Annotated in this window: 57 protein-coding genes (2 of these 57 cut by a window edge); 28 read left to right on the top strand and 29 right to left on the bottom strand. The window is 37.5% G+C overall.

The window, feature by feature from the left end; genetic code table 11:
• From IPI99_07915 to IPI99_07900, 4 genes are all read left to right on the top strand, one after another.
• Positions 1-1,229, top strand: partial view of a T9SS type A sorting domain-containing protein gene (locus IPI99_07915; GenBank protein ID MBK7340438.1) — the 3' portion only. It extends 229 nt beyond the left edge of the window; 1,229 of the gene's 1,458 nt are visible here — the last part of the coding sequence; the start codon falls outside the window, past its left edge; its stop codon occupies positions 1,227-1,229.
• Between the two features lie 167 nt (positions 1,230-1,396).
• Positions 1,397-2,863 carry a T9SS type A sorting domain-containing protein gene (locus IPI99_07910; GenBank protein ID MBK7340437.1) on the top strand — a complete coding sequence of 489 codons (1,467 nt, stop codon included), beginning with the start codon at positions 1,397-1,399 and terminating at the stop codon, positions 2,861-2,863.
• A 102-nt stretch (positions 2,864-2,965) separates the two neighbouring features.
• Positions 2,966-4,729: a hypothetical protein gene (locus tag IPI99_07905; GenBank protein MBK7340436.1), complete on the top strand. Its 1,764-nt coding sequence runs from the start codon at positions 2,966-2,968 to the stop codon at positions 4,727-4,729.
• 66 nt (positions 4,730-4,795) lie between these two features.
• Positions 4,796-4,975 carry a T9SS type A sorting domain-containing protein gene (locus IPI99_07900; GenBank protein MBK7340435.1) on the top strand — a complete coding sequence of 60 codons (180 nt, stop codon included), beginning with the start codon at positions 4,796-4,798 and terminating at the stop codon, positions 4,973-4,975.
• 8 nt (positions 4,976-4,983) lie between these two features.
• On the opposite strand, the gene IPI99_07895 is transcribed toward IPI99_07900, so the two are convergent.
• Entirely contained in the window at positions 4,984-5,430 is a 447-nt protein-coding gene (locus tag IPI99_07895) for a hypothetical protein (protein ID MBK7340434.1), read from the bottom strand.
• A gap of 48 nt (positions 5,431-5,478) precedes the next feature.
• On the opposite strand from IPI99_07895, the gene mtgA reads away from it, so the two are divergent.
• Positions 5,479-6,240 (top strand): monofunctional biosynthetic peptidoglycan transglycosylase, encoded by a 762-nt coding sequence (mtgA, locus tag IPI99_07890; GenBank protein MBK7340433.1) that lies wholly within the window; start codon positions 5,479-5,481, stop codon positions 6,238-6,240.
• Positions 6,241-6,253: 13 nt separating this feature from the next.
• Here the strand turns inward: mtgA and IPI99_07885 are convergent, their stop codons facing one another.
• The 4 genes from IPI99_07885 to IPI99_07870 form a co-directional block, all read right to left on the bottom strand.
• The gene (locus tag IPI99_07885; GenBank protein ID MBK7340432.1) at positions 6,254-6,997 is read right to left on the bottom strand and encodes a DUF2807 domain-containing protein; all 744 of its coding nucleotides are present in this window, start codon (positions 6,995-6,997) and stop codon (positions 6,254-6,256) included.
• Positions 6,998-7,097: 100 nt separating this feature from the next.
• Positions 7,098-7,460: a GntR family transcriptional regulator gene (locus tag IPI99_07880; GenBank protein ID MBK7340431.1), complete on the bottom strand. Its 363-nt coding sequence runs from the start codon at positions 7,458-7,460 to the stop codon at positions 7,098-7,100.
• A gap of 2 nt (positions 7,461-7,462) precedes the next feature.
• The gene (locus tag IPI99_07875) at positions 7,463-8,206 is read right to left on the bottom strand and encodes a hypothetical protein (GenBank protein ID MBK7340430.1); all 744 of its coding nucleotides are present in this window, start codon (positions 8,204-8,206) and stop codon (positions 7,463-7,465) included.
• Between the two features lie 6 nt (positions 8,207-8,212).
• A complete protein-coding gene (locus IPI99_07870; GenBank protein MBK7340429.1) occupies positions 8,213-9,067 on the bottom strand; it encodes an ABC transporter ATP-binding protein in 855 nt (284 codons plus the stop codon).
• Between the two features lie 552 nt (positions 9,068-9,619).
• Here IPI99_07870 and rnr point away from each other — a divergent pair.
• The 4 genes from rnr to IPI99_07850 all read left to right on the top strand — a co-directional run bounded on the left by rnr (position 9,620) and on the right by IPI99_07850 (position 14,542).
• On the top strand, positions 9,620-11,782 hold the full coding sequence (gene rnr, locus IPI99_07865) for a ribonuclease R (protein MBK7340428.1): 2,163 nt from the start codon (positions 9,620-9,622) through the stop codon (positions 11,780-11,782).
• A gap of 123 nt (positions 11,783-11,905) precedes the next feature.
• Positions 11,906-12,427: a redoxin domain-containing protein gene (locus tag IPI99_07860; protein MBK7340427.1), complete on the top strand. Its 522-nt coding sequence runs from the start codon at positions 11,906-11,908 to the stop codon at positions 12,425-12,427.
• A 60-nt stretch (positions 12,428-12,487) separates the two neighbouring features.
• Positions 12,488-14,053: a T9SS type A sorting domain-containing protein gene (locus IPI99_07855; GenBank protein ID MBK7340426.1), complete on the top strand. Its 1,566-nt coding sequence runs from the start codon at positions 12,488-12,490 to the stop codon at positions 14,051-14,053.
• Positions 14,054-14,131: 78 nt separating this feature from the next.
• Entirely contained in the window at positions 14,132-14,542 is a 411-nt protein-coding gene (locus IPI99_07850; GenBank protein ID MBK7340425.1) for a group III truncated hemoglobin, read from the top strand.
• Positions 14,543-14,723: 181 nt separating this feature from the next.
• On the opposite strand, the gene IPI99_07845 is transcribed toward IPI99_07850, so the two are convergent.
• Both IPI99_07845 and IPI99_07840 read right to left on the bottom strand, forming a co-directional pair.
• Positions 14,724-14,984, bottom strand: a complete 261-nt coding sequence (locus tag IPI99_07845; GenBank protein ID MBK7340424.1) for a hypothetical protein — start codon at positions 14,982-14,984, stop codon at positions 14,724-14,726.
• 2 nt (positions 14,985-14,986) lie between these two features.
• Positions 14,987-15,265: a hypothetical protein gene (locus tag IPI99_07840; protein ID MBK7340423.1), complete on the bottom strand. Its 279-nt coding sequence runs from the start codon at positions 15,263-15,265 to the stop codon at positions 14,987-14,989.
• Positions 15,266-16,001: 736 nt separating this feature from the next.
• Here IPI99_07840 and asnS point away from each other — a divergent pair.
• Positions 16,002-17,435: an asparagine--tRNA ligase gene (asnS, locus tag IPI99_07835; GenBank protein MBK7340422.1), complete on the top strand. Its 1,434-nt coding sequence runs from the start codon at positions 16,002-16,004 to the stop codon at positions 17,433-17,435.
• A gap of 51 nt (positions 17,436-17,486) precedes the next feature.
• Positions 17,487-18,086, top strand: a complete 600-nt coding sequence (locus tag IPI99_07830) for an OmpH family outer membrane protein (GenBank protein MBK7340421.1) — start codon at positions 17,487-17,489, stop codon at positions 18,084-18,086.
• Positions 18,087-18,124: 38 nt separating this feature from the next.
• Here the strand turns inward: IPI99_07830 and IPI99_07825 are convergent, their stop codons facing one another.
• Positions 18,125-18,505 carry a DUF4783 domain-containing protein gene (locus IPI99_07825; protein MBK7340420.1) on the bottom strand — a complete coding sequence of 127 codons (381 nt, stop codon included), beginning with the start codon at positions 18,503-18,505 and terminating at the stop codon, positions 18,125-18,127.
• A gap of 465 nt (positions 18,506-18,970) precedes the next feature.
• Here IPI99_07825 and IPI99_07820 point away from each other — a divergent pair, with 465 nt between their 5' ends.
• The 3 genes from IPI99_07820 to IPI99_07810 are packed head-to-tail and all read left to right on the top strand — an operon-like array spanning position 18,971 to position 22,400.
• On the top strand, positions 18,971-20,494 hold the full coding sequence (locus IPI99_07820) for a 2,3-bisphosphoglycerate-independent phosphoglycerate mutase (GenBank protein MBK7340419.1): 1,524 nt from the start codon (positions 18,971-18,973) through the stop codon (positions 20,492-20,494).
• A gap of 39 nt (positions 20,495-20,533) precedes the next feature.
• On the top strand, positions 20,534-21,529 hold the full coding sequence (gene nadA / locus IPI99_07815) for a quinolinate synthase NadA (GenBank protein ID MBK7340418.1): 996 nt from the start codon (positions 20,534-20,536) through the stop codon (positions 21,527-21,529).
• A 40-nt stretch (positions 21,530-21,569) separates the two neighbouring features.
• Positions 21,570-22,400 (top strand): outer membrane beta-barrel protein, encoded by an 831-nt coding sequence (locus tag IPI99_07810; GenBank protein MBK7340417.1) that lies wholly within the window; start codon positions 21,570-21,572, stop codon positions 22,398-22,400.
• 28 nt (positions 22,401-22,428) lie between these two features.
• On the opposite strand, the gene IPI99_07805 is transcribed toward IPI99_07810, so the two are convergent.
• Entirely contained in the window at positions 22,429-24,168 is a 1,740-nt protein-coding gene (locus IPI99_07805) for a hypothetical protein (protein ID MBK7340416.1), read from the bottom strand.
• A 305-nt stretch (positions 24,169-24,473) separates the two neighbouring features.
• Here IPI99_07805 and IPI99_07800 point away from each other — a divergent pair, with 305 nt between their 5' ends.
• Together IPI99_07800 and IPI99_07795 are read left to right on the top strand one after the other, a co-directional pair.
• Positions 24,474-25,787: an adenosylhomocysteinase gene (locus IPI99_07800; GenBank protein ID MBK7340415.1), complete on the top strand. Its 1,314-nt coding sequence runs from the start codon at positions 24,474-24,476 to the stop codon at positions 25,785-25,787.
• 116 nt (positions 25,788-25,903) lie between these two features.
• Positions 25,904-26,836 carry a DUF2279 domain-containing protein gene (locus tag IPI99_07795; GenBank protein ID MBK7340414.1) on the top strand — a complete coding sequence of 311 codons (933 nt, stop codon included), beginning with the start codon at positions 25,904-25,906 and terminating at the stop codon, positions 26,834-26,836.
• Positions 26,837-27,384: 548 nt separating this feature from the next.
• On the opposite strand, the gene IPI99_07790 is transcribed toward IPI99_07795, so the two are convergent.
• Positions 27,385-28,359 carry a KpsF/GutQ family sugar-phosphate isomerase gene (locus IPI99_07790; GenBank protein ID MBK7340413.1) on the bottom strand — a complete coding sequence of 325 codons (975 nt, stop codon included), beginning with the start codon at positions 28,357-28,359 and terminating at the stop codon, positions 27,385-27,387.
• A 182-nt stretch (positions 28,360-28,541) separates the two neighbouring features.
• Between IPI99_07790 and IPI99_07785 the strand changes: the two genes are divergently transcribed.
• Entirely contained in the window at positions 28,542-29,645 is a 1,104-nt protein-coding gene (locus IPI99_07785; GenBank protein ID MBK7340412.1) for a VIT1/CCC1 transporter family protein, read from the top strand.
• Between the two features lie 179 nt (positions 29,646-29,824).
• Here IPI99_07785 and IPI99_07780 read toward each other — a convergent pair whose 3' ends face one another.
• The 6 genes from IPI99_07780 to IPI99_07755 all read right to left on the bottom strand — a co-directional run bounded on the left by IPI99_07780 (position 29,825) and on the right by IPI99_07755 (position 35,846).
• The gene (locus IPI99_07780; GenBank protein MBK7340411.1) at positions 29,825-30,805 is read right to left on the bottom strand and encodes a hypothetical protein; all 981 of its coding nucleotides are present in this window, start codon (positions 30,803-30,805) and stop codon (positions 29,825-29,827) included.
• Positions 30,806-30,865: 60 nt separating this feature from the next.
• Positions 30,866-32,161: a hypothetical protein gene (locus IPI99_07775; GenBank protein ID MBK7340410.1), complete on the bottom strand. Its 1,296-nt coding sequence runs from the start codon at positions 32,159-32,161 to the stop codon at positions 30,866-30,868.
• A complete protein-coding gene (locus IPI99_07770) occupies positions 32,158-32,703 on the bottom strand; it encodes an RNA polymerase sigma factor (protein ID MBK7340409.1) in 546 nt (181 codons plus the stop codon). Before IPI99_07770 ends, IPI99_07775 begins: the two co-directional genes overlap by 4 nt.
• Positions 32,704-32,990: 287 nt before the next feature.
• Positions 32,991-33,554, bottom strand: a complete 564-nt coding sequence (locus IPI99_07765) for a hypothetical protein (GenBank protein ID MBK7340408.1) — start codon at positions 33,552-33,554, stop codon at positions 32,991-32,993.
• A gap of 7 nt (positions 33,555-33,561) precedes the next feature.
• Positions 33,562-33,723, bottom strand: a complete 162-nt coding sequence (locus tag IPI99_07760; GenBank protein MBK7340407.1) for a hypothetical protein — start codon at positions 33,721-33,723, stop codon at positions 33,562-33,564.
• Between the two features lie 5 nt (positions 33,724-33,728).
• Entirely contained in the window at positions 33,729-35,846 is a 2,118-nt protein-coding gene (locus tag IPI99_07755; protein ID MBK7340406.1) for a hypothetical protein, read from the bottom strand.
• 220 nt (positions 35,847-36,066) lie between these two features.
• On the opposite strand from IPI99_07755, the gene IPI99_07750 reads away from it, so the two are divergent.
• Together IPI99_07750 and IPI99_07745 are read left to right on the top strand one after the other, a co-directional pair.
• The gene (locus tag IPI99_07750; protein MBK7340405.1) at positions 36,067-36,759 is read left to right on the top strand and encodes an IS30 family transposase; all 693 of its coding nucleotides are present in this window, start codon (positions 36,067-36,069) and stop codon (positions 36,757-36,759) included.
• On the top strand, positions 36,714-37,034 hold the full coding sequence (locus IPI99_07745; protein ID MBK7340404.1) for an IS30 family transposase: 321 nt from the start codon (positions 36,714-36,716) through the stop codon (positions 37,032-37,034). Before IPI99_07750 ends, IPI99_07745 begins: the two co-directional genes overlap by 46 nt.
• A 185-nt stretch (positions 37,035-37,219) precedes the next feature.
• Here the strand turns inward: IPI99_07745 and IPI99_07740 are convergent, their stop codons facing one another.
• From IPI99_07740 to IPI99_07715, 6 genes are all read right to left on the bottom strand, one after another.
• Positions 37,220-38,146, bottom strand: a complete 927-nt coding sequence (locus tag IPI99_07740; protein MBK7340403.1) for a UDP-3-O-(3-hydroxymyristoyl)glucosamine N-acyltransferase — start codon at positions 38,144-38,146, stop codon at positions 37,220-37,222.
• 19 nt (positions 38,147-38,165) lie between these two features.
• A complete protein-coding gene (polA, locus tag IPI99_07735; protein ID MBK7340402.1) occupies positions 38,166-40,958 on the bottom strand; it encodes a DNA polymerase I in 2,793 nt (930 codons plus the stop codon).
• Positions 40,959-41,217: 259 nt separating this feature from the next.
• Positions 41,218-42,279: a DUF3078 domain-containing protein gene (locus tag IPI99_07730; GenBank protein ID MBK7340401.1), complete on the bottom strand. Its 1,062-nt coding sequence runs from the start codon at positions 42,277-42,279 to the stop codon at positions 41,218-41,220.
• A 16-nt stretch (positions 42,280-42,295) separates the two neighbouring features.
• Positions 42,296-43,102 (bottom strand): hypothetical protein, encoded by an 807-nt coding sequence (locus IPI99_07725; protein ID MBK7340400.1) that lies wholly within the window; start codon positions 43,100-43,102, stop codon positions 42,296-42,298.
• Between the two features lie 25 nt (positions 43,103-43,127).
• On the bottom strand, positions 43,128-43,388 hold the full coding sequence (locus tag IPI99_07720; protein MBK7340399.1) for a hypothetical protein: 261 nt from the start codon (positions 43,386-43,388) through the stop codon (positions 43,128-43,130).
• A complete protein-coding gene (locus IPI99_07715; protein MBK7340398.1) occupies positions 43,381-43,959 on the bottom strand; it encodes a sigma-70 family RNA polymerase sigma factor in 579 nt (192 codons plus the stop codon). The genes IPI99_07720 and IPI99_07715 overlap by 8 nt, the downstream gene beginning before the upstream one ends.
• Positions 43,960-44,046: 87 nt before the next feature.
• Here IPI99_07715 and IPI99_07710 point away from each other — a divergent pair, with 87 nt between their 5' ends.
• Positions 44,047-45,465 carry a M20/M25/M40 family metallo-hydrolase gene (locus IPI99_07710; protein ID MBK7340397.1) on the top strand — a complete coding sequence of 473 codons (1,419 nt, stop codon included), beginning with the start codon at positions 44,047-44,049 and terminating at the stop codon, positions 45,463-45,465.
• A 10-nt stretch (positions 45,466-45,475) separates the two neighbouring features.
• Positions 45,476-46,012, top strand: coding sequence for a hypoxanthine phosphoribosyltransferase (hpt, locus tag IPI99_07705; GenBank protein ID MBK7340396.1), 537 nt, complete (start codon positions 45,476-45,478; stop codon positions 46,010-46,012).
• A 70-nt stretch (positions 46,013-46,082) separates the two neighbouring features.
• Here hpt and IPI99_07700 read toward each other — a convergent pair whose 3' ends face one another.
• The 3 genes from IPI99_07700 to IPI99_07690 are packed head-to-tail and all read right to left on the bottom strand — an operon-like array spanning position 46,083 to position 47,599.
• Positions 46,083-46,796 carry a leucyl/phenylalanyl-tRNA--protein transferase gene (locus IPI99_07700; protein ID MBK7340395.1) on the bottom strand — a complete coding sequence of 238 codons (714 nt, stop codon included), beginning with the start codon at positions 46,794-46,796 and terminating at the stop codon, positions 46,083-46,085.
• A 10-nt stretch (positions 46,797-46,806) separates the two neighbouring features.
• Entirely contained in the window at positions 46,807-47,109 is a 303-nt protein-coding gene (locus IPI99_07695) for an ATP-dependent Clp protease adaptor ClpS (GenBank protein MBK7340394.1), read from the bottom strand.
• A gap of 10 nt (positions 47,110-47,119) precedes the next feature.
• Positions 47,120-47,599: a redoxin domain-containing protein gene (locus tag IPI99_07690; GenBank protein MBK7340393.1), complete on the bottom strand. Its 480-nt coding sequence runs from the start codon at positions 47,597-47,599 to the stop codon at positions 47,120-47,122.
• Positions 47,600-47,684: 85 nt separating this feature from the next.
• Between IPI99_07690 and IPI99_07685 the strand changes: the two genes are divergently transcribed.
• From IPI99_07685 to IPI99_07670, 4 genes are all read left to right on the top strand, one after another.
• Entirely contained in the window at positions 47,685-48,548 is an 864-nt protein-coding gene (locus IPI99_07685; GenBank protein MBK7340392.1) for a DMT family transporter, read from the top strand.
• A gap of 116 nt (positions 48,549-48,664) precedes the next feature.
• Entirely contained in the window at positions 48,665-49,555 is an 891-nt protein-coding gene (locus IPI99_07680) for an IS30 family transposase (protein MBK7340391.1), read from the top strand.
• Between the two features lie 194 nt (positions 49,556-49,749).
• Positions 49,750-50,358 carry a superoxide dismutase gene (locus tag IPI99_07675; GenBank protein MBK7340390.1) on the top strand — a complete coding sequence of 203 codons (609 nt, stop codon included), beginning with the start codon at positions 49,750-49,752 and terminating at the stop codon, positions 50,356-50,358.
• Positions 50,359-50,381: 23 nt separating this feature from the next.
• Positions 50,382-51,092 carry a hypothetical protein gene (locus tag IPI99_07670; protein ID MBK7340389.1) on the top strand — a complete coding sequence of 237 codons (711 nt, stop codon included), beginning with the start codon at positions 50,382-50,384 and terminating at the stop codon, positions 51,090-51,092.
• On the opposite strand, the gene IPI99_07665 is transcribed toward IPI99_07670, so the two are convergent.
• The 3 genes from IPI99_07665 to IPI99_07655 are packed head-to-tail and all read right to left on the bottom strand — an operon-like array spanning position 51,089 to position 53,540.
• On the bottom strand, positions 51,089-51,841 hold the full coding sequence (locus IPI99_07665) for a metal ABC transporter ATP-binding protein (GenBank protein ID MBK7340388.1): 753 nt from the start codon (positions 51,839-51,841) through the stop codon (positions 51,089-51,091). The genes IPI99_07670 and IPI99_07665 overlap by 4 nt on opposite strands.
• Before the next feature lie 38 nt (positions 51,842-51,879).
• Positions 51,880-52,875 (bottom strand): zinc ABC transporter substrate-binding protein, encoded by a 996-nt coding sequence (locus IPI99_07660; GenBank protein ID MBK7340387.1) that lies wholly within the window; start codon positions 52,873-52,875, stop codon positions 51,880-51,882.
• Complete coding sequence (locus IPI99_07655) at positions 52,872-53,540, bottom strand: metal-dependent transcriptional regulator (protein MBK7340386.1); 669 nt, start codon at positions 53,538-53,540, stop codon at positions 52,872-52,874. Before IPI99_07655 ends, IPI99_07660 begins: the two co-directional genes overlap by 4 nt.
• A 58-nt stretch (positions 53,541-53,598) precedes the next feature.
• Here IPI99_07655 and IPI99_07650 point away from each other — a divergent pair, with 58 nt between their 5' ends.
• The 3 genes from IPI99_07650 to xth all read left to right on the top strand — a co-directional run bounded on the left by IPI99_07650 (position 53,599) and on the right by xth (position 57,281).
• A complete protein-coding gene (locus IPI99_07650; protein ID MBK7340385.1) occupies positions 53,599-54,180 on the top strand; it encodes a nitroreductase in 582 nt (193 codons plus the stop codon).
• A gap of 135 nt (positions 54,181-54,315) precedes the next feature.
• The gene (locus IPI99_07645) at positions 54,316-56,442 is read left to right on the top strand and encodes a carboxy terminal-processing peptidase (protein MBK7340384.1); all 2,127 of its coding nucleotides are present in this window, start codon (positions 54,316-54,318) and stop codon (positions 56,440-56,442) included.
• A gap of 71 nt (positions 56,443-56,513) precedes the next feature.
• Positions 56,514-57,281 (top strand): exodeoxyribonuclease III, encoded by a 768-nt coding sequence (xth, locus tag IPI99_07640; protein ID MBK7340383.1) that lies wholly within the window; start codon positions 56,514-56,516, stop codon positions 57,279-57,281.
• A 44-nt stretch (positions 57,282-57,325) separates the two neighbouring features.
• On the opposite strand, the gene IPI99_07635 is transcribed toward xth, so the two are convergent.
• On the bottom strand, positions 57,326-57,671 hold the 3' portion of the coding sequence (locus IPI99_07635; GenBank protein ID MBK7340382.1) for an aminotransferase class V-fold PLP-dependent enzyme. The gene runs 1,118 nt beyond the window's last position; only the last 346 of its 1,464 coding nucleotides appear in the window; its start codon lies off the right edge, out of view; its stop codon occupies positions 57,326-57,328.

Genomic DNA, 57,671 nt, shown 5'->3' with positions numbered 1-57,671 from the left:
CATTTATATTTAAATCACCATCTTTAACCAGATTTCGAAATTACAGGCCTAATAATTTAAATTTTGATTTATATAAGAATGGTATTTTTGACAAAAAAAATAATATAGCATATTTAGCTTCAGAGTTTTATGACACTCTTCAGCCCGACCTGTTTTTTCATTCAATCCACCAATATGATTTAAAGGGGAATTTATTAAATACATTAATTGATAGCACTAATCAAGGACACTTAACTGATATCAACCTCCAATTACAAGACAATAATAACATTTTGTTATATTCAAATAGTAATTCAATGTTACTAAAATCAATATATAATTTTGGTCCCGAGAAAAATGTGTACAAAGATACTGTTTTTATTAATCATTCAGGATTAAATATTAGAACGGCTGTAAATTATAAACAATCTGATTATTTTATTGCTAACACATTAGATGATCAAAGGTATAAATTAATAAAACGAAACGCAGAGAAAAAAATAGATTGGAACTATTCATTCGACGACGCTGGATCTAAGTTATTTGGGATTGCATTTGATGGCCAATTCGTAATCGTAAGCGGTTGTACAAAGAAAAACAACAAATTCTATCCCTGTGTGTATAGATATGATACATCAGGTACAGCAATCGACACTTTTCTGTATGACAATCCCACTACAGGACTGCCTGCTACATATTTCAGTATTGAAAAAACCAACGATGGTGGATATATTCTTTCCGGACATAAAACAACTTCAATAAGGGAGAATAAAAAACCGATATTCCTATTAAAATTAAACTCCAATTTTAATAAAATTTTCGAAATATCATTCGATTTAAGTACTTTCATTGATATAGGAGTAAAATACACATTTTTTGGTACTTATGCAAAAGAAAGTGAAGATGGGGGTTATTACATATTTTCAAAATATGGAAATTTAAACGTTTTTAGTATTATTATCAAAACCAATTCAAAAGGAGAAGTGACATCCATCACTTATCCAGAAGATAATATGCTCCAAACAAAAATCCTGGCGCAGAATTTTGATCACAATCAGTTAAGACTTCAAGCTGAAGTACAGCGGGGTACTATTTTAGGCATTTTCGACATGTCAGGCAGATGGATTAAAAATGAAATATCCAATGATCAGACCATTGACATCTCAGATCTACCCGCCGGGATGTATTTGATCCGACAAATCAATTCAAAGCAAAAATCCGGCAGTGCTGAAAAGTTTGTGAAATATTGAGTGCGAGAGTCAAGCCTGGTCATTGCTTAGTCCAAGATAGATTACTTTGTGCAATTATTGTATGCTGGATTGCAATGAGGGCAAAATGATAAGTTTGAAAAAATAAATTTTTCTTGCTTTAAAAAATAGAAATTCAATACCTTTACCATAAGCAACATCACCCCTCTATGAAAAGCTTGTATGTTCTTATTTTATTTCTCGCTTTAGCTTATAGACTGACAGCGCAATGCACCTACTTTGCTAATTCCAATTGCAACGTGGACGAAGATTATATTGACATCACCCTACCGGACGTGCTGCACCCCGGATATACTGTCTCCATCGGTTTTCAGGAATTTAATGGACATCTGGATACGCTCAATGGTGTCAAGATCATGAGGCGAGACGAGTGCGGATACATCCTGGACTCTCTGTATGTGGATAAAATAGATGACTATGAGACTATTTTTAGTAATGTCCGGGTAGATGGCTTTAGAACTGATAATAGTTCTTTAGCAACTTTTAGACCGGGTACCGGATCATTTTTTTATGCCTACGCCGGATACATTGATACTTCCGGGCAACGTTTTTTTAGAATATTCGAAACAGACCAGGCAGCCCACATTCTGAACGAAACGATATTCCATGATCCAAATTCAGGCGGAATTAGCAATCTTGCCCTATTGGATGAAAGCAATGTCATATTTGCATTAGAATTTATCAATTTTAATTTTAACATTTTAAAATGGGACATGACGACCGACAGCATCCACCAGTTTTATACCACCAACAATATACGCCTCAGGGAGATCAAAGCTTCATCCGACAAAAAACTATACATCATCACTGACAACAATCAAGACAGAAATGTAAAACTCAGCAAAATAGATCTGGATGGCAATGTCATCTGGTCATATAATGACACCTGCGAGAATGCAATCTTCCGAGATTTGTTAGAGACAAATGATAGAATATTGTTGGTGGGCAGCACCTGCAAGAGTCAGACTCAAACCCTGCCCTGCATCTTTGAGTTGGACAAAAATGGCCGGCTGATCTCCAAAAAAACTTTCACCAATCCTGTCTTGGGTCTCCCAAGCGACTTCTCCAAAATCATACGCAGCAAGGATGGCAATATCATTTGTACAAGTGTAAAAACTACAGATGTTAGAAATAATATTCATACCATCTTCATTTCCAAATTCAGACCCGACTTGAGTCTGATCTGGGAAACAAAATATCCAATGAATACTGACAGATTCCAAATCAAACACCTCTCAGAAGCCGGCGATGGAGGATTTTTGATCAGTTTAGATTTATATATTCCATCCTCTGTCGCAGGCGTTGTCAATGTTAATGCCTGCCTGCTCAAAGTCAATAAAGATGGTATATTCACTCAATCTGAAAATCCCATTAACGGTGAATTGAAAACGAAATTATTATCATATAATTTTGATCACAATCAGTTGAGACTTCAAGCTGAAGTACAGCGGGGTACTATTTTAGGCATTTTCGACATGTCAGGCAGATGGATTAAAAATGAAATATCCATTGATCAGACTATTGACATCTCAGATCTACCCGCCGGAATGTATTTGATCCGACAAATCAATTCAAAGCAAAAATCCGGCAGTGCTGAAAAGTTTGTGAAATATTGAGTGCGTGAGTCAAGCCTGGTCATTGCTTAGTCCAAGATAGATTACTTTGTGCAATTATTGTATGCTGCACTGCAATGAGGGCAAAATGATTTATATTGCAGGATGATATTCAGGTTTTTTGTCTGCTTTTTTGCTTTTACTTACAGTCTTCAAGCTCAGACACTTGCAGATGAGAGAAAAGTAGATTGGAGTCATGCAGGAAATAATGTCAAGGCCCCAACACAGCAGATCAATTTTTCGGATTATCAACCCGACACCACAGGCAGATCAGACTGTGCGGATATATTGACAGAAGCTATAAGTGTAGCAGCCAAAGCCAAAGCGTGCTTGGTGATACCTCCAGGTAAATTCTTATTACTGAAAACGATTACACTACCATCTTTTGTTGTAATAAAAGGTGCGGGAAGTAGTCTAACCCATTTTATTTTTGACCTGAAAGGAAGCAATAAAGACTGTTTTTCAGCAATTGGAAAGACGGATCCCAACGTCAATCTGACCATAAATCCGATATCAAAAGGGCAACAATATTGTATTCTTGGCACCAAAACCGCAGAATTAAAAGTTGGAGATTGGGTAAAATTGCAAGATGATGATCTTGGAAGGGTTACTTCAGATTGGGCTAAAGGAACTATCGGTCAAATCAACCAAATCGAGAGCATAAAAAATGACACGATCTATATGAAAAACGAATGGAGACTGGATTTTTCTCCTGCGTCTAAAATTACTAAATTGATTCCTGTTTCCGAAGTTGGCCTGGAATGTTTTTCCATATACAGGGTGGACTCCACTGCCACACAAACATCGAATATATTGCTGATCAGGTGTGTTGATAGTTGGGTCGAAGGGATTGAGTCCAGATTTACAAACTTTGCACATGTCTGTATTCAAGAGAGTGCTCACATCAAGGTCCAGGGTTCTTATTTCAATAAATCATACGGTTATGGTGGAGGAGGCAGAGCTTATGGGGTGAGCTTACAAATCAGCTCCGGTGACTGCCTGGTAGAAAACAATATATTCGAACATCTCAGACATTCTATACTCCTACAAGCCGGAGCCAACGGCAATGTTCTGGCATACAATTATTCCTTTGACCCTTATTGGACAGAAAGCTTTCAACCCAATAATTCTTCCGGGGATTTGGTCCTTCACGGAAATTACACTTTTTGCAATTTATTTGAGGGCAATATTGTACAAAATATTGTCGTAGATGCTTCACATGGGCTCAATGGTCCATTCAACACTTTTTTTAGGAATCGTTCGGAAAATTATGGAATTTTTGTGTCTCAAGGTGCTGCTGATCAACTCAACATTATCGGAAATGAGATTACCGCTCCTCAGGGATTGTATTTGCTCCTGGGAAATGATCATTTTCAATATGGGAATAACAAAAGAGGAACAATACTTCCATCGAATACGACCAAACTTTATGATGTCAGTTACTACTTGAATTCTGCCAAAGCTATATGCAGGATGGACTTCAGTAAATTTCCACCCATAGGAATTCCGCAACTCATCAATTCGCACTTCAATGCAGCTTTTATTCGTAATAATAATCAAATACTCAGCAGCTGTAATAAAAACTGCACGTATCTTCTACACGATCAAGAACTGATCACCGAGGAAGAACCTTGTGCAGATAACAGTTATCCCGCTAGTCTGGTCTGGCTAGCCTGTACTGACTATACCTGGCTTATTGATGGCGGCAAATTCACTACCATGCCTGTGCATCACAATGCCTTGATACAATGGAATCTTGTGGATTCCGGGACCATAACGGTCATACTTGCAAATGAAGAGAAAGGATGTTACGGTACAGTTAGCAAAAAAGTAAAAATTAAAAATTGTACGGATACAAAAGAAAAATGATTTGAACAGGATATTTTCAAATTTTCTCCATTCGGCACCCTATATATCTCAGAAATTGCCAATTCTTTGGAGGAGTATGAAATGAAAATATTCGATATATATGGACGGATGATCAAGCAAATTCGATTCAATACAATCCAAAAAGAAATTGATTTGAATTTAATTCCGGGTATTTACCATTCCATCATATCCAGCAAAAATAATAAGAGATCCAAGCAAACTAGTTTTCTCATTTTAAGCAGATAAGCTCTTCCTTATTTCTTTTGTTTTGATCCTGGTCTGACAAAGGTTGTGATGAGAATCAGAATAGCCCCAATCTTCACGATATTTACTCCCCAAAACAGCAAGGGACTCAAGCGTTCTGCATTGAGAGGTTCACTCCAATAACGAAATAAATTGAAGTATTTTATTTTGATCGGAACCAGCTGTGTCAAGATATTCTGACACCTCAATGTTTCAGGTATTTCATTGTCAAGTGCTTCGACATAGCCATCATACCGCTGTTTATATTCTTTCTGATCCAATATATATTGGTATCTATAAATTCTGTCCGGATTACAAATATGTTCATATATTTCGGCTTGTCCTTCTGAACTAAAAAAGCGGAGCGCAATCGATCGCAGAGGGTCTTCCACTTTAAAAAATGGTAAAATAAAAAAACAAGAAATAAAAAAACCAGCTGTAATTTTAAGCCAGTACATCAACATATATTGTGTAGTTTTGGACGGCAAAGTTAATAAGATTTTCCGATGACCTGGAAAGAATTCCAATACAGATCAGGCAGAGCAGTCCGTGCCGTTTTCCAGAAGTGGAAACGACTTACTGTGACAAAGAAAATCCTTTTTACTTTAGGAATGCTTGCATTCTTGCCAATATTCTATGCACTCTTACTCTTGATCTTTTATCCTCCGATTACTGTAACCCAATGCAGTAGTGTGTTATCCGGCAGAGGTCTTTACCGAGACTATGTGAGTATGAAAGAAATTAGTCCAAATATCGCACTGGCAGTTATCGCTGCAGAAGACCAAATTTTTGTCGATCATTTTGGTTTCGATGTCGAAAGTATCAGAAAAGCACTTGAATATAATACCATAAAAAAAGGCAAAAAAACGAGAGGTGCTTCCACCATTACACAACAAACGGCAAAAAACATTTTCCTTTGGCAAGGCAGATCCTGGTTGCGCAAAGGCTTGGAAATCTACTTCACTTTTGTCATTGAAATTCTGTGGCCCAAAAATTACATTCTCGCTCAATATCTCAATGTCATCGAAATGGGAGATGGCATATTCGGCATTGAAGCAGCAGCCCAGGCATACTTCAAAAAGCCTGCTTCTCAACTCAGTATTGAAGAATCTGCAGCGATAGCAGCTGCATTGCCCAATCCCCGTCGATTCAAGGTCAAACCAGCTTCTACCTGGGTCCAACTGCGCAAACCCTGGGTGATACAACAGATGCAGCAACTCAAAGACGAGCCTGAAATTATTGAGCTTTTGTCTGCTTTTGGCAAATGAAAAACGTCCTAACTCAATGCACCTCTCCGGATCCATTGACTACAACCTCACTTTTGGCAGAACCTGAGTTGTAAATAGACCCTGAACCATTGATCACACCTGTCAATTTTCCAGAACAGTTGAAATGCATATTTCCGGAACCGACCAACTCCAGATTGCATGTTTCGATTGGATCATCACCCATAAAAATGTCCCCGGAACCTTTCACGAGCAAAGCAGCTGATTTGATTTCTCCATGATTGGTCACCATTCCGGAACCGATTAATTCTATATTGATATAATTTCCATGAATTTGAGATATTATGTCACCAGATCCTGAAAGTCTCAGATTCAAACTGTCACAGTCAAATCTCTGCGCCATTGTCAATGAACCTGAACTTTCCAGACTCAAAAATTTTAAATCAGGCATCGACAATTTGATTTTCGGTCCTATGGTAAAATTATTGTTTCTGCTCATGGTGGATTCTTCATCTATAGTCAAGACTGAATCACTAATCGTCCACTTGATTCCGGAGATTGAAAGTGAATCTCCTTCCACTTGAACTTTGAAATCTCCCTGCATCAGCTCAATATCCGAAGATACTTCTAAATGCAATGCATTGAAATCTCTGAAAGTATTCATCTCCTTGTGCACGAGAGTAGAAGAGTACACCGATTTCATTTCATGATACTTATTATAAATATATCCAGCGCCGACGATCAGGACTGCTAGCATAATGGCAAGGCCAACAAATAATAATTTTGTACTGTTTTTCATTTTTTTTGAAATTTAATTAATTGTTAGAATGTGTTGAACAAACTCCAAATCATAGTAATTGCTTCATAGATCATTTGGAATTTGTACAGAATGGATAAATTCACTGAGCAATATTTTTTTCTATCTCATCCAAAATTTGCTTTTTTGGAATCTGCAGTAATCTTATGGTATGAATCGTCTCCGGAAGAATGTGGTCAAAGAATTCTTTTTTCTTAATTTCGAGTGTTTTGTGTAAAGCATTGTCGGTGATAAAAAAACCTATACCACGTCTTTGCTCTATAATATTTTCATCTTGCAGCCACTGGAATGATCTTTGCACTGTATTTGGATTGACCTGAACAGTAGTGGCTAATTCCCTTACCGAAGGAACTTTTGCGCCTGATGTAAGTTTTTGTTCCAAAATATCTTCAAAAATTGTTTCTGCAATTTGCACATATATGGGTTGATGTTTTTTAAAATTCATAATTATACCTCCTCTTCTTTTAGTTTAAAATAACTGAGTAACATAAAAAAACAAAATACAAGTAGCTGAACTATCAGCTTGGTACTCCCGGGCCATGGTATATCATTCAAGTTTAAATTGAATCCGTTCAAATGTTGTGTTTGGTTTTCGTGAAGCAATAAATAAAGCATCCCGAATGATAGAAAAGCATAGAGCAAAGAAAGTACTATCAAAATGCCCAGGGTTTTGATAAAACTGTTTTTAGGAAAATAAATCGCCCCGGCAAAAAAGATACTTTGAACCATCCAAATCGAACCCATTGAAAAATATTCTGTTAGACTAGGCCATATCATAGGCATGATATTCCTCCCTGCCAATTTTATCATCCATGTAGAAAGTGCTCCAACACTGAAAAAACATAAATAAAAAACAAGCGGAACAGCAATCGCATAGATCACCCATTTGGAAAACAATTTTTCAAAAGTTGAAGCAGGGATAGTGAGGTAATGCACCTTGGAAGATGTATGTCGCAACTCTGCAAATGAAAGACTCACACCTACGAGCATCAATATAATAGTCGATACTATAAACGTACCTGAATGAAATCCATTTACACCAATCTCACTAGTCAAAATTTGCAGCAAATTAAATATCAATAATGTGCCACAAATAGTGAGAATGGCAATGATCATTGGCTTAGCAGATTCATTGAGATCTCTTTTTAAAATCAATAAAAATCTGCCCATATCAAAAAACTGGTTTTTCATATCTGTTTATTTCGAGTTTGAGTTATATTTTTCTATTAATGAGACGATCCTTTCTCGATGAGATTGAACTGCATTAAACAATATTTCAATATCGACATCGCTGTCCTGTCCCTGGGTATTTTCACTGATCGTGAGATATCCACCGGCAATACGTTCCGCATAAATCACATCCTGCGGTACCTGCATGCTAAAATGCTGTGCAAAGTGCAGAGCGCGACCTATTTGTTCTATAGAATAATGAAATATGACCCTTCCGTTTTCTACGATGAGAATCGGATCTATGAGCAAGTTCATATCCCGAACCTGGTGCGTCGAGATAATGATAAGCCTTTCTTCAGTCAATGCTTCAGTCACAAGCCTACGGAATTCCGATTTAGCCGGTATATCAAGTCCATTGGTTGGTTCATCCAAAATGAGGACTTTACAATTTGTGGCAACTGCAAAACACAACACCACTTTCTTTTTTTGACCATGGGACATTTTATCCATTCTGAGACTTCCCTCCAAACCAAAACTAGTCAACAATCGCATAAATCTGTCATAGTCGAAGTTCGGGTAAAATGGTGCATATGTGTACAAATATGTCAATACCGTTGTACTCGGAATCATGGGCTCCTCTTGCACAAAATAGATGTCTGCAAGATTCCAGGGAAGTCTTTTTGCAGGATCGTCTCCCGACACCCGCACTTCTCCTTTTTGTGGAAAAATCAAGCCATTCACCATTTTTAGTAGCGAGGTCTTCCCTGCGCCATTGCGACCCAGCAGACCATAAATACTGCCAGGTTTCAGAGTGAGATCCATTTCCCTGAAGATCTCTTTGGTTTTTCTGTAGCCGAAACTCACTTGTTTTAAGTCAATCATTTTGTATTTATTTACTGTATTAGTTATCTAATACACCACAAATGTAGAACGGTATTTTCTATTTGTGCAATTTTTTTTAAAAAAAAATTTAAAAAATTTTTATTTAGCTGTATATCTGTTATTTATACATGCATATATTTATAATGTAAATTAAAGACCCGCGAGGAATTGCCCTGAGATGAACCAAAAAGCGGTCGAAGCAGTTTATACCTTTATTGTTAACAGTATCGCTCGCTTGCTATCAGATTAATTTGGCAAAGTGAATGATTATACCTGTGAAATATTAGAATACGGTATATATAGTTACCGAAATAATCAAATTCGCTATGATCAAGAATACCTAAACCATTTCAAATCAATACTTTGATTTTTGGATTAATTAAAACATCTTCTCACTCATCATTTCACATCAAAATATTAAACTCAACAAACGAAATTGATCAAATTCAAATATTATATAAATAGAAATACAATAAAAAATTTGTACTTTCAATTGTGGTAATCATTGTATTTCGATAACAATGATTACCAGACTGACATATCCTCAACAAAATGAAAAAAAACAAATCACACAAAAAAATAATAGCCCCAAGATTAAAAAAAATCAGTACCACTCAAATTCTTGAAGTGTTGGATCAACAAAAGGGGAAGCCGGCAGGTATCACCACTTTTCTTAAAAAAATACATGGACACAAACCGGGTGAAATCATCAGTTTTTTAGAGCAACTCGAATCAAAAAAAATGATAGACCGCGTTTCTCCGGGAAAATGGGTACTTCACAAATCACTTTCCGGTCGCAATTCTGATATCAAAGAAAAATACATCGAAGGTATCGTAGATATGGCCAGGGGCGGATTTGCTTATATTCTGAGCAAACAGTTACACAGAGATATTTTCGTCGCAGCAAACAAATTGAAGTCAGCTCAAAATGGAGACCTTGTTCAGGTACACCTTCTCAAAGGCAGGAGGAACCGCCCTGAAGGTGAAGTGATTAAAGTAATCACTCGATCAAAATCACAGTTTGTTGGAATTTATAGAAAATACAAAAATCAGGAAGTTGTCATCTCAGGTAGGAGTAATCAACTGACTGAAATTTTTATTGACAAGACAAATAAAATACTTGCAGAAGATTATGATAGGGTGGTTATCAAAATTACACGTTGGAAAGACAGACCCAACTCTCAAAATTACGGAGTGATCATCCACAATCTGGGTAAAAATACAGACATCGATTCAGAAATGCAAAGTTTGCTTGCTGACAAAGGATTTCCACTTGAATTTTCTGCAGAAGCATTGAAAGAAACAGCAGAGATGCCACACTTTATCTTGGATCAGGACCAGAGAAAAGATTTCAGGGAAGTATTAACTTTTACTATTGACCCCGTGGACGCAAAAGATTTTGATGATGCCCTTTCATTTGCTTATAACAAAGATGGTGACATAGAGCTTGGTGTGCACATTGCAGATGTTAGTCACTATGTAAAACCCCAAACTCAGCTAGACATAGAAGCGCTCAAAAGAGGAAATTCTGTCTATTTGGTTGACCGCGTAGTCCCAATGCTTCCTGAGAGGCTCAGCAACGATCTCTGTTCACTCAGGCCGAACGAAGACAAAGCGTGTTTTGCAGTTCTTTTCACATTCGATGCAGAGTCAAAAATTAAAAAAACCTGGATTGGCAAAACCATCATTCATTCCAAAAGAAGATTTGCTTATGAAGAAGTACAGACAATATTGGATGACAAGAATGGCGAATACTATACCGAATTAAATGCGCTCAATCTACTTGCAAAAAAAATAAAATCTGAGAGAATCAAAAACGGCGCTATTGATTTCGAATCAGAAGAGGTGCGTTTCAGACTGGATGAAAACAAGCAGCCCATCGAATTATATGTCAAGCAGAGGTTGGATGCGCACATGTTGATAGAAGAATTTATGTTGTTGGCCAATAAATATGTTGCCCAATATATCTCCAGAAAAAATACTGCAGCGCCAATTCCTTTCGTCTATCGAATACATGATACTCCCGATCCAGGCAAACTGGAGGATTTTTTGGAATTTGCAGCATCATTGAACGTGAAGCTGGATTTTCGAACTCCCAAAAAAATAGCTCAGTCTCTCAATGATCTCGCAGAAAAAGCAAAAACTAAGGACGAATTAAAAGTACTTCCGCCTCTTGCAATACGCACCATGGCAAAAGCGGAGTACAGTACTGAAAACATAGGCCACTACGGCTTGGCATTTGATGATTATACTCATTTTACGTCAGCGATCAGAAGATATTCCGACTTGCTGGTCCATCGGATATTGTTTGACAATCTCAAAAAAGAAAAACGCTATGATACAAAGATTCTGGAGCAACAGTGCGTACATATTTCTTCTCAGGAGAGAAAAGCCATGGAAGCTGAAAGGGATTCCACTAAATATTTTCAGGTGCTTTATATGAAAGACCATATTGGTAAAGAATATGATGCAAGAATTACAGGAATGAATGATAAGAATTTTTATGCAGAAATAATAGAAACAAAATGTGAATGTACCTTACCGCTGGATTTGATTCCGGATCAGATTGAATTAGATGCTTCAAGACTTAAAGCAAAATCTATGGTGTCCGATCAGGTATGGCATATCGGAAGTAAAATCAGGATACGCATCACCTCGGCAAACCTGGAGGAGCGACTACTTTTGGCTACGCTTTTGTTTCCTGAAGACAAATGAAAACCAAGATAGCTCCTGTCTGATGTATCTGCATAGAGCAAAGGTAAACTGTATTATGAATCAAATGCCAAGTTTTCAAAAATAGGAGATTAAACTATTTGAATTCTGAATCGTCTAAATAAAATGCGTTTCGTTCTCTATTTCCTTATCATTATTGGCTTGCAAAATATTGTAGTTGCACAGGATTCCATTCCTGTTCAAAAAAACTACCGAATCCTCTTTTTCCTACTTGAAGATTGCAAAATCACACAAGCCTATATTCCTACCATCAATGAGCTTTATTCAAGTTACGCAAATGACTCCATCCATTTTCATGGGTACTTTCCTAGTCCATCTTCCAATAATGAAAGTGTAAACATTTTTTGTAATAAGTATAAACTCAGTTTTGATACTGAGATGGATCCAAATCAGATCAAAGCACAGGATTACGAAATTGACGTATTGCCACAAGTTGTTGTGATCAATCCATTGAACCAGGTTATCTATCAAGGCAGAATAGACAATCTGTTCGAGAGGATAGGCAAAAGACGACCTCGCGCCAGCTCACACGAACTTCAGGATTGCTTAGAAAAAATTAAAAATGCCCAGCCTGTCATTCCCCAGAAAACAAAAGCTGTAGGTTGTGCATTGACTCGATTTGATTAAAATTGGCTCAAAATATGGGCAAAATAAAATACATTTGTATTCATAAATACCAGTAAATCAATGAATAAGTTTCTATTTTTTCTGATCTCATTATGCAGTTTCGTGTACAAACCATTAGATGCTCAGAATTATTCTGAAGATATCGCACCGATTATTTATAGCAAGTGTACGAACTGCCACAGACCAGGAGAAATAGGACCCTTTTCTCTGACAAACTATCAGGAAGTTAAAAACTGGGCCTATACGATCAAATATGTAACCGCAATAGGCTATATGCCTCCCTGGAAACCGGATATCCATTACCAGAATTTTCAAAAAGAAAATGTGTTGACTACAGAGCAAATTCAGGATATTGCGGATTGGGTAGATAAGGGCATGCCGCAAGGTGATCCAAGTAAAGAGCCCCAATTGCCTACCTTTCCTACAGGATCACAAATAGGAAAACCTGATTTGGTACTTTCCTTTTCTCAATCTTATACTCACAAAGGAAACGGTAAGGATGAATACAGGTATTTTGTTATCCCAACAAATTTAACGGAAGATAAAAACTTAATCGCCCTGGAAATGAGACCGGGAAATAAAAAAATTGTCCACCACACATTATTCTGGGCCGACAATACCGGTAAAGCAAGACAAGAAGATGCAAAAACCCCGGAGTATGGTTTTTCCAACAGCCCATCAGGTGTTTTGACAGGAAACCAACTGCCCGGATATGTTCCCGGACAGAAGCCGAATGTATATTCTAACGGGATGTCTCAGGTGTTGCCAAAAGGAAGCGACTTGGTATTACAAATGCACTATGCGCCAACTTCCTTAGACGAAACAGATAGCTCTACGATCAATCTTTTTTTTGCAAAAAATCCGGCTCCAAGACAAGTATATAGTAAAATATTGCTGCCTACGGACCTGGTGAACGGTCCTTTTATCATTGCACCTGGAGCAAAGCCCAACTTTCACGCTGTGTACAAAGTTCCGGTTAAAGTAAGTTTATTGGGTATCTGGCCACATTGCCATATGCTTGGAAAAAAATGGGAAGTCTATGCGAAACTACCTGATGGTTCGACAATTAATCTGATCCGAATCAATGAATGGGATTTCAACTGGCAGGGAGGTTATTATTTTAATCGCTTGATAGTTTTGCCGCCGGATACTGAAATTCACGCATATTGTTCATATGACAATACTGAAGACAATCCAACGAATCCAAATAATCCTCCAAAGTATGTCACATGGGGTGAAGGTACTGCTGACGAAATGTTTTACCTGCCTCTTTCGTTCGTATTTTATCAAGCCGGTGACGAAAACATCACACTGGATACCGATCAACCAAATTTCCATGACCAGGGCTTTGAGCAATTAGAAGATAGGTTGGAGCCGGTCGCACCAAATCCGGTTACAACCAGAGAATTGAACACAACTCTTGTCCTCTCAAAAGACCAAAATGTTGAATTCAAACTTTTTGACGAGAAAGGCAGTTTGCTTGGTACTCTACTTCAACCTACCCATTATTTGCAAGGGCAACATCAGGTAAATTTAAAGTTACCGGTATCAAAATCCGGGATTTATTTCATTCAGGCGAACCTTGAAAACAGAATTTTGGTACAAAAATTCTTAGTAAGCAATTAAGCAGAAAATTGGCCACATACTTGAACATTCTTTGACGCATTGCATTGAACCCAATGACTGTCATAGTGTTTTACAATTATGATTATTGAGGAAAATAAAACAGACATTCAGAGTAAAGAAAACATCAACAAAATAGTCCACACGTTTTACGGTAAAATCAAAGAGGACGAGAAAATTTCCTATTTCTTTAACGATGTAGCAAAGGTAAACTGGGATGAACACCTGCCACGCATGGTTCAATTTTGGGAGTCTGTTCTTTTTGGCACAGCAGCTTACTCCGGTAATCCAATGTCAGCACATATACTATTGCATAAAAAATCACCCATTCGGATAGAACATTTTGAACATTGGTTCAAAATATGGACTGAAACAGTAGATGAATTATTCAAAGGACCGAATGCTGAAAAAATCAAAAAACAAGCAGATCAAATGGTCCAGCTGATGTGGTATAAGATTAACGAAAGTGCAAAGACTTCTTTTATCCAATAAAGGGAGACGATATAAATTAAGTAGAATTTATCGGATCTAATCTATATCGTAATTCTCAAAATCCGATTAGATCCGACTTCATTGTTAATCTAAATTTTCTTAAATGCGCTCAAGCCAAATATTTCACTTCAAGATCTATTACGCAGCTAATTGATTGCAAATTCAGGGTTTAAATATTCAATTATTTTTTGCGCTCCTCGTATACGAAAGTATTTTCAGTGATTGAAAATGGTACACCCCGGCTGGCACACCAAGCGGCACATTGGACACGATATTCATGCCACAATGATTTTGCCCATTCAGGTACTGAATTTACCCAAAGCATCTCATCGGGAAAATAGACATGTGCCTGTCCCATAGTATACTCCAAAACCAATATGCCGAGATGGCTTTCTGCCTCAAGTTCTTCCCTCCATCTGATAGTAAAATTGATTGCACCCATATTTAATGATAATCACCAAAGATCATGCTGAATAGCATTACGGTAAGTATCAAAAGCCAAGGTCCAATACTAAGCAAAAACAACCATTTGTCATTTGTTTTGCTGAACAGGAAATAAAATCCCAAAGCGGACATCACTAAAAAAATGACTGCATAGAGTGCAGTAGCTCCGGGGGAGTATTTACTGGTTTGTAATACTCCAACTACATTCAATAAAAACCTGATACCTATATATCCATCCACTCCTAATAAAATAATGGAAATAATTTTGATGATATTCATATTGAGAAATTCAATTGCAAATTTAATCCTGATCCACAAAGTACAAATACTATCACAGTTTTTTCTTTCTAATTCCTCCAAATGCCTATATCGAAAGAGCAATTCTAAAAATCTCCCAATTACACAAAAGCCAGCTTAAATAAAATTGCAGATTCTTGTATCATAAAGTACAATTTAACTGAAAACTATAGATCAAATTATTTATTAGAATAAAATACACTTTTTAAACTATTGGTCAAATTTAGTCAGTAATTTGCGCCGCTAAACTATTCAGTCAAGCATTGGCCACCTGATTCGATTAAGTTTAATTATATAGAAAGTTAATATATAAATTAATCATTTAATATGAATCATAGCCGAAGATCTACTTAAAAAACTGTTGTTAAGCAATCACATTCCTATAAAACGTTCAATTACAAATACTTCACCGAGCTTCGCGATCTTGAATAACAAAAAGATGAAATATTCAGGTCTATGGTTGAATACACTGTTTTGCATCATTGAAGCTTTAATTCAACTATTTTAAATCAGGTACCTTATATTTGAAAATCAATTCTTCATTGCAAAAAGAAAGATCATTGACAATGAACTTTCGCGAGTAAAAAAAAATCAAATCAATCCTGATAAAAACCAAGCTATTTTAAAAGTATTAACATGGACAACAACAGTTTCCCACTTTGCCTCTGCAAAAAAAGATCGGGAAAATGCCTATTTTTGCGCCTCAATGGATCAAGATATGCAGAGGACAAAAGTCAATGACGTATTGAAAATGGAAGCCGATGGACGCAGTCTAAGTGTTATGGGCTGGGTACGAACGTTTAGGAGTAATAGATTTATTGCTATCAATGATGGTTCATGTTTGGCAAATCTCCAGGCATATATAGATTTTGAAAAATGGGATGAAACTCTGCTCAAAAAGCTAACTCCTGGTGCTGCTCTTCATGTCGTTGGCCGATGGCAAAGTTCTCAGGGAGCCGGTCAGAAAGGCGAGTTGGTGGTGGAAAAATTACATATTTTTGGAGAAGCAGACCCGTCTGTTTATCCTTTGCAGCCGAAAAAGCATTCCTTGGAATTTCTAAGACAAATCGCCCACTTGAGATTTCGAACGAATACATTTTCAGCAGTTTTCAGAATCAGACACCAATTGGCATTTGCCATCCATGAATTTTTTCATAGCAGGGGTTTTATATATTTACATTCACCGATTATTACTGCTTCTGACGCTGAAGGTGCAGGAGAGATGTTTCAGGTGACGACATTAGATCTGAAAGCTCCTGCGAGAACAGTAGAAGGGGAAATCAATTTTAAAGAAGATTTTTTTGGTAGGGCAGCCAATCTTACCGTGTCAGGACAATTGGAAGGAGAGCTGGCTGCCATGGCTCTGTCTCAGGTCTATACTTTTGGCCCTACATTCAGAGCTGAAAAATCGAATACTCCAAGGCACCTCGCTGAATTTTGGATGATTGAGCCGGAAGTCGCATTTGCAGACCTGCACTCCAATATGGATCTCGCTGAGGATTTACTAAAGCACGTCATCCATCAGGTAGTCAATAATTGTTCTGAAGACCTACAGTTTCTTCATGACCGTGAGCGAGAAGACGAAATGACAAAACCCCAAGCCGAGCGCAACACGATGGGACTCAAAGAGAGACTCCAATTTGTACTCGACAATCATTTTGAAAGAATCACCTATACTGAGGCGATTGAAATATTAAAAAATTCAACACCAAATAAAAAAGGTAAATTCCAATATCCGGTGGACAAATGGGGCATCGATTTACAATCAGAGCATGAGCGGTATCTTGTAGAAAAGCATTTTTCAAAACCGGTAATACTGACCAACTATCCAAAGGAAATCAAAGCATTTTACATGCGTGTTGACGATGGTGAAAAAACGGTAGCGGCAATGGATATTTTATTTCCCGGAATTGGAGAAATAGTCGGGGGATCTCAGCGCGAAGAAAGGCTAGATGTGCTGACAAGACGGATGCAGGAAATGCATATCCCTTTGGAAGAAATGTACTGGTACCTGGATACACGCCGCTTTGGCACCTGTCCTCATGCAGGTTTTGGATTGGGCTTCGAAAGATTAGTGCTTTTCGTTACCGGCATGACCAACATTCGCGACGTTATTCCTTTTCCAAGATTCCCTGGAAATGCTGAATTTTAATTCAAATTAACAAATTTCGATTTACAAGTACAATTATCTAAATAACTAAGAATGAAAAATTTAAACTGGATATTACACGCTCTTTCACTTGCAGCAATTATTTTTCTATTTTATCAAAATAGCCAACTTAAGAAGTCTACACCCACGAGCTCGGCCGCAACCGAAATAAAATCTCAAAATACCGGAGATGCTTCCACTCCATTAGCCTATTTTATTTCAGATAGTTTGCTCAATAATTTAGGATTTTTTAAAGAAAGCGAAAAAGCATTTAAAGCCAAGCAAGAATCTATGTCCAATGAGATAAAGGCTAAGGAAAATGCCATGCAGAAGGAACTGGTGCGCTTGCAAGAAAATGCTCAAAACATGACCAGGGTTGAAATGGAATCGGCACAGCAGAAATTAGCAAAAATGGAACAGGACCTAATGGCAAGAAAAGAAAAGTTAGGATCCCAGTATGCACAAGAAACAGCAGAATTCAATGAAAAACTGCATAATAAAATCACTTCTTACCTGAAAGAGTTGAATCAAAATGGAAAATATAAATTCGTATTCTCTGTCTCTCCGGAAGGCAATATTTTCTTCTCAGACGAATCATTGAACATAACAGATCAGATGATCAAGGACTTGAACGAAAAATACAGTACGAATTAATTTCCTTGAAAAAGATCAGGCTAAGGAACTTATTGTCTTTATTCTGACATCACCCGAAACTCTTTGATAAGTTTCGATCCTCCGATATCTTCAGTATAGATGTACACTCGGTATTTTTTTGCATTAGTAGTTGTCATAACCGCAATAAAATACTGTGAGGAATTGTTTTTGGAGACACCGCTGTGAACCGGCGTTACTGTTTTTGGCGGATTGTTTTGTAGAAATGAGCTCAGAGATTGAGCTGCATCTTGCTTTTTGAGAATAGTCATTTTCTCATCGTAACAAAGCTCCAGTCTGGTATCAAACAAGGCAGAAAGTGAGGCAATATCTGATTTGGCCAGAGCATCAAAGGCGGCGTGTTTCTGCGCATTTGCAGATAAAACACTCAAGAACAGTAGGGCTGAAAATAATAGTTTCATTTGCTTGATTTGTTCAGCTAAATAACGAAACATTGACATATTCCGTTCATTTTTAATCCAGATTTTGCTTTTTGAGACCACTGTCAGAATTCATTTTGCAATAAAATCAAGGGTTTGGTTGTGACCGGATGGCTTCGAAAAAACGAAAGTGAGAGAATGACTTCACTCGGCAATGAGGGAACTGCACAGAACTTTGCTCTGCATTCCGATTGCTCTTTAGAGAGTAAAACTTATGTCTTCTCATGCTTTAAAAGTTGAATAAATTTTAGAGCATGAAAGCACAGCTTTGCTAGGTATTTAAAAAAATATCCACCCTAAGCAAGCCTAAGCCAATGCATTGAGCGCACAGATCTTATAACTCGTGATAGATTTTTTTCCAAAATTTGGGTTTATACAAAAAAGAAAACTCCCAAAATTTAAGTTCTCACGACCGAACTTTAGGGCCATTCTTTCCGTTAATTACGCGTGGCAAATAAATTGATTCTGACCATATTGGACGGCTGGGGAATAGGCCAGATTCCCTCTGCTGACGCTATTCGAGCCGCAGAGCCCGGATTTTTTAAAACCCTCATGAAGGAGTACCCACACAGTACACTTGTCACTCACGGAGTTGCCGTTGGCCTTCCTGAAGGGCAGATGGGAAATTCCGAAGTAGGACACCTCAATCTTGGAGCTGGAAGAATCGTCTATCAGGAGCTTGAACGAATCAATAAATCCATCCGTGAAGGTACTTTGGCTGAAAATCAAGTGTTGAATCAAACTTTGGAATATTGTAATGAAAACTCCAAACCACTCCATTTTATTGGGTTGGTATCTGATGGTGGGGTCCATAGTCATGTCAAGCATCTAAAAGCTTTGGTAGAAATAGCTTGTAACAAATTAACTGTCCCCATTTATCTACACGTCATCACCGACGGTCGAGATACAGATCCTCATTCGGCTCTGGCAACTGTTTCAGATCTGGAATCATTTATCCAGCACAAAAATGTCAGCATATCGACCTTGATAGGTAGATATTATGCCATGGACAGGGACAAAAGATGGGAAAGAATTCAAAAAGCATTTGAGCTGATGACGGATGGAGTGGGAGAAAATTTTGCTTCCGCTGAAGATGCAATTCGATGTTCTTACGATAAAAATATTACAGATGAATTTATTCTCCCTGCAAAAATCTCCCCCCAAAGGGAAGGTTTGATACAAGAGGGTGACGCCGTTTTTTGCTTTAATTTCAGGACTGACAGACTTCGAGAGCTCACCGAAGTATTGACACAAAGGGATCTTCCTGAATATGAAATGAAAGCATTGAACTTACATTTTGTCACTATGACAGCCTACGATGATTCATTCAGAAATGTGGGGATTGTTTTTGATAAAGAAAAACTGAAGAATACTTTAGGAGAAGTGCTTTCTATGTATGGCTTAACGCAATATCGGATGGCAGAAACGGAGAAATATCCTCACGTGAGTTATTTTTTTTCCGGAGGCCAAGAGAAAGTTTTTTTTGGTGAAAAGCGCGAGTTAGTAGCCTCTCCAAAAGTAGCTACTTATGATCTTCAGCCGGAAATGAGCGCTATCCCTCTTACAAATGCTCTCTTGCGCGTAATTCAGGAAGACAAGCCTGATTTTATTTGTGTTAATTTTGCAAACACAGATATGGTAGGTCACACGGGAGTTTTCCAGGCTGTAGTAAAAGCTGTCCAGACTGTTGATGAATGTATGAGTAGATTCATTCCAATCGCTCTAGAAGCAGGCTATGAGCTCATCATACTCGCTGATCATGGGAACGCAGATTTCATGATCAATGCTGACGGTTCACCAAATACTGCACATTCCATGAATCCGGTGCCTTGTATCTATGTGAGTAAAACACCGTCCTATCAATTAAAAAGTGGTAAGTTGGCGGATATCGCACCTACTGTACTGCAATTGCTTCAATTGCCAATACCTGTAGAAATGGATGGTGAAAGTTTATTAGTCCAAAAAAATTAAAAAACCGAAATGAGTTCTTCTAATTCAACATTTGATACAATGAAAGCGGCAGCACAAATTGCTATACATGGATATATTGACTTTGACATTGATCCAAGTCTGGATCTTTATGCTGAAATAGATCGGCTGAAAAAAGAAAAAAACGCCGTTGTACTGGCGCACTACTATCAGTATGGTGATATACAAGATATTGCTGATTTTGTGGGCGACAGTTTACAACTTTCTCAGGAAGCAGCCCGTACCAAAGCTGACATCATTGCATTTGCCGGCGTTCATTTCATGGCAGAGACCGCCAAAATTCTTTCCCCGGAAAAAAAAGTCGTCCTTCCTGACTTGAAGGCCGGATGTTCATTATCTGATTCTTGTCCGGCACCCTTATTTGCCAAGTTTAAAGAAAAACACCCTGATCACGTTGTCGTGAGTTATGTCAATTGCACTGCAGAGCTGAAGGCCCTTACAGATATCTGTTGCACTTCTTCCAATGCTGTGCATATCATCAATAGTATCCCCAAGGATCGCGAGATCATTTTTGCACCGGACAAAAACCTAGGTGCTTATTTGCAGAAAGTGACCGGCCGCAAGATGTTGTTGTGGGATGGCGCATGTATGGTACATGAAATTTTTAGCAGAGAGCGCATGCTTAAACTCAAGAGGGAACATCCTGAAGCCAAAATAATAGCTCACCCAGAATGCGAAGAGCCCGTATTGCGTATGGCGGATTATATTGGCTCTACAAGCGGTCTTCTGCGCTTTATCCAAACTGATAGATCACATAGCTACATCGTAGCAACCGAAGCGGGAATTTTGCACCAAATGAACAAAGCTTGTCCGGAAAAGCTCTTTATTCCTGCACCTCCTGAAAATCAATGTGCTTGTAATGAATGTCCTCATATGAAGCGAAATACCTTAGAGAAACTCTATCTCTGCCTCAAATACGAGCTTCCAGAGGTCACGCTGCCAGATCATATCATCAAAGCAGCCAGAGGTAGCATTGACAGGATGCTTGAAATTTCAGAAAAAGCAGGATTAAAATAAATTTTGGATTTTTACGTTTTTAAAGACAGTTTTAGAATTTATGTGCTCAGTTTTGAAAAAAACACTGCTTTTATTTGGATTTATATCCGGCTTCTTTTTTGCTCAAGCCCAAAAAGGGTATGAGGCAGGAGCGTGGATGGGAACAGCTTTTTACTTTGGTGATCTCAACAATCTCTATAGACTCAATGAACCCGGGCTCGCATTCGGTATGATTGGTAGATATAACTTCAACAATCGCGTTTGCGCCAGAATCCAGGGAAACTTTTCAAGACTAAGAGCGAGCGATGCCAAATCAGACAATCTTTTTGACCGCAGAAGGAACCTTAGATTTTTTTCCAATATTTTTGAGATAGCTCCCGCGCTAGAAATTAATTTCCTTCCCTATAACCATGGGAGTAAGGATCATTTTTTCACACCTTATCTTCTCGGTGGTTTTAGTGTATTTCGCTTCAGCCCAATGACCAAATATGATGGCAAGACAGTGGCTCTTAGGGAACTAGGAACAGAAGGTCAGATCGTAGGTCAGGAATATGGCACCATTAATGGTTCATTAATGGTTGGAGGCGGCGTAAAACTGGATATCAATTATAGGTGGAGTCTCAATTTCGATATTTCTTATCGACATACTTATACCGATTATCTGGATGATGTCAGCAAGACTTATCCAAACTATAACGAGTTGCTTACAAATAGAGGTCCGGTTGCTGTTCAGTTGTCTGACCGATCCATAGCATCGACCGGTGTTGAAAAAATAGGCCTGCCAGGTTTTCAACGTGGAGATTCCAGAGAGAAAGACGCTTTTTTGACCTTAGGAGTCAATCTGGTATATTATTTCGGAAGGTTAAGGTGCCCGACCATTTCATTACCCTAATGATTAAAACAGTACATTTTTCAGTCAATCACTTTTTCTCTGAGGAGAATATTAATCCTACAGGATAAATTTTGAAGTCTGGTTCCGCCAGATTTGACCGCTGATAAATCCAATACAGCTGCTGCCAATTACTTGATCGAAAACTCGGATCTTCTGCTTGCTTCTTTCTGAATTCACGTTCCAAATTTTTGTCATTTATCAACAATTCCTTTGCTTTCTCTTCGAAGACATAATCTGAAAAATACTCTTTTCTCTGCAGGATCCCATCAAAATAATTCCATGCAAAATAAGAATCGGGAGCTTGTGGTTCCAAAGTTTCAATGATGTATCGCTTCGCAAATTGATTCGTAGGAATTAAAAGATCACCCTTAAAAAAACACTGCCGTCTTTTGATTAAACTTAACTGGACATCAGAGTGCAGATAGTGATTTTCGTAAGCATCTGAAGACGTTTTCATGTCAATGATTTTGTATTGAAATAATTCCAAACAAGTATCCTGTTCCAGACGATCGAATTTGATTTGGTTCCACATCAATAATTGTACTATTTCAAAGTAAGCTTGGGGTAAGATATAAAACTCAGGTACTTTGACTTGTGTAGACGATACATACTTATTAAAAAATGGAATTTTCTTTTGGATCGTTTTGGTTCGGTCATATTTCCACATATTTAATTGCGTCACCGGACTGAGGTAAGAATATGCAGGATGTAGAGTAAAATCAATAGAATCCTGTCTGGTTTCATCCAGTTTCCAATCCAATGTATAATCTCTTATAGATGAGGTGTATTGGATAGCAAACTTTTTTGCTTGAATGATTTCATCAAAGTGACGTGAATTATACTGCAATACGGCTTCTAAAAAATGATTCGTTGCATGCACTCTCTTAGGAAAAGGCTTGAGCATATGTGTTTCAGGCAAAAATGAAATCGAATGAAATAATCCTGCATAACCATTTGAATAACGAGGTGATTCTAAAAAATCTACAATTCCATTTTCAGGAATATCCTTTACATTGACATAAGGTACGATAGTATCTTTTTTTTGTGACATCATCATTTGGAGTGCAGGCAACATTTTTGTGTATAATAAATCCGCTAGTGGTGGTGATAATTTATCTCTTTGTGAACTGATCAGACTGAAAGTATACGGATAATCAGCACCATCTGAAGTATGCGTGTCAATAAAAATTTCTGGTTTCCAATACTGGAATAATACAGTAAAACTGATCGCGTTCCGACTGTCGCATTTTATAAAATCTCTATTCAGATCAAGGTTCTGAATATTTCCTCTGAAGCCATATTCACGAGGACCGTTTTGGTTCGCTCTGGTATAATTATTTCGTCGCATACTACCTCCAACATTGTACAAAGGAATGATCACAATGGTCTGGTGATCAAGCAAATTAGAATATTCCTTGTCCGTGAGTAATTTTTTAGTGAGCAACATACTTGCATCTACTCCATCGGGTTCTCCTGGATGAATGCCATTGATGATCATACTAACGACTTTTTTTTGTTTGCGAACTTCCTCCGGAATTTTGGATTCTTTCCCAATGACCACCTCATAAATTGGCAACTCAACATCAGGCATTCCAACTTCTTGAATAAAAATCAATTCGGGGAATTCCTCAGCCATACATTTATAAAACGAGATACATTCCTGATAAGTAGTGGTTGTTGTTGAATCATTTTCGAAGGGAATGATACATTGCGAATGACCCATTGTATACAAACTCAAGAAAATGAAGAATATGAAAATTCTAGTCATGATATAATTTGAAATGATTGGTGATCAAAAGTAAGCAGAAACTTCATGTTCTGGCCGAATAGGAAGGTTCTATCTTTTGCTGAAATCAAAATACATTTTTACAAGGGCGAATCACAAAATTTTTGTTAACTTATTCTATATCAGCAAGCCTGTTTACTCTTCTGGCAAAAGATTAAAAACAAGCATGCTTACTTTCGCTGACATATCATTGTTTTTTTTAAGCTAATATCCTTCAAATGAGCTAAACTTCATTGTTCAAATGTCAGGAAACAGCTACATTTGCAGAAAATTAATAGAAATCAATAATGGAACAAACAATGACTCATGTCTCCTACAAAGTCAAGGATATCAAACTTGCAGATTGGGGACGTAAAGAAATTGAATTGGCGGAAGCAGAAATGCCCGGCCTAATGAGTATCAGAGAGCAATATGGATCTTCAAAACCCTTACAAGGTGCAAGGATTGCAGGATGTCTGCATATGACTATCCAGACTGCTGTCTTGATAGAAACCTTGAAAGAACTCGGAGCTGAAGTAAGTTGGTCATCATGTAATATCTTTTCAACTCAAGATCATGCAGCTGCCGCAATTGCTGCTTCAGGTGTTCCGGTTTATGCCTGGAAAGGTATGAACAACGAAGAATTTGATTGGTGCATTGAACAGACCATATATGCTTTTAAAGATGGCAAGCCGCTCAACATGATCCTCGATGATGGCGGAGACCTCACCAATATGGTATTGGATCGTTATCCTGAACTGGTACCGGGAATCAGAGGTATCTCAGAAGAAACTACAACGGGTGTGCACAGATTGTACGAAAGAATGGCAAAAGGTACATTGCCACTTCCTGTGATCAACATCAATGACTCTGTCACCAAATCAAAATTCGATAACAAATATGGCTGCAAAGAGTCTTGTGTTGATGCTATAAGAAGAGCTACCGATATAATGATGGCCGGAAAAGTCGCTGTCGTTGCTGGTTATGGTGACGTAGGCAAAGGTTCCGCAGCTTCTCTTAGAGGAGCAGGTTGCCGAGTAATCGTGACAGAAATTGATCCAATATGCGCACTACAAGCAGCAATGGATGGTTTTCAAGTTTTGAAAATGGAAAATGCGATCAAACTCGCAAACATCGTAGTTACCGCAACCGGAAACAAAGACATCATTACTGGTCAATATTTCGAATTGATGAAAGACAAAACCATCGTTTGCAATATAGGTCATTTTGATAATGAAATTGATGTTGCCTGGTTAAATCAAAATCATGGTAATACTAAAGTTGAAATCAAACCACAAGTTGACAAATATACTGTCAACGGAAAAGACATCATCCTTCTTGCGGAAGGACGTCTTGTGAATCTGGGTTGTGCTACGGGTCATCCTTCATTTGTCATGTCTAATTCATTCACGAATCAGGTTCTTGCTCAAATGGAATTATGGCAAAATTCTGAAAAATATGAGAATAAAGTCTACATGCTCCCAAAACATCTTGATGAGCAAGTAGCCAGATTACACCTTGCGAAAATTGGCGTCGAACTAGATGTTTTGACAGACAACCAATCCAGTTATATTGGCGTTGAAAAATCTGGTCCTTACAAACCCGATTATTACAGATATTGATTATCGGTTCCAATACATATCCAACAAGAAAATTCATCCGCGACACTCAGTTGTTGCGGATGTTTTTTTTATACAGAAATCGATTCATATTGATATTGACATTATTCATGTGCTTTATGGTTTCGATTAGTAAAATTCAGGCACAGAATTCAAGTCACTTTTCACGGTTTTTTATTCCTTCTGATTCATTCAACAAAAACAAAACGATAGTGGCAAGTAGTTTTGCCGTAGTGGCATATTCTGCTTTCTCATCAGGTTTGTATTATGCCTGGTATAAGAACAGCACATTGAGCAAACTCCACAGTTTTGATGATCGCGGTGAATGGTTCGAAATGGATAAATGTGGCCATGTTTACGATGGATATTTTCAAAGCGCTCTTTGTTATCAGGGAGCAAGATGGTGTGGTATTTCTGAAAATAAGTCTATTGTATTGGGAGTGGGAACAGCGATGTTGTTTCAATCTACCATTGAGTTGTTTGATGGTTTCAGCGACAAATGGGGCTTTTCATGGTCAGATATGGCAGCCAATTGTATCGGTGCCGGGACTTTTGCAATCCAACAAAAATTATGGAAAAAACAATTTGTGCAAATCAAATTTTCAACTTATCCGGTAAAACATCCTGCCAATCAGATTATTCAGGAAAGGACTGAAAAATTGTTTGGAAATTCATTGGGTGAAAAACTCTTGAAAGATTACAATGCCCAAACTTATTGGCTTAGTTTTAATCCTTTTACTCAGCAAAATAAAAATTATAAGTACTGGCCTCGTTATCTACAGTTGAGCTTGGGATACGGTGTCAATCATCTATACGGTGGATATGAGAATAAATGGAAAGATGAAAATGGAACAGAGGTGATTCTTGACCCACTGATTTATCCTCGTTACAGAAGATATTTTTTATCTTTGGACATTGATTTTAAAAAACTTCCCGTAAGAAATCCTTTCCTCAAAACCATATTTCATGTCATCAACATCGTCAAATTACCATTTCCGGCATTGGAATATAATCGTGTAAATGGTTTTGAATTCCATCCTTTAAAATTTTGAAATCATAATAATTCAAAGCGCTTACTCATTTAATACTCCCTATAAAATATTTCAGTTTACCATAACCATAAAATCAGTGCGGTCAAATCTGGGATAAATAGGGATTAAATCGGATTTTGCTTTGGGAAATGTATTGAAAAGCAAATGGGTAATTATAACAAGGGTTTGTTACAACCAATTGGTTTTGCAAAGCGAAAATCAATTGAAAGATTTGATTCGATAATGAGTGAACCGAGCAAAATCATACTTGACTTGGCGATTACGCTTAAGAGAGAAGACTTGTGTTTTATCAAATTTCATTTGGATCAATATTGATCTGAGCAAGTGAAAATGTTTTTAACTTGATAAAATAATCTATGTTCACGAATTTCTCAAAATGCAAAGATCTAAGTTTGCGGACAATTTGACTTATAATAGAATTTCGACTCCAAAATGAGGGTCAATATCAGTGACTATATATTCCATGGAAAAAATCAATCGATGAATAATACATCGATGTCATATGGTTTCATTCCATCCTCGTTTTTCGAAAATTGGCATGGAAATGATCAAATAAATCCTTCCTGAATCAAATCATGCAGATGAATCATTCCCATGTATTTTTTAGCTTGGATTACAGGTAACTGAGTGATTGCATTTTCCTTTAAAATCTGGAAAGCTGTCAAAGCCATTTCAGACGCTTCAACGCTTTTTGGATTCTTGGTCATAATGTCTTCTGCTCTCAAAACAGACAAATGTAGAGTGTCGTGATCCAACATACGCCTCAGGTCTCCGTCTGTGATCATTCCAATCAATTCACCTTCTTGAGAAATCACTGCTGTCGAACCCAGTCGTTTTTTTGTCATTTCAAGGATCACGGATTGTAATGAGTCATGTGAATAAACTTCCGGCTTTTGATTTTTTGTATAAATGTCAGATACCTTGAGGTAAAGTTGTTTTCCCAAAGAGCCTCCTGGATGGAAATGAGCAAAATTTTCAGGAGAAAAACCTTTCAGTGCCAATAGTGAAACTGCGATAGCATCACCCATGGCAAGTTGAGCGGTAGTACTTGCGGTTGGTGCCAAATTGTTGGGCTCTGCCTCTCTGGGCACGGGAGTATAATATACATGGTCAGCATTCTTAGCGAGACTTGAGTTTGGATTGCTCACAATTCCATGTAGGCTGCTCCCAAGGTTTTTTACCAGAGGCAACAAAGCTTTGATTTCCGGAGTTTCTCCGCTTTTTGAAATGCAAATGATGATATCCGCTTTTGTCACCATTCCCAAATCACCGTGTATCGCATCGGCAGCATGCATAAAAAGGGCCAGGGTACCTGTTGAGTTGAGCGTTGCTACAATTTTCTGGGCGATGATAGCACTTTTTCCGATTCCTGTGACAATGATTCTTCCCTTACAACGATGCAAGGCCAATACTCCTTGCGCGAATTCTTCATTGATCACAGAAAACAAGCCATTTAATGTATCACATTCAATTTTGATACAGTTAGTTGCAGAATCTAAAATTCTCTGAATTTGCGCATCCATGATTTGCTCAAAGTTACGTCAATCTCATCAATGCCGTATGAGTTGCCTTTGAAATCGGACATACCTGAGAATTGTCAACGGGGAAATAAAATGACTTTGAATCCGGATAGAATATGCCGACATTCCAGTGTAGAAAATATATCTATCTTTGGTTTCACCAAACAAAGATCATTTTTTACCATATGAGCAAGGAAAATTTACAATCCATCCAAACGGAAGTTGACGCAAGTTATCTCTATGGAATATTGGCAGATCATGAAATTGATGTGCAAGTGGCAAAGATTTTCCGCAGCATGCAAGAGATAGAACTCAGTCATGCAGAGGCATTTATGAAAAAGCGTGGTCTAGATTTGATCTTACTTCCAAAGCCTTCTCGGCGAGCGAGAGTTTTGAAATGGTTAGCCGGATGGATAGGCTATGATTTTCTATTGGGAATATTGATGGATACTGAAAAAAGTTTGTCTTCCAGCGTACAGAACGCCAGAAAGATGACACAAACTGCTCCTTCTATTTCAGATACTGCACATGTCCAGATTTTGAAAAACATTCTCAGTGGAGAGCATCAAATTTCTAGTCAAAATCTTGCCCGATTTGAAAAAAGGCATCGCTCTGTTGGTGGCAATGCACTTCGGGCGGCAGTGTTGGGAGGAAATGATGGCCTTGTCTCAAATTTTAGTTTAGTCATGGGAATTGCCGGTGCTACCAACGGTCAGAAAGAAGTTTTATTGGCAGGATTGGCAGGACTTCTCGCAGGATCCCTATCCATGGCCCTTGGCGAATGGATTTCTGTGAAAAGCAGCCAGGAACTTTATGAAAACCAAATGGATCTTGAAATGGAAGAGCTTGAATCAAATCCTCAAGGGGAAGAAAAAGAGCTGGCCCTGATCTACATGACTAAAGGGATGGAAGAATCTCTGGCAAAACAAATGGCAAAAGATGTGATACAGGACAAAAGTAAAGCACATCAAATTCTTGTTTCAGAAGAGTTGGGTATCAATGCAGAAGAACTCAAAGGTTCAGCGATGGAAGCCGCTCTAGCTTCATTCATAAGTTTTGCGATTGGTGCTATATTGCCTGTTATCCCGTTTTTTTTCTCCGGGGGGTTGCAAGGAATTCTCTTGTCAGCATTAATAAGCGGAGTAGGACTTTTTGTCATTGGAGCGATTATAACATTATTCACCAATAAGAAAGTCTGGCACTCCGGTCTCCGCCAATTATTGTTTGGATTTATGGCAGCAGCAATTACTTATGCAATCGGAAAATTGATCGGTGTATCATTAGCGTAATATCAATAGATTAGTCTAAACCGCTTTTACAAAAATACAACTCTGTGTTCCTGACTATCCGAATAAAATTTAGCACGACAAAAAAAAGCTCACTATGCTTAGTGAGCTTTTTACAAGTCTTTAAATCCAAATTATACAAAAAAATTCTAAAGCAAGACACATTCCCAGCAAATATTGGCTCATAACATTGAAATAAAATCCTTGACCTCTTGCAATGTTTTCTTCTGACAATGGATTTGAGTCATCTCATCTTTTTCTACTTTTTTCTCAACATAACCAAGATAATAATCTACTTTTCCTTTCCCTATTAAAATATAAATCACATTTTGTCCGATAGGTAAGGCTGAGAAACAAATCTTCTCTGAATTTTTTACACAACATGGTCGCAACACAGCGTTATAATCTTTAAAAACGCCATATGCATTGAATGTAATCGTATCATTTCCAGGATTAGTTGAGACAATCAAGCAAGCTTCAGTTAGATCAATGCTGTCAAATTTAAGAAAATAATCACAATTGACCCATTTTAATCTCTCTGGAAAACATGTAATTCCAGTTTTCAATCCAAAAGAATCTACTTCCCATTCAGAGAAGAAAACATTTAATCTATTATTTGGATTTTTGTCAGCTTCAACCCAGTTGATTCCCGTTCTCGTTTCTTCACCATAAAATAAATCTACTTGAGGATTAATGTTAGACTGATCGACGGGAATTTGAATTTGATATTTTGCTCCCGGTTTCAGATTTACAGACTTACCATTACAGAAAATTTCAAGGTAAAACATGCCGCTTGATTCCAGTATTTCATTATTAGAATTGGTCCCTACCCCATTCGCAACCATATCTTTTTTTACCAATGCTCTTCTGACAACCGCTTTTACAGTACTGCATTCAGATGGCGATATATCTAATTGAAAAATTGATGGGTCAAAAGTCAACCTGGAGAAATCTGGGAATGTGTACTCAAAATATAAATGTGGATCAAACTCAAACGTATACTCTTCTGTCTTTAAGTCATCGAATGTACTGTTTTTCCAATCAAAGTTAAAACCAATTGCATCATCTCCATATGGAAAAAATACGTCTTCATCTTTACATTGCCAATGCAAAAATGACAATAAAATAATGGTTGCAATCCCGAATTTCAAATTTGTTTTCATGTTTAATTTTTTTTGTTATCTATATGACTGAAGAAATAGATACCCTGTTGCATGGAGTTATTAAAAATAATACTTTAATCCAATTTTAGTATGAATATTGAAATATCTTTGTTGAATGTGATACGAATTTTTATTAATTGGGCTAAAATAATATTGTATTGCAGGCTCGATAAAAGCTGACCATCTGTATCTGATTTTATGTTCCCATTGGACAGATAAGAAACTACTTAAACCAAAATTAGAATTATAGATTTCAGATTGCGGATACTTTCCAGTAGTAAAATAAGCATACCTGGAAACGCTATCCAAAACAGCACCTTTATGCCATGAATAGAAATTTACTCCTACACCTAATTGTATGTTGACTTTATTTTTTCCTTTTGAGAGTGTGTATCCAATTGAGACCGGGACTGACAAATGATGATGATAATTATGAATATTTACAAACCTTTCTCCGGTTATTGTATCTACCCTTACCAACTGACCATTGACAAATATTTGTTCAACTTTTTTATAGTTTTGATCTGAAAACTCCATTCGTTCCAACATATTTAAATATTCCATGCCTGTCCTCACTGAAACTTTTCGGAACTGTACGCCAATTTTAATACCAGCCATTGCAGATATCCTCGCAGACTCCGACGTTTTTCTGAGTTCAAAAACCTTTTGTGCATCCAGGTCTGAATTACTCAATCTCATTGGTGAATAAGAAGGTCCGGCATATGTTTCAACAAAAAATCCGACCTTCCGTGTCTTTTTAAAATTATAACATTTCGGATCCGGTTTATACAATTTTATACTCTCATTGGAATCAAAAATAATTTTTGATTTGAGTAGTTGCATTTCTACTACGGGAGAATTTAGTTGATCATACTTTGGCTGAAATTTACTTTCGTGAAAATGTTGAACTGAACTCTCAACAGAGTGATCAGAATTCAGAATGATCATATTTTGATCTGACAGGACATTAGATTTACTTTGATTGGATTGAAGAGTGAATGATGGCTGAATTTTATTTTTATTAGTTTGATTCGTTGGAATATAATAGGATTCTTTAGATTTTTCACATTCAACTCTATCATGATTCATATCTTCATTGTTCATACTTACTGAACTGTCGATAGTGATAAGGGAGTTTGAAGGAATGATCGACGTGTGCTCATTGTTCAGACCGTTAGTTGTCCAAATGTATCCGACGACCAAGCATAAAGTTCCAATCAACAAAAATGGCAGAATCACCGGTCTTCTTTTTTTCTTAGGCAAATGTTGTCTTACATTCTGCCAAATATGTTCCGGCACCTCAGGAAGAGGTTCATGATCCTTAGTAAACTGCTCCAAGTTAAATTCTTCACTCATAATTCCACTTTAATATTTGAATTAGCTCTTGTAATTTTATTGGCTAGAAATTTCTTAGCCCTTAGAACTTGCGACCTGCAAGTTGATTCAGTGATTTGCAACATCCCTGCTATTTCCTGGTAAGAATGTCCATCAATCATATGGAGATTGAACACAGTACGGTAACCTAAAGGCATGGTGTCGATCAGATGGATGATATCTCTGTATGCTAGGGATGAGATAACTTCGGGTTCACTCAAAAGCTCCGGCACTTCGCTATCCGGGATGCTCAATTTTTCTTTTTGCGAAGTTTGAATCTTGGTGAGACAGGTATTCAAGATGACCCGGCGGATCCAGGCTCCCAATGCACCCGTTGACTTCCACTGTTCAAGATTCTGAAAAATCTTGATAAATCCTTCTTGCAGATTATCCTCCGCTTCCGGGCGAGATGAAGAATACCGTACACACATAGCCAACATAGACGGTGCATAACGGTCGAATAAGGCTTTACACGCTTTTTCACTACCGCTCAGGCAATCCCGAACCAATGATGCATCATCCATTTATCTCCATGACTATCTCAAGTATGATTTTGTTGCATCATAAAAATTTTAATCTACATCAGATCTTTAATGAGGTATTGCTGCATTTCCACTTGAATCAACCTTAATTCTGTTTTTACAAAAAATCGTAAATGTATTGGAATTGGAAAAATAAGATCCTAAATTTGGTTCAGAAAGATTATTAAAATATTCTACAGCATACAAGTTCATAGCGAGATCCGGAAATTTTGAATACTTGCTTATTTCCTTCCTAAACATAGTGCTAATCAGTAAAAATTAGAAAGATACTAGAAAATATCACCTTTAAAATGTTTTAATAATAAGAAATTATCTCGGTTCTTTATAATTTTCCCTAAAATTGAATTTAGCATTGAAATGTCATTTGGTGCTATTTCACATCCTGCAAGATAAGGACAATGATTTAGTAAGAGTTTTTTAACTCCATTCTCCGAAACTATAAGGAAATCGGCAACATAATTCTTAACAACTTCATGTTCAATTGGAATTTTTAATATTCCAAAATCGCATTCAAATGCTTTACCGAATAATTCTACTTCTATCCAATTTCCCGTTGCGGCTTCCGGATAAAGACTGTTCCAATTTGAATTTTTTGTCACTCTTATTACTTGTTTAAATCTAACTCCAGATGAAAAATCATGAAAGCTTGTCTTCTGATTAAATATTGAAATAAATAATCTTTCTGTACAAAAATACTTACCATCATATCCTAAAAAATCATCTAAAGGGAAGTATGAAAAATCCAATCCATAATTTTTAGCATTAAAATTTTCATATTCTGTATTTAAATCATAATTTGCTATTGAATTAAGTAAAATTAAAAAATATTTCATAAGTAATTTATCTAATTGGAGGGATGAATTGCGAGCCAAATGTATCATCAATTTCTTTAGCCTTTTGAATTACTAAATCCATTGGTGGAGCAGTGTTTGTTTTTCTATATGGATCTAAAAATTCATTCCATTTATACGTAATAGTTTGATGAAATGCCTTACTAGGCATTCCCCTTAAATTTTCAAGAGAATGCATATCACTTTGATAACAAGATTCCATTTATCAGAAATTTCTTGTGGTACTGCATGATGAACCTCAGCAATTTGATCCCGCACTTCATTAAACTTATTTTTAAAATTAGTTGCATATGTATTGGAAGTGGCAAAATAAGATCCAAATTTTGGCTCAGCGAGATTATCAACATATTTTACAGCATCCAAATTTTTGGCGAGAGCCGGAAATTTTGAATATATCTTCTTCCATGTACCTACCAGATGTGAAAAACCCTCTGTTGCTTTCCACGCATCCTTTATATCATCTGATTTTCTCCATAAATCAAAAATCTCATCAGGCAATAAAATGCCTGCCATTGCAAAAAAGCAACCCCAGGACAAATCATTACAACTTTGGTAAATATCTGCAGCATCACCAATTCCAAACGGTAATAATGTGATCCCGATGGGTGCAAGTTCTTTTGCAAAAACTATCCAATAAAAATATAGAGTTTCGGGATCAGGAATAATCCACATGCTATTTTCGGTAGCTGCATTAAACAATACTGCGGTTTTTATGTACTTATCAATCGAATTTGATTCTACCCAATCACCTAAATGCGGGACATTTGAAGTATAATTCCCAGAATTATGACAGCTAAATTTAAAATGAAACTTTGCTGCAGCTATTGACACATCACTAGCACCATTTTCAATAACAAAATTATCAACTTCTTCAATTAATTCTGGAGTTGCATTTGGACAATTCGAATTACTAATTTCTAAGCTAAAATTTTTATACTTTTCTAATTTTAAATTGACACAACGAATAAAATCCATTGAAGATAGGTCACAAGACCTAATTAACAAAAATAGTTGATCATCATACAATATGTTAATATTTAACAATTTACGCAATCCAGGAATCATCGCCTTTATCAAGTCTTCTTGATCTTGCGAAACAGGACACCCAGGACAAGAAATTACAAATCTAAAATCATCATACCATTCACTTCCATTTCCAGGATTTTCACAGTCAAGCACTCTAAATGTTTGGCAAATAATTTGACCCCTGGTCGAAACACCTTTACCAGGATCAAAATCAGGACAATCAATATCCCTAAACCATCCATCCCACCATTCACCAAAATCTTCCCAGCGATCATCTAGCCATTCACCAAAATCTCCCCACACATCACTCCACCAATCAATAAAATCTTCCCATCCATCCTCAACGTGATCCCAAAAGTCATCCCAATTATCCCTAAAATCATCCCAAAATCTATCCCAATCGCTATCTCCCTGATTTGGTATGCCATCATTGTCATGGTCCCCATCCCAAAAATCATTAATATCACCATCAATACCTAATTCATCCCAGAAATCATTAAATCTATCATACCAATCTTGATAATCTTGATCTTCCATGTCTGGGATACCATCATTATCATGATCCCCATCAAATAAATCTTTATACTTTTCAACATTTGGGTCACCATTCCCTGGATACCACCAAGATTGCAAATCATCTTCCAACCAGCAAATCTCAATATCTCTCCAAATACAATCGCTGGTATTGTCAGGATCATTTATCTTTGCCAAATATGTACAAACTGTGTTTGCTAAAACGGCATCTGCAAAATTGAATATTTTGAGATCAAATGCTAAAGTAGCTTTAACTAAGTTCAATTTTTGAATAGGATCACCGTTTTCAACATCATATAAACTCGTCCTTGACAATCCATTTTTAATATAATATTTAGAGTTCTCATTTTTATAATGAACGATTGTAAGAACCCCAGAAGTTAATCGTAAATCATCTTTTGCAAATGGTACTATAATTAAGTTACTCTGGTCTTCCGGGTTAAAGTATAAAACTGATTCATTCCATAAGGGATTTCCTACATCATTTTGCAGACGCTCTACAAAGTGTGATGTGGAATTTTCTTCTGCAAGTTCCCTGATGGCTGCAAACAGCATAGGATGGTATATAGGCATTTGATTATTTCTTTGTGCCAAAGTTGCACCATTGAAAAATCTTTTTTCTTTATCGCTCCATTCAAAATCCACATTTTGCACTTTCTTCTGAACAGAAAAATCTTCTTCAACTAAAGTTTTTTTACAACTTATTGCCGTCATGAATAATATTAAAATGACGAGAATTAAATGGCTAAAGTTTTGGAATTTCTCATAATTGCTGCATGAAAATAACCTAACAAAGAGTAATTTGCTAAAATAAAATAAAGGTTTCATAAACTAGATTCCATAAATAAGTGCGACAGTTAATAAAATATTCTTTTGGAGAAAGACCTATTCTAAAAATAGGTACTTTCCCCTCAAGATTTTTAACTGTACACAAATGTATAAACAAATCACCTACCCTCAAAGGGTATTAATTGAACAATTTAGAAGGCAAGGAATGAGCATTATTCAGATAGCTTTGGAATTAGGGTTTCATAGAAGCACAATATATCGGGAACTCGATAGAAACTCTTCACCTGGTTCATACAAGTTATATGGAAGCGCAAGAGCGCAGGATCGGAGTGAACAGAGAGCACAAGGAAAGGGAAGGAAGAATAAAATTACAAGCGATCTTAGATGCAAAGTGGATCAATTACTTAAAATCAAGTGGAGCCCAGAGCAAATCGAAGGTCGAGCGAATATTGATAAGTATGAAAGGGTTAGTAAAGAGTGCATATATCAATATGTATATGAAGATAAAAGGAAAGGAGGTGATCTATGGAGTAATTTAAGACATTCCCACAGAAGAAGGCGAAGACGCAAAAATACCTATAAACAAAGGGGAATTATCAAAAACAGAGTATGTATTGAAGATAGACCAAAGATTGTTGAATCTCAAAAAAGGTATGGAGATTGGGAAGGAGATACTATAGTAGGAAAGAATCATAAGTCTCAAATTGCCAGTATGGTGGAAAGAAAATCCTTGTTTGTAAAGATTATTAAGCTGGAGTCCAAAGGAGCTAAATTCACAGCCAAAACAATCAGTTGCAAATTGAAAAATATAAAAACTTATGCCATACAATTACATTAGACAATGGAAAAGAAAATGCAGATCATCAAACATTGGCTAAAGCATTGAATACTAAGATATACTTTGCTCATCCATATTCTGCTTATGAAAGAGGTTGCAATGAAAATATCAATGGTTTAATACGGCAATACTTGCCAAAAAAATCAGACTTTTCCATGCTCAAGCAAACTGACTTGGATCGAATTGAATCCCAAATAAATAATCGACCTAGAAAAAAATTAGGTTACAAAACACCAAATGAAGTATTTTTGAACCTTGTCGCACTTAAATGTTGAATTCAGCTAATAAATAAATGTTAATAATGAACAAAATAGATGTCAACACATTAAGTTGTTCGACCTTTGGCTATCAATCCATACCAAAGGTACCATAAATATTCAAATATCAAAATATTTTATTTAAATAATTGATATTTTTAATATTTATATATATTAAAAAACAATTTATCCATATTATAATTTTATTTGCCCTTCATCATTTTTGGTAGCTGCCTGAGGGTGGCCAGCTCTTTATATTTGGAGCGCACTTCCTCAGCCGGAACACCGTAATAAGTTTGAGGTTTTGTCAGATTTTTCGATACACCTGATTTTGCAAGCAGGACTATATTGTCAGCTATCACAAGGTTTTGAGCTACTCCTACCTGTCCATACATAGTGACATTATTCCCAACAACTGTCTTTCCTCCTATACCCACCTGAGCCGCAAACAGGCAATTTTTCCCAATGACTACTCCGTGACCAATATGTACCTGACAGTCAATTTTTGTTCCTTCATGTATGATAGTATCTCCTGAAACACCTTTGTTGACAGTGGTGCCTGCGCCTATCGTCACACGGTCATGAATAATTGTTCTTCCACATGAGCGCCATGGAATAAATCCATTTGCTGTTTTCTTGTAGTAAAAAGCATCACTTCCGATGACAGCAGCTGCATGGATGACTACTTCTGATCCGAGGACAGAGTACTCTCCAATATAAGCATTTGCATGTATGTGGCAGTGAGGTCCAATCACTGCATAATGACCTACAAAAACACCTTGCTCAATGGTAGCTGTCGGATGAATATATGCCGTTGGACTAACACCTTCCACTTGAGGGAGAATTGGCCTGTGTTGCAATACGATACTGTTATAAACCTCGAATGGATTGTCACAGATCAGTAATGCTTTGCCTTCAGGACATAGCTCTGTCTTGTTGATTATAATGATTGAAGCCTCAGATTGGATAGATTTCTGGTAGTACTTTTCAGCATCAACAAAGGTGATATCTCCTGGGCAAACTTTGTGAATTTCGTTGATGCCTGTTGCCATGAGACGTTCATCTCCGATAATATTGAGTTGATATTGTTTGGCCAATTCACTGATGGCAATTGGATGAGAAAACTTCATCGAGCAATATTTTTTTTGGTTAATGTGCTTCGAGCCAATTTGCTCCGGATTGTATTCCTACTTCAATTGGGACTTTGAGTCCGGGAATAGCATGCTTCATTTCATATGCGATTAATTCCATCATCTCTTTTTCTTCATTTCGTGGGACATCAAATACCAATTCATCATGTACCTGTAGTATCATCCTGGTAGCTGCATTCAAAGTTAACAACTTTTGATGTATATTGATCATAGCCAATTTTATTAAATCAGCTGCGGTTCCCTGTATAGGTGTATTGATCGCAACTCTTTCACTGTTACTTCGCGCCAATGCATTTTTCGAGTCGATATCTCTAAGTATCCTCTTACGACCCATCAGCGTACTGATATAGCCTTTCTTTCTTGCCTGATCCACTACGTCTGACATGTAATTTTTAAGTCCCGGATAAGTTTTAAAATAATTGTCTATCAACTCCTTTGCTTCTTGTCTGCTCAGTCCCAGTTGTCTGGAGATGTTGGTAGAACCTGCCCCATAAATGATTGAAAAATTCACGGTTTTGGCATTTCTCCTTTGATCAGCGGTTACTTCATCATAAGGAACATTATATACCTTGGCAGCAGTAGCCCTGTGGATATCCTGATCTTTGAGAAATGCTTCAAGCATAACCTCTTCATTGCTAATTTCAGCAATCAATCTGAGTTCAATCTGGCTGTAATCAGCCGAAATTAAAATATGTTGCTCATCCCGAGGTAAAAAAGCTTTGCGGATTTCTCTTCCTGCTTCGTCTTTGATGGGTATGTTTTGTAAATTGGGATTCTCTGAACTTAACCTTCCGGTTGCTGCCCTTGCCTGATTGAATGAGCTATGTACGCGTCCTGTCCGTGGGTTAATCATGTTGGGCAATGCATCGACATAAGTTGATTTAAGCTTGGAAAGTTTTCTGAAATCCAGAATTTGCCTGACGATGCTGGATTCATCAGCCAATTCATTCAACTTATCTTCGTCAGTAGAGTACTGATTAGTGCCAGTTTTTTTCCAACGGTAAGGGAGTTTCAGCTTTTCAAACAACACTTCTCCCACTTGCTTTGGACTGGCTATATTAAATCTGACTCCCGCACTTTCATACACTAGATGTTCAGCCTGCGCGATATTTTTTTGCAACACTTTACTGTAATCATTCAGAAACTTCTTGTCAATCCTAACACCTTCAAACTCTATATCTCTAAGCACTCTGACCAGAGGCATCTCTATTTTATGAAACAGCGTGTCGAGATCTTGTTTATGCAGGTCTTTTTCGAGAATACTGAAAAGTTGAAGCGTGACGTCTGCATCTTCCCCTGCATATTCTTTTATCTTTTCCAAAGGAACATCTCTCATGCTACCCTGATCTGCTGATTTTTTGCCTATGAGTGCCTCGATAGGTACCATATGATAGTTCAGATAAGATTCAGACAGATAATCCAACTTATGACGCAAATCCGGTTCAAGAAGGTAATGAGCGATCATTGTGTCAAATGCAGGTACATTCATATTGATACCATACCACCGGAGCATCAACTGATCATATTTGATATTTTGTCCAATGATTTTTCTGGAAGGATCCTCAAGTATATGCCTGAATCTCAAGACTAGTGCTCTAGCTTTATCCTGATCAGCAGACACAGGTACATAGTAAGCATAGTGAGCTTTCAGGCTAAAAGACAATCCAACCAACTCCGCCTGATTGGCATCGATTCCTGTGGTTTCTGTATCAAAAGAAATTATGTCCGACTTCTCCAATGTCTCAATCAGCTCCGCCAGTTTTACATCTGTATCCACAAGAGTATATTCGTGTGGAGTGCTGTCAATATCTTGCTCTGCTATTTTGTATTCCGGTTTTTCTTCTTGGGATGATTTAGCAGCCTCTTCCTTTGAAGGTGCGATATCAAATAGGGTTTTTTGCTCATGAATTTCCCCCAAAATGGCAACTGCCAGAGTTCTGAATTCTAAGTCTTTGAATAAGGTGGTCAACTTCTCTCGATCAAAATTTTCAATCCGGTATCTTTTTTCGTCAAAAGAGATCGGCACCTCAATATCTATGGTAGCCAATTGTTTAGACAGCAAAGCTTGTTGAGCAAATTCTTTGACTTTATCCTTGAGTTTACCTGAAATCTGGTCAGCATTTGCAATCAAGTTTTCTACATTGTCAAAATCCTGAAGCAATTTCATTGCTGTTTTCTCGCCGACACCTGGTATGCCCGGAATGTTGTCCACGGCATCTCCCTGAAGTCCTAACATGTCAATCACTTGATCTACTCTCTTTATACCCCACGTAGCCATCACCTCTGCTGGGCCGAGTATATCAATACCATTCCCTTGTCTAGATGGTTTATACATAAAGATGTGCTCTTCTACCAACTGCCCATAATCTTTGTCCGGAGTGACCATATACACTTCAAACCCTTCTTTGGAAGCCTGTTTTGCGAGTGTGCCGATGACATCATCAGCTTCATAGCTCTCCTTAGTGACTACAGGTATGTTAAATGCTTCGATGATTTTTTCTATGTAGGGTAAGGCAAGTGTAATATCTTCTGGCTGGGCTTCACGATTAGCTTTATATGCTGCATACACCTTATGCCGAAAGGTGGGACCATGAAGATCGAAAGCAACTGCCAGATGGGTCGGACGTTCATTCCTGATAATATCCCAAAGCGTCCTCACAAATCCTGATATCGCTGAAGTATTGAGACCTTTCGAGTTGTATAGCGGCCTTGTAATAAAAGCGTAATGCGCTCTATACACTAAAGCATGTCCATCCAACAAAAATAGTTTTTTAGAGGTAGAATTTGACATATTTCGAAATCTGTTGCTGCAAGATATTGAGATTATACTGAATATAACCGAAATTCACTAAAATTAGCGCACCAAAAGTAGGATTAGTGCAAGGTTATAATGTCTCTCTTGAAAGTATGTTTTAATGCCTAAAATAGGCTAAAACTAGAGAAACAAGTATTTGTGTTGAGACTTATGCGAAGTTCTCACTTTTTTTAAAAAAAAGGCCTTCTTGTAAAAAGAAGGCCCAAGTGATAGTTTAACTTACGGGAAGAAAAACTTAAAAGTTACGATTGTAGGTAATTAAAATTTGCTCGATGATATTGACTCTTTTTCCTATTCCTTTCACACCACCAACTGCATCTGCATCGGTTATCTGATTGAATTTGTTGTCATCATAATAAGCATCTCCTCTAATTTGGAAATTGAATCCTTTTAAGATTTCAAAAGAAAGGCTGTTTAACCAAACGACGTCAATATTTTGAGGGTTGTCGAGGTAATCAGAAAAAAGACCTAAATCAGAATTGAAATTGAATCTTTTTAGAAATGTGTTGTTATAAGCAACTTTTGCCAATGCACCGAGGCCGAGCTTCGACTGATTATATTCTGTAGTGCTGTTGTCCTTGAGTTTGGTACCGTGGATTCCTAGATTTGCAATGTTTTTGTCAGCAATATAAATCAACTGCACAGCCACTGGAGATAAGAAAAAGTTTAAATGTGAATCATGCACATACTTCATACCAGGTGCAGCGGTTATAGTAGCCGGAGAAAAAAACTTTGATACTACAGAAGTATTGTAGGGACCAGCATGGATATCTTTCAAATAAAGTTTTTTGCTCGAAGAATCCAAGTAAGAAGGCAACAACTGACTCAATAATCCAAAGTCAAAAGAATATGCCCATTTAGAACCTTCTTTGATCTGATAAGCCCAGTTGGAATTGAAATTCAGCAAATCCAGAGCTTTCTCAAAAGGTGCTTTCACATCAGAACCACTAGCAACTAGTCCGGATCCGATTTTTTGAGTTGAAAGATTAATCAATAGGTTGTTTTTCCATGTCATTAAATCTTTTTTGTAGTTCGCTTGAAAACCGAGTGCACCCCCCAATCCGAGACGGTTAGATCCAGAACCAAGATATGGATTTAAATTAAACAATTGTCCAAGATCCAAGCCGATTGCGCCTTTTCTTGCCCAGCCATTTTCAGAACCAACTGTACCCATGGTTGCCTCTAATTTTTTCTTCCTCTCTGCTTCCTGGGCAGCTCTGTTCTTTTCGTCTTCAGTTTGTCCAAACAAGCTGATCACACTAGTTAAAAGTAAAAAAGGTAAAATGAATTTTTTCATAAATATAATATTTGGTTTATTTCTTAAAAATTTCAATACGATCCTTGGATAATTTATTCAATGGAATAATTACAATTCTCTCCCCTGTGTCAAGGGTAATTGATGTTTTATCTATTTCAACAATTGTCCCTTTGATTCCGTCCAGAACAACTTCCTGACCGAGGGAAAGTTTGTCTTTACTATAGAACGAAACCAAAAAATTGGCAACCATGTCCTTTGATGCAAACCCATATCCGATGGCAAAAGCCAATGCAATGCCAGCAATCAAAATTGAAATATTCGTGGCTATAAAATTTGTATTGACTTTAGCCTGGCCCAACGCACTAATGAGAACATTAACCAAGATAAAATAAAAAACAGCTGATCCAATAAACTTGCCAGACGGAACACCAAAACTGTCACAGGCTTTGACCACCGCATTTTTTGCAAACTCAGCAAAAATAAAACCCACGAAAAGTAACAGCAATGCAGTGACCAGATTGGGAATCCAGTTGAGGATATCTCTCACTAGTTGAGATAATGAATCCATGCCTAGAACATCTGTTGCAGCAACTATGAAAATCAATAGAATGAAATAATATAATATAGTTGATATGATCACGCTAGGATAAACTCTAAATGAGGTTTTCTCAATAAATTCAAAGTTGTTGATCACCTCAGCATATTTATCAACATTGAGCTTCTTTAAAGAACCACTCAGGATTCTCCGAATCAGTTTGCTGACAATGATTCCTAAAATTAGAATTATAAAAGCTCCGGTTAGCTTGGGAATGGTTGCTATGAAGCCTGATATCAGTTGCTGTAAATTATCTGTTACTAACATATGGGGTCGATAAAAAAATTGGTCATTAATGTGGGAACTTATTGGAATCCGTTTTGACTTCAGTTTTAGAATTTGAAGGAGTTGCGCTAGGTGCAGAAAAATCTTTATTAGACAACATCTTCATGTAAGTTTGACTTTGTCTTGGTAAGAACAACTCAATTAAGTTTGCAAACAAATGCAAAAAACTCAAATTGCTTTTAATCTTTTTTTCAATTAGTGGTGCTTTATTCTGTACAAACTCACCCATCTCTTTTTCGTACAGGTTTTTAAAATTATTCTTATTCATATTTTGTATTTTTCAATTGCTCGCGAAATCTTTCTTTTGCCCTTTTAATTTTCATTTTGATTGCACTCTCTGTTTTATTGAGAATGCCACAAATCTCTTTGATAGAGAGATCATCAATATACTTCATTAAAAGGACTGCTTTATCCTGGGGATGCATTTTGTTCATGATATCTTCTATAATATTCATGTCAATCAGATCCATCCATGATTCATCCGTATCTTCTTCAACGTCCAGTTCCCCTGAAATTTCTTCAATAGAGGTCACCTGAAGTTTTTTGCCTCTCCTCAATGTGTCGATACAATAATTATAAGTTATCGAATATACCCAGGTTGAGAATTTTGATTTTTCTCCAAATTTTGACATATTAAAAAGTAACTTCATAAATATGTCATGGACAGCATCAGCAGCTTCAGATTCATCTTTAAAAAAAGACAAACACTTCCCATATATTTTGCCGGAATATCTTTGATAGATTTCCGAAAAATAATACTCATCCTGCGAACTCAGATAGAGACTTACAATCTCTTCGTCACTGATTTGCGGCAGTTTAACAATAGTTGGTTGGGGCACAGGGAAAAATTAGATATATTATATCAAATCGCTACTTTTGACTCAGAAATATGCAAAAGTAACAAATAATTGATGCGAGTAAAAGCAATGTTCCCGGAGTTTTCGGGTAAACCAAGCCAAATTTGCGGGGTATTTTTCTTCTCATTTTTGATCTTGACAGCAAGAATTCAGGCACAGACTCAAGATAAGGACGTGTTGTTCATTCGATCCATTTATGATCAAGTATTACGCTCGGGTACGTCTTACAGTTGGCTCGAACACATTTCTGAAAAGATAGGTGGCAGAATTGCCGGAAGTCCACAGTCAGAACAAGCTATCAGTTTTACTCATACAATGCTGGATAGTATAGGCTGTGATACGGTCTGGAACCTTCCTTGCCAGGTTAAATACTGGTATAGAGGAAGCAAAAGGGAAACTTTCAGCTTGGTGTCGCATCCTGATCTTGGCAACCAATCATTCAAAGTGTTGGCTCTGGGTGGTTCCGGAGCTTCTGCCCCAAAAGGTGCCACTGGCGAAATCATTGAATTCAAAAGTCTAGATGAAGCAAAAACCAGGAATAAGGAAATCCCTGGAAAAATCGTTTACTTTTCTCGTGCCTTTGATCAAAAGCATCTGAGAACTTTTCATGCTTATGGTGGAGCAGTAGATCAGCGAGTATTTGGTCCCAACTTAGCCTCAAAATATGGCGCCACTGCATGTGTGATCAGGTCGATGGGTAGCAGGATAGACCCCTGGCCGCATACAGGAGTAACCATTTTTGAAGATAGCGTGAAGAGAATTCCTGCAGTTGCTCTGAGCACTCAAGATGCTGAAATCCTGAGTAAACTGATCCAAAAAGGACCTGTGAAGGCCAAAGTCAAGACTTATTGCGAAGACAGAGGCTTGAAACCGAGTTTTAGTGTCATTGGAGAAATACGTGGGTCTGAATTTCCGGAAGAAATCATCCTGGTAGGTGGGCATTTAGATTCCTGGGATGTGGGTGGTGGCGCTCATGATGATGGTGCCGGATGTGTACAAGCAATGGAAGTTCTCCACACCATGATCAAAATGAATTACAAACCCAAGAGAACAATCAGATGCGTATTGTTTATGAATGAGGAAAATGGACTAGCTGGTGGATTGTCATACGCCAAGTGGTCGAATGAAAACAAGGAATTCCATTTGGCGGCAATTGAGTCTGATGCCGGTGGATTTACACCTCTGGGTTTCAACTTTGATGCAGACAGCAGCATGGTTAAATCGTATGCTCAGGCTCTCGGAAAATGGTCAGAATTACTTGAATCTTATGACCTGAAAATTTCAAAAGGGGGAAGTGGAGCAGACATTGGTCCATTGAAATCACAAAAAGGTTTGCTGGTCGGGCTTTCTCCGGATTCGCAAAGATACTTCGAATATCATCATACAGAGGCTGACAGAATCCAGGCCGTCCATCCTAGAGAGCTTTCCCTTGGAACAGCAGCCATGGCAAGCCTGATCTACCTTATCGATCAATACGGACTTCAATAACGCCCCGTTTATGAAGATCAAGGACAAGTCCTTTAAAGTTTTTATTCGGGAAGAAGAAATCAGGAATAGAATAAGTAAAATTTCAGAAGATATCAATCAAAAATACTCCGATACCGAAATTTATGTAATAGGTATCCTTACCGGGGCTTATTGCTTTGCAGCTGATCTGAGCAGAGACCTCAGCATACCTTTTGAGATAAAATTTGTACAAATCCAGTCCTACATGGGTATGCAATCTGGTGGAGAAGTGCTCATCGGTAATATAGACCACCTCGATATCAAAGATAGACATGTTCTCATCGTCGATGATGTCCTAGAAACAGGCGAAACATTGTATCAATTCATTGAACTCATAAGCAAATCTAAACCTTGCTCTATAGCAGTTGCTACTTTGTTTTTGAAAACGGACCAAGTCAGACATGATATCCGTCCTGAATTTGTAGGATTCGAAATTGGACCCGAATTCATTGTGGGCTATGGTATGGATTACAATGGTGCCGGCCGGGGTCTCAGAGATGTCTTTATTCACGATCATGAAGCAATTTAATTCCAGTTCATTTTTGATTGTTTAAAAATAAACTGCCTCCTGCATCAAGTAAAAGTTATCCGTAAACAAATCAATTCTTTGGAATGTCTGCCAATGCAATTTTTTTGCACCATTTCTCTGCCTGAATCTGGTATTTCTTGTTTTCTTCCAACAGATTGAAAAAATAATTTTGATCAAATAACTTTGCACCCATAAATCTCAAATGCTCAGTATCCTGTTGACAATCTATGAATGAATAATTTCTGCAAATCAGCTCCTGACATAAGGCGAACAATGCAATTTTGCTTGCATTGTTCTCTAATGCAAACATACTTTCTCCACAGAACATTTTTCCAATAGCAAGTCCATATAATCCTCCAATCATTTTTCCATTATCATAAACTTCTACCGAATGTGCTATCCCCATCTCGTGCAATAAACTATAAGCATTGACAATGTCGCCATGTATCCAGCTTCCTGATTGTCCTTGTCTTTCAATAGATTTACATTTCAAGATTACGGCACAAAAGTCATCATCAAATCGAATTTCGAAACCCGACTTTCTTATAACTGATTTCAGGCTTTTATATAATCTAAACTCTCTAGGGTCTAGTAAAAGTCTTGGCATCGGACTATACCATTGAATGGGCTCGTCCACTTCATACCAGGGAAAAATACCGTTTTGATATGCAAGCAACAATCTCTCAGGACTTAGATCACCTCCTACGGCAAGCAAACCGCTGCGAATGGCAAGAGAGGGATGTGGAAATATTAGTTCCCTTTCCGGCAAAGCGTACACCGGCATGTTCTCAATATTAAACTTTGATACTTTCAATGACCGCATTCAAACCGCGATCGCAGAGTGCATCTTTCATCGGTTTGAGAATGGAGATAGGTGCTGTCTTGACAGTTGCTTTCCCTTTGTAGTGAACGAGCAAAGAAAGTTGCTCTGCTTGCTCAACACTGTGCTTACAAATCTCAACAAGCGACTGGATTACCCAATCGAAAGTGTTGTGATCATCATTGTAAACAATCAGTTCAGAGACCACAGTTGCGATATCCTCAAGCAACACATCTTCTTCAGATTGCGTCCAGGTATTGGTTTGTGAAAAACTCATTTGCTTTGGATTAGTTTGTGGTAATGGATTCAATAACTGTATTAATCTTGGCGAAATTAGGAATTTCAGAGGCATTCTCCAATATTTCAATATATTTAATTTCTCCAGTTCCATCTATCACAAATGCTGATCTCTTCGAAACTCCCAACAGACCCAAGCTAAATTCCTCATATAAACATCCATATGCTTTTGAAGCAGCTTTGTTAAAATCTGACAAAAGAAGGAAATTCAATTGGTGTTCTTCTTTATACTTAGCCAATGTAAAAGGTGAATCAACTGAAATGCCTACAACTTCTGCTTTTACATTTTGGTATCTTGTTATATCATCACGCATCATGCACATTTCTTTAGTGCAAGTCCCTGTAAAAGCAAAAGGAAAAAATAACAACAACACTGTTTTTCCCTCAAAATCAGAAAGATTTACTTCTTTTTTATCACTTGAAATCAGTTTAAAACTTGGAGCTTTATCGCCTATATGCAAAGGATTCATAATTATTTATTTCTTTAAAAGGGATGCAAATGTAGATATTTGTGGTCAATAAATCAGTGAATTGATAAAAATTCATCGTTCGTTTGTGTTTCTACATCTTGCAGTATTTCTTTTTGGATTTACAGGCATATTGGGAGAATTGATACAACTTTCTGCGATCTGGCTGGTATGGTGGCGCGCGCTGCTTACTTGTCTAATTCTTATACCAGTCCTTTTTTGGGAAAAAAGTTCCTGGCCTACACCAAAAAATTTGTTCAGGCTTATGGGAGTAGGAGCAATCGTGGGTTTACATTGGATATGTTTTTATGGATCAATTAAGCTGTCCAACTCATCCGTTGCAATGATATGCCTTGCCACCATTCCTTTTTTCACCTCATTGTTCGAAAGTATGATTTATCGACGTTCAATGAACAAAACAGACATATTATTTAGTCTTTTGATTTTGCCAGGAATCATTTTAATTGCAGGGGGTCTAAGCTTTGATTATCAGATTGGCTTGTGGGTCGGAATTGTAGCAGCAATGTTGTCAGGTTTATTTGCCACATTAAACAAAAAATATATCTCCACGGCAGGCCCATTACAAATCACTTTTCTGGAATTATTTTCAGTGTGGTTGATGTCAGGTTCTGTACTCATTATTTTAGATTATTTTCAGCCAAGCAACAAATTTATTCCAAATACCACTGACTCTTTTTATCTTATTTTATTATCTCTATTTTGTACTGTTGTAGCTTTTGCACTCACCGTCGCATCGCTCAGACATCTAAGTGCATTTACTGCGATGCTGGCATTTAATCTGGAACCTGTTTATGGGATTATTCTTTCATACTTTCTCATCAATAATAATAAAGACATGTCACTCCGATTTTATTCCGGTGTTGCAATCATATTGTTGGTTGTATTCACTTATCCTTTTGCAAAAAATAGAAGGAGAATTCCAGCGATTTAGTCTTATTTAATGACTAGATTCCATAAATAAGTGCGACAGTTAATAAAACATTCTTTTGGAGAAAGACCTATTATAAAAATAGGTACTTTCCCCTCAAGATTTTTAACTGTACACAAATGTATAAACAAATCACCTACCCTCAAAGGGTATTAATTGAACAATTTAAAAGGCAAGGAATGAGCATTATTCAGATTGCTGTGGAATTAGGATATCATAGAAGCACTATATATCGGGAACTCGATAGAAACTCTTCACCTGGTTCATACAAGTTATATGGAAGCGCAAGAGCTCAGGATCGGAGTGAACAGAGAGCACAAGGAAAGGGAAGGAAGAATAAAATTACAAGCGATCTTAAAAGCAAAGTGGATCAATTACTTAAAATCAAGTGGAGCCCAGAGCAAATCGAAGGTCGAGCGAATATTGATAAGTATGAAAGGGTTAGTAAAGAGTGCATATATCAATATGTATATGAAGATAAAAGGAAAGGAGGTGATCTATGGAGTAATTTAAGACATTCCCACAGAAGTAGGCGAAGACGCAAAAATACCTATAAACAAAGGGGAATTATCAAAAACAGAGTATGTATTGAAGATAGACCAAAGATTGTTGAATCTCAAAAAAGGTATGGAGATTGGGAAGGAGATACTATAGTAGGAAAGAATCATAAGTCCCAAATTGCCAGTATGGTGGAAAGAAAATCCTTGTTTGTCAAGATCATTAAGCTGGAGTCCAAAGAAGCTAAATTCACAGCCAAAACAATCAGTTGCAAATTGAAAAAATATAAAAACTTATGCCATACAATTACATTAGACAATGGAAAAGAAAATGCAGATCATCAAACATTGGCAAAAGCATTGAATACTAAGATATACTTTGCTCATCCATATTCCGCTTATGAAAGAGGTTGCAATGAAAATATCAATGGTTTAATACGACAATACTTGCCAAAAAATCAGACTTTTCCATGCTCAAGCAAACTGACTTGGATCGAATTGAATCCCAAATAAATAATCGACCAAGAAAAAAATTAGGCTACAAAACACCAAATGAAGTATTTTTGAACCTTGTCGCACTTAAATGTTGAATTCAGCATGAAATAAAACATTCTAAAAAACTATTTTTTATACAAAAGCTAAAATAATAAACAAGCATATCCTTTTTCACGTTCAATAAGTAAATCAACTTAAAAAAATCTAAATATATGGCATTTCAACTTCCTGCTTTAAATTATGATCCACAAGTATTAGAGCCACATATAGATGCTCGTACTATGGAAATACATCACGGAAAACACCATGCTGCCTATGTCAACAATCTCAATGCTGCTATAAAGGACACACCGATGGATCAAATGGAAATTGAACCATTGCTTAAAAATCTGGATTTGACAAATGCTGCTGTGAGAAATAACGGTGGTGGACATTTCAATCACTCCATGTTCTGGAACTGGCTATCTCCTCATGGCGGAGGAGAACCGAATGGTGAATTAGCTAACCAGATAAACGCAGTGTTTGGCTCTTTCACCGGAATGAAAGAAAAATTTGCACAGGCAGCCATGACAAGATTCGGGTCTGGTTGGGCTTGGTTATGTGTCCATCCGGGAGGAAAGCTTGAGATATGCTCTACCCCAAATCAGGATAATCCATTGATGTCAGGGTTAGGTTGTGGAGGTTATCCCATCTTGGGTCTGGATGTGTGGGAGCATGCCTACTATTTGCTCTATCAAAATCGAAGAGCTGACTATATTAATGGCTTCTTTAATGTGATCAACTGGGCATTTGTCAATCAACTGTATCAGTCTCACAAATAAAATGACAAACTTATATAGTTCAGATGTCTCGGATCTCCAGTGAACTCTGCCTGACTGACTATGATGCTTTAGAGTTTGCTAACAATTTCGATGTCGATGGCATCGAAATTTGCAGTGATCTCAGTTGTGGTGGACTTACTCCATCGATTGGATTTGTCAAAAAATGTGCTGAAAACTTCAAAGGTGAAATAAGTGTATTAATCAGACCTCGTAAAGGAGATTTCATTTATTCAAGAGTTGAAAAATCAATCATTTTCGAGGACATTTCAGCTTTTCAAGACATAGGTGATTACTGCTTTGTCATCGGTGCTCTGGTGGATGGTAACACTATTGATGAAACTTTCCTCTACGAGTTGCGTGAGGAATTTGGCTATCAAACCAAACTTTGCTTTCATCGAGCATTTGAGGCGGTGCCCGATGTTGAAGAAGCAATGAGGATCTTGAAGAAATATAAGGTCCAAAGATTACTTTGTTCTGGGAGAAACAAATCTCCAATGGAAGACGCGATTCATTTTAAAAGACTTATGGAATTGTCGTCAGGTGAGCTGCAAATCATGGCCGGTGGAGGAATTCGTGCAATCGGGTTAGTCGATTTTTTGAAAGAAACATCAGTCGACAGAGTCCACTTTTCAGCTATTCCGAAATCCGATTCAAATCAGCAAAATTCTAGAGAAATACCGCAATACGATACTTTTGTTTCAATATTGGATGCGATCCATCAAGCATCAATTTAATTTCCAAAATACTGCTGGATGAGGTGGGTTTGGCTCTTGTAAGTTACAGATATATTTTCTCTGGTAAACACTTCAGCTGTATTACCATATCCGATGAGCTTTTGATTGATCAAAATTACTTTGTCAAAATACTGCTGTACACTATCCAAATCATGATGCACCACGAGAATTGTTTTACCTGAAGCTGCCAGTTCCTTCAGAGTATCCATGATGATCTTTTCTGTCTTGACATCTACACCCACAAATGGTTCGTCCAACAAGAAAATTTCTGGCTCCTGGCACAATGCGCGAGCGATAAACATACGCTGCTGCTGACCACCAGAAAGTTCACTGATATGACGCTCTGCCAGATCAGTGATATCCAATTTTTTTAATGACTCCTCCACTTTTTTATGGTCATCTTGGGAGAAAGATTGATACCATTTTTTTGAGCTGAATCTACCGATAGAAACGATGTCTTTCACCCGGGCTGGAAACTCCCAATCGATATCATCTTTCTGGGGAACATATGCGATTTGCATAAGCTGAGATACGTGATCCCGGTCCTCAATTAAAATTTCTCCTGCGTTTGGTTTAATTTCGCCCAGGATGCATTTGAATAGGGTTGATTTCCCTGCGCCATTGGGACCGATCAGACCATAAATATGTCCGCGCTCAATGTTCAGATATATGGAATGTAAGACCTTTTTGCTCTGATACGCTACAGTCAGGCCCTTAATCTGAATAGAATACTGGTTTGAAGCTTTCATAATAATCATTTGAACACTAAATCATTTCCCTCCTGGCATTATTTTTTTTGACTTTTAACTAAATAAAGAAAAGCATAAAAAAGTAAAAGGTAAATTCCAATCAAAGATGAATATACGGCAGTAGGTGAAAGTAATTTTTCTTGATGGGTGAAATTAAATGAACCGGTCAAGGCTCGCACGATAACATCAGTGTTATGTCTCAACATTTTTTGATAATCAGAAGCCGGACTCTTCTCGTCACCCAAAGAATCTGCATACAGACTTCCTCCTATCGAAATACTGTTTTCTTCCCGAATACTTTGTATCAGTTTAGGATTGACTGTACTCTCTGTAAAAATAGCCGGGATTGCTCTTTTCTTAATCAGTGCGTTGATAGATATCAGGTCTCCGGCTTGTACATCAGCATCTGTAGATGTGCCCAGGAGTGAATGCAACTCTAAGCCATATCTCAAACCATAATAATGAAATGCATCATGTGATGTTACCAATACTCGATGTTCAGCAGGAATCCGTTGAATCTGCTGCAATATGTACCTATCCAGATCTTCCAATTGTTTGATATAAACTCCGGCATTAAATTGATATTCTTTGCTGTGGGCGGGATCGAAGGTGACTAAAGCATTGGCGATATTTTGAGCGTAGATAGCTCCATTTGATGCAGTCATCCATGCATGTGGATCATAAGCACCCGGATGTTCAGGATTAGACAGGGCTTTGACCCCTTTTGTTATTAATACCTGAGTGTGCTTAGCTGAAGAATTTCGAATCAATTTGTCCAACCAACCTTCAAAGCTCAAACCATTGACAAGAATGAGTTGAGCTTCATTCACTTTAAAAAGGTCATCAGGTGTGGGTTCGTAAGAATGAGGGTCTGAACCTACAGGGACGATCAAGTCCACCTGCACAAACGGGCCTCCTATCTGTTCGGCCAAATCTTTCCACATGGATGCAGTCGCCAAGACCTTTAGCTTTTGAGCAGCTAATTGATCTAATTCTGCCCCGAACCAAATGATCAAAATGATGAGCGCCCTCATGTGATATTTTTTACGAAAATTTGTCTCGCATACTGATTGCTGATTGAAATGCTGGCATCCAACTCATTGATGATCAGACAGCTTCTGTCAAAGGCGTTGACGGATTTGAGCCTTATGCATCGCCCCGGTGTCATTTTATGTTCTGAAAGAAATTTCAAAAAATCTTCTGATTGTTGTCTTACAGCAATAATCTGGTAGATCTCATCACCGGGAACGATCTCAGACAAGATCAGGTGTGACCTCATGGTTATATTGCCTTGGGCATTTGGGATCGGGTCTCCGTGTGGGTCAAATTTCGGCTGCCCTAAAAACTGATCCAGACTATCGATCAATGCCTCAGATCTGATATGCTCCAATTGCTCTGCCAATGGGTGCACTTCAGCCCATGAAAATCCCAACTTATCATGAAGGAAAGTCTCCCACAATCTATGCCTTCGCAACAACTGCAGTGCGACCACTTGCCCCTCTTTGCTCAGCTTTACACCGTAATACTTTTGATATTGAACCAGCTTTTTCTCCGCCAGTTTGTGCAACATATCGGTCACTGCAGGCGCCGAAGTTTGCATTTCTTCGGCTATGGATTTGGTACTGACTGTTTTATCTCCAGAATAATTGGCTATTTTGTAAATTGCCTTCAGATAATTATCTTCAGCAGCACTTGTCATAATTTATTATAAAATTTAAGCAAATCTAAATTATTTTTTAACATATTAAAATAAAGATATGGTTACATTTGAAGAATTCAGCGATTTGGTCAAAAACAGAAGAGCAGTCTACCCTCAGTTTTATCAACCGGGAGAGATCGATCCAAAACTAATCAAAGCCATGCTGGAAAATGCCACTTGGGCGCCAACCCACAAGAAGACAGAGCCCTGGAGATTTGTAGTCATCACCGGTCAGGCGAGATCACGTTTCAGCGAATTTTTACAGAATTTTTACAAAAAAACGGCTTCACCAGAAACTTTCAGTGAAGAAAAGAGGAAAAAAGCAGGAGAAAAGCCTTTACAGTCTGCCGCAGTCATAGCCATTTGTATCAAAAGAAGTCCTGAAACTCTCATCCCGGCTTGGGAAGAAACCGCTGCCCTGGCTTGTGCAGTTCAAAACTTGTGGTTATCCTGTAGTGTGCTCAACATCGGATCATATTGGTCTACTCCTTCGGCCATTAAGGATTTTAATGATTTCTATCCCTTAGATGAAACGACTGAATGCCTTGGGTACTTTTTTATGGGATGGAAAAAACCGGAATTGCAGTTCAACTCCTCTCGAAAGCCAGTTGAGGACGTCACCAGCTGGGTTGACGCTTAGTTTAGATCCTTCTATTTATTCCAAATTGATAAGCTCATTCATTTGGTTAAACTTTTGCTAAAAAAAGTGAACTTTGTGCTTTGATGAGTCTTATTTAAGCATTATCGCGTTTATACTCAACAAATGAAGCAAAAAATGGAATATAAAAGATCCTGGTTATTTTTGATGCCATCCTTTATACTGGTGATTTGTCTGACAGCTTATTGCCGCACAGAACCTGAACCAAAATCTCGCGAAGGCCTGCTACTGAAGAGCGTTTATGACATCCTTCAAGGATATCATTACAGTCCACAAAATGTCAATGACGATTTTTCGCAAACGGTATTTAAAGAGTATTTACTCAACCTGGATGCCGGAAAACGCCTGTTTACATCACAGGATCTAAATCTTTTGGAATCAGAAAGAATGCTCATCGATGACCAGTTCAAGAATGGTGAAACTTCATTCTTTGATAAGTCTAATGATTTGATGGACAAAGCCTTGGAAAAAGCAGAAAGCTATTTTTATTCATTCATTGATATGCCTTTCGTATTCAAATCAGAAGAAAACATTTCTTTGGATGAAGAGATCAGACCATACGCAAAAGATGATGCAGAGCTCAAGGATTTCTGGCGAAAATCAATCCAATATGAATTGATGAGTCGATATTATGATGACAAAAAAAATCTCGAAAAAGAAAACAAAACCAAACCAGCAGACAGTCTGGAAATTGATATTAGAAAAGAAGTCAAAGATAATTTCGAAGGGTGGTTTAAAAGGATGAAAGAATTCAAACGCAATGATCGTTTTGAAATCTATCTCAATACATTGACACATCAATATGATCCACATACAGACTACCTCTCTCCAAAAGATAAAGAAGATTTCAATATCAACATGACCGGTAAACTGGAAGGAATCGGAGCCCGACTGCAAACTGACCGTGAATATACTAAAGTGGTATCCATTGTTCCGGGTGGCCCGGCTTGGAAACAAAAAGATCTCGAAAACAATGACCTCATTCTGAGCGTACAGCAAAAAGATCAAAATCCAGTTGACATCAAAGGGATGGTGATCGATGATGTCGTTAAAATGATTCGCGGTAAAAAAGGCACAATCGTCACACTCAAAGTCAAGAAATCCAGTGGTGTGGTAAAGGATATAACAATTACGAGAGATGAGGTCATCATGGATGAAGGATTTGCCAGGTCGGCAATTATCGGTGTGGATAGTTTGCTTTCGCACGTAGGCTACATCAAATTGCCTAGATTTTATGCAGACTTTGACAATCCTAATGGTCCAAGTGCAGCTAAAGATATCGCGAATGAGCTGAAAAAACTAAAAGCTGAAGGTGCTACGAGTTTGATATTGGACCTAAGAAACAATGGCGGTGGATCCCTGCAAGAAGTTGTTGAGATGGCTGGTTTATTCATCGAGGAAGGACCAATCGTGCAGGTACGTAGCCGTGGCAATATAAGTCCATATATGGATCCTGACCCTTCTGTACATTTTGATGGACCAATGGTAATTCTGGTAAACAGCAACAGTGCATCAGCTTCAGAAATTATCGCAGCATGTCTTCAGGATTACAAACGAGCGGTAATTTTAGGTGGTGAATCTACATTTGGAAAAGGTACTGTCCAGCGATTTGTAAATCTGGATCGGACTGTTAATCAAAATGTGATTCAACTCGCTTCAGGTGGTGATCCTATCGCTGTAAAACCACTTGGTGAAGTAAAAATCACGATTCAAAAATACTATAGGGTAAATGGAGGTTCTGTTCAATTGAAAGGTGTTGAACCAGATGTTTTGGTACCGAATTATTATACCTATCTGGATAATGGCGAAAAAGAATACGAGCATCCAATGCCATACGACGTAATCAAAAAAGAAAATTACGTTCAAAATGTATTTTCAATTTCCAATTTAGATGAAATTAAAGCCAAAAGCAAAGACAGAATAAAAAACAATCCGACATATAGTTTGATTGATGAAAATGCTAAAAGGTTGAAAAGTCTCAGAGATCAACAAGTTTTTCCTTTGAATTATGACAGATTTGCTGGTATAATGAAAGAAAGGAATGAATTGGCAAAGAAGTTCGAGAATCTGGGGAAAGATGTGATTCCACATCTGAAGAGTACAAACCTTCAATCCGATATGGATTATATCAATATGGATTCCAGCAGAGTGGGAAGAAATGAAGATTTTTTAAAATCTATTTCAAAAGATCAGGAAATCTTAGAGTCGATTTATGTATTGAATGATGTAAAAAAACAAAAATAATCCGTTTCAAGAAATTATATTTTTTGAGACAACAATGATTTTTAATTTCTTCTTTTTTATCATAAACATACATGAAGAAAATAGTTTCTCTTAATGCGAATGGACTAAGATCAGCAATGCAAAAAAATCTTCATGGATGGCTTGAAGAAAATGGATTTGATTGCGTCTGCATTCAAGAGACAAAAATGGACCAAAGCATGGCAGATGAACACCTGTTTGGTTCTCAAGGATATCGTGCCTACTGGTCATGTGCAGAAAAAAAAGGCTATAGCGGCGTGATGACGCTGACCAAGGAAGAACCCCTTTCAGTGGTACATGGATGCGGCATCCCCGAATACGACAGGGAGGGAAGATTTGTACTTTTGGACTTTGGACAATGGAGTTTGCTCAACGTTTATATTCCCTCAGGCTCTTCAGGTGAAGACAGACATGAGTTTAAAATGAAATTCCTGGATCGGACTTTGCCGTTTTTTAAAGAATGTATCCGAAAATATAAAAATCTGATCGTGGTAGGCGATTACAATATTGTGCATGAAGATATTGACATCCACAATCCAGAACGAAAGGATATGCCGAGTGGTTTTCGACCGGAAGAAAGATCCTGGCTACATACTTGGTTTTCGGAATTATTCGTAGATAGTTTTAGAGTAATACACCCTTCTGTACAAGAATTTAGTTGGTGGAGTTACAGGGCAGGATCATATGACAAAAACAAAGGTTGGAGGATAGATTATCACTCCATCACGCCTGGATTAAAAGACTCAGTAAAATCGTTTGAGCATCAGAGGAAATATAGATTTTCCGACCACTGCCCATTAGTGGCGGAATATGAAATTTAAATAAGCTCCTCTGAATCCATTTCGATAGGATACCCACGAATTTTCTAAACGAGATGCAGTGCCGACTCCGTTTTCAATTCACTTTGATGAAAAAATAAATTTTGTTGGACATCATAATGATATTCTCTGCTATAAGTCCTCCAGTTAAGCCTGATATCATGGATAGCATCCAATATGTAATCGATCTCCTGATCTGTCATCACAGGATGTATGGATAATCTGATCCATCCGGGTTTCTGACTATGGTCACCGCTGTCAATCAATTCGCAAATGGAGTGAGATTGTTCGATGGGAATTCCAAAAAGAATATGTCCGTACGTTCCAGCACAACTGCAACCACCACGCATTTGGATACCATACCTGTCATTGAGTAGTTTGACTCCAAGATTA

The organism is Saprospiraceae bacterium (assembly GCA_016710235.1).
GTDB lineage: Bacteria > Bacteroidota > Bacteroidia > Chitinophagales > Saprospiraceae > Vicinibacter.
The sequence above is the reverse complement of the archived record's forward strand: the minus strand, read 5'-3'. Positions and strand labels throughout refer to the sequence as shown.

Bases quoted from the DNA above. Each gene is read 5' to 3' on its own strand.
- IPI99_07910 (MBK7340437.1), top strand. From the start codon at position 1,397: ATGAAAAGCTTGTATGTTCTTATTTTATTTCTCGCTTTAGCTTATAGA.
- IPI99_07905 (MBK7340436.1), top strand. From the start codon at position 2,966: ATGATATTCAGGTTTTTTGTCTGCTTTTTTGCTTTTACTTACAGTCTT.
- IPI99_07895 (MBK7340434.1), bottom strand. From the start codon at position 5,430: ATGTACTGGCTTAAAATTACAGCTGGTTTTTTTATTTCTTGTTTTTTT.
- mtgA (MBK7340433.1), top strand. From the start codon at position 5,479: ATGACCTGGAAAGAATTCCAATACAGATCAGGCAGAGCAGTCCGTGCC.
- IPI99_07885 (MBK7340432.1), bottom strand. From the start codon at position 6,997: ATGAAAAACAGTACAAAATTATTATTTGTTGGCCTTGCCATTATGCTA.
- IPI99_07880 (MBK7340431.1), bottom strand. From the start codon at position 7,460: ATGAATTTTAAAAAACATCAACCCATATATGTGCAAATTGCAGAAACA.
- IPI99_07875 (MBK7340430.1), bottom strand. From the start codon at position 8,206: ATGAAAAACCAGTTTTTTGATATGGGCAGATTTTTATTGATTTTAAAA.
- IPI99_07870 (MBK7340429.1), bottom strand. From the start codon at position 9,067: ATGATTGACTTAAAACAAGTGAGTTTCGGCTACAGAAAAACCAAAGAG.
- rnr (MBK7340428.1), top strand. From the start codon at position 9,620: ATGAAAAAAAACAAATCACACAAAAAAATAATAGCCCCAAGATTAAAA.
- IPI99_07860 (MBK7340427.1), top strand. From the start codon at position 11,906: ATGCGTTTCGTTCTCTATTTCCTTATCATTATTGGCTTGCAAAATATT.
- IPI99_07855 (MBK7340426.1), top strand. From the start codon at position 12,488: ATGAATAAGTTTCTATTTTTTCTGATCTCATTATGCAGTTTCGTGTAC.
- IPI99_07850 (MBK7340425.1), top strand. From the start codon at position 14,132: ATGATTATTGAGGAAAATAAAACAGACATTCAGAGTAAAGAAAACATC.
- IPI99_07845 (MBK7340424.1), bottom strand. From the start codon at position 14,984: ATGGGTGCAATCAATTTTACTATCAGATGGAGGGAAGAACTTGAGGCA.
- IPI99_07840 (MBK7340423.1), bottom strand. From the start codon at position 15,265: ATGAATATCATCAAAATTATTTCCATTATTTTATTAGGAGTGGATGGA.
- asnS (MBK7340422.1), top strand. From the start codon at position 16,002: ATGCAGAGGACAAAAGTCAATGACGTATTGAAAATGGAAGCCGATGGA.
- IPI99_07830 (MBK7340421.1), top strand. From the start codon at position 17,487: ATGAAAAATTTAAACTGGATATTACACGCTCTTTCACTTGCAGCAATT.
- IPI99_07825 (MBK7340420.1), bottom strand. From the start codon at position 18,505: ATGAAACTATTATTTTCAGCCCTACTGTTCTTGAGTGTTTTATCTGCA.
- nadA (MBK7340418.1), top strand. From the start codon at position 20,534: ATGAAAGCGGCAGCACAAATTGCTATACATGGATATATTGACTTTGAC.
- IPI99_07810 (MBK7340417.1), top strand. From the start codon at position 21,570: ATGTGCTCAGTTTTGAAAAAAACACTGCTTTTATTTGGATTTATATCC.
- IPI99_07805 (MBK7340416.1), bottom strand. From the start codon at position 24,168: ATGACTAGAATTTTCATATTCTTCATTTTCTTGAGTTTGTATACAATG.
- IPI99_07800 (MBK7340415.1), top strand. From the start codon at position 24,474: ATGGAACAAACAATGACTCATGTCTCCTACAAAGTCAAGGATATCAAA.
- IPI99_07795 (MBK7340414.1), top strand. From the start codon at position 25,904: ATGGTTTCGATTAGTAAAATTCAGGCACAGAATTCAAGTCACTTTTCA.
- IPI99_07790 (MBK7340413.1), bottom strand. From the start codon at position 28,359: ATGGATGCGCAAATTCAGAGAATTTTAGATTCTGCAACTAACTGTATC.
- IPI99_07785 (MBK7340412.1), top strand. From the start codon at position 28,542: ATGAGCAAGGAAAATTTACAATCCATCCAAACGGAAGTTGACGCAAGT.
- IPI99_07780 (MBK7340411.1), bottom strand. From the start codon at position 30,805: ATGAAAACAAATTTGAAATTCGGGATTGCAACCATTATTTTATTGTCA.
- IPI99_07775 (MBK7340410.1), bottom strand. From the start codon at position 32,161: ATGAGTGAAGAATTTAACTTGGAGCAGTTTACTAAGGATCATGAACCT.
- IPI99_07770 (MBK7340409.1), bottom strand. From the start codon at position 32,703: ATGGATGATGCATCATTGGTTCGGGATTGCCTGAGCGGTAGTGAAAAA.
- IPI99_07765 (MBK7340408.1), bottom strand. From the start codon at position 33,554: ATGAAATATTTTTTAATTTTACTTAATTCAATAGCAAATTATGATTTA.
- IPI99_07760 (MBK7340407.1), bottom strand. From the start codon at position 33,723: ATGCCTAGTAAGGCATTTCATCAAACTATTACGTATAAATGGAATGAA.
- IPI99_07755 (MBK7340406.1), bottom strand. From the start codon at position 35,846: ATGACGGCAATAAGTTGTAAAAAAACTTTAGTTGAAGAAGATTTTTCT.
- IPI99_07750 (MBK7340405.1), top strand. From the start codon at position 36,067: ATGTATAAACAAATCACCTACCCTCAAAGGGTATTAATTGAACAATTT.
- IPI99_07740 (MBK7340403.1), bottom strand. From the start codon at position 38,146: ATGAAGTTTTCTCATCCAATTGCCATCAGTGAATTGGCCAAACAATAT.
- polA (MBK7340402.1), bottom strand. From the start codon at position 40,958: ATGTCAAATTCTACCTCTAAAAAACTATTTTTGTTGGATGGACATGCT.
- IPI99_07730 (MBK7340401.1), bottom strand. From the start codon at position 42,279: ATGAAAAAATTCATTTTACCTTTTTTACTTTTAACTAGTGTGATCAGC.
- IPI99_07725 (MBK7340400.1), bottom strand. From the start codon at position 43,102: ATGTTAGTAACAGATAATTTACAGCAACTGATATCAGGCTTCATAGCA.
- IPI99_07720 (MBK7340399.1), bottom strand. From the start codon at position 43,388: ATGAATAAGAATAATTTTAAAAACCTGTACGAAAAAGAGATGGGTGAG.
- IPI99_07710 (MBK7340397.1), top strand. From the start codon at position 44,047: ATGTTCCCGGAGTTTTCGGGTAAACCAAGCCAAATTTGCGGGGTATTT.
- hpt (MBK7340396.1), top strand. From the start codon at position 45,476: ATGAAGATCAAGGACAAGTCCTTTAAAGTTTTTATTCGGGAAGAAGAA.
- IPI99_07700 (MBK7340395.1), bottom strand. From the start codon at position 46,796: ATGCCGGTGTACGCTTTGCCGGAAAGGGAACTAATATTTCCACATCCC.
- IPI99_07695 (MBK7340394.1), bottom strand. From the start codon at position 47,109: ATGAGTTTTTCACAAACCAATACCTGGACGCAATCTGAAGAAGATGTG.
- IPI99_07690 (MBK7340393.1), bottom strand. From the start codon at position 47,599: ATGAATCCTTTGCATATAGGCGATAAAGCTCCAAGTTTTAAACTGATT.
- IPI99_07680 (MBK7340391.1), top strand. From the start codon at position 48,665: ATGTATAAACAAATCACCTACCCTCAAAGGGTATTAATTGAACAATTT.
- IPI99_07675 (MBK7340390.1), top strand. From the start codon at position 49,750: ATGGCATTTCAACTTCCTGCTTTAAATTATGATCCACAAGTATTAGAG.
- IPI99_07670 (MBK7340389.1), top strand. From the start codon at position 50,382: ATGTCTCGGATCTCCAGTGAACTCTGCCTGACTGACTATGATGCTTTA.
- IPI99_07665 (MBK7340388.1), bottom strand. From the start codon at position 51,841: ATGAAAGCTTCAAACCAGTATTCTATTCAGATTAAGGGCCTGACTGTA.
- IPI99_07660 (MBK7340387.1), bottom strand. From the start codon at position 52,875: ATGAGGGCGCTCATCATTTTGATCATTTGGTTCGGGGCAGAATTAGAT.
- IPI99_07655 (MBK7340386.1), bottom strand. From the start codon at position 53,540: ATGACAAGTGCTGCTGAAGATAATTATCTGAAGGCAATTTACAAAATA.
- IPI99_07650 (MBK7340385.1), top strand. From the start codon at position 53,599: ATGGTTACATTTGAAGAATTCAGCGATTTGGTCAAAAACAGAAGAGCA.
- IPI99_07645 (MBK7340384.1), top strand. From the start codon at position 54,316: ATGGAATATAAAAGATCCTGGTTATTTTTGATGCCATCCTTTATACTG.
- xth (MBK7340383.1), top strand. From the start codon at position 56,514: ATGAAGAAAATAGTTTCTCTTAATGCGAATGGACTAAGATCAGCAATG.